At 63.3% G+C, this 57,671-nt stretch carries 46 protein-coding genes (2 of these 46 cut by a window edge); 24 read left to right on the forward strand and 22 right to left on the reverse strand.

The window, feature by feature from the left end:
- The 3 genes from groL to RQP55_RS09935 all read right to left on the reverse strand — a co-directional run.
- Nucleotides 1-90: the beginning of a chaperonin GroEL gene (groL, locus tag RQP55_RS09925; protein ID WP_315610034.1), read on the reverse strand. The gene continues 1,554 nt to the left of window position 1, outside the view; the window shows 90 of its 1,644 coding nt (coding positions 1-90); the start codon lies at nt 88-90; the stop codon falls past the left edge of the window.
- A gap of 49 nt (nt 91-139) precedes the next feature.
- The gene (gene groES / locus RQP55_RS09930) at nt 140-427 is read right to left on the reverse strand and encodes a co-chaperone GroES (protein WP_147089991.1); all 288 of its coding nucleotides are present in this window, start codon (nt 425-427) and stop codon (nt 140-142) included.
- Between the two features lie 137 nt (nt 428-564).
- Complete coding sequence (locus tag RQP55_RS09935) at nt 565-1,944, reverse strand: MATE family efflux transporter (protein WP_315610149.1); 1,380 nt, start codon at nt 1,942-1,944, stop codon at nt 565-567.
- A 158-nt stretch (nt 1,945-2,102) separates the two neighbouring features.
- Here RQP55_RS09935 and RQP55_RS09940 point away from each other — a divergent pair, with 158 nt between their 5' ends.
- The gene (locus tag RQP55_RS09940) at nt 2,103-2,540 is read left to right on the forward strand and encodes a c-type cytochrome (protein WP_315610035.1); all 438 of its coding nucleotides are present in this window, start codon (nt 2,103-2,105) and stop codon (nt 2,538-2,540) included.
- Nucleotides 2,541-2,627: 87 nt separating this feature from the next.
- Here the strand turns inward: RQP55_RS09940 and rplL are convergent, their stop codons facing one another.
- Nucleotides 2,628-3,005: a 50S ribosomal protein L7/L12 gene (gene rplL, locus RQP55_RS09945; protein WP_315610036.1), complete on the reverse strand. Its 378-nt coding sequence runs from the start codon at nt 3,003-3,005 to the stop codon at nt 2,628-2,630.
- A 63-nt stretch (nt 3,006-3,068) separates the two neighbouring features.
- Nucleotides 3,069-3,578, reverse strand: coding sequence for a 50S ribosomal protein L10 (gene rplJ, locus RQP55_RS09950; RefSeq protein ID WP_315610037.1), 510 nt, complete (start codon nt 3,576-3,578; stop codon nt 3,069-3,071).
- Between the two features lie 555 nt (nt 3,579-4,133).
- Here rplJ and rpoB point away from each other — a divergent pair.
- Nucleotides 4,134-8,303 (forward strand): DNA-directed RNA polymerase subunit beta, encoded by a 4,170-nt coding sequence (rpoB, locus tag RQP55_RS09955; RefSeq protein ID WP_315610038.1) that lies wholly within the window; start codon nt 4,134-4,136, stop codon nt 8,301-8,303.
- Nucleotides 8,304-8,376: 73 nt separating this feature from the next.
- Entirely contained in the window at nt 8,377-12,666 is a 4,290-nt protein-coding gene (rpoC, locus tag RQP55_RS09960) for a DNA-directed RNA polymerase subunit beta' (RefSeq protein WP_315610039.1), read from the forward strand.
- Between the two features lie 80 nt (nt 12,667-12,746).
- Here the strand turns inward: rpoC and RQP55_RS09965 are convergent, their stop codons facing one another.
- Nucleotides 12,747-13,883: a serine hydrolase gene (locus RQP55_RS09965; protein ID WP_315610040.1), complete on the reverse strand. Its 1,137-nt coding sequence runs from the start codon at nt 13,881-13,883 to the stop codon at nt 12,747-12,749.
- A gap of 92 nt (nt 13,884-13,975) precedes the next feature.
- Nucleotides 13,976-15,109: a serine hydrolase domain-containing protein gene (locus RQP55_RS09970; protein WP_315610041.1), complete on the reverse strand. Its 1,134-nt coding sequence runs from the start codon at nt 15,107-15,109 to the stop codon at nt 13,976-13,978.
- A gap of 78 nt (nt 15,110-15,187) precedes the next feature.
- Between RQP55_RS09970 and gltX the strand changes: the two genes are divergently transcribed.
- Nucleotides 15,188-16,513, forward strand: coding sequence for a glutamate--tRNA ligase (gene gltX / locus RQP55_RS09975; protein ID WP_315610042.1), 1,326 nt, complete (start codon nt 15,188-15,190; stop codon nt 16,511-16,513).
- A 118-nt stretch (nt 16,514-16,631) separates the two neighbouring features.
- Here gltX and RQP55_RS09980 read toward each other — a convergent pair whose 3' ends face one another.
- Nucleotides 16,632-19,376 carry a [protein-PII] uridylyltransferase gene (locus RQP55_RS09980; RefSeq protein WP_315610043.1) on the reverse strand — a complete coding sequence of 915 codons (2,745 nt, stop codon included), beginning with the start codon at nt 19,374-19,376 and terminating at the stop codon, nt 16,632-16,634.
- Nucleotides 19,373-21,085: a class I adenylate-forming enzyme family protein gene (locus RQP55_RS09985; RefSeq protein WP_315610044.1), complete on the reverse strand. Its 1,713-nt coding sequence runs from the start codon at nt 21,083-21,085 to the stop codon at nt 19,373-19,375. The genes RQP55_RS09980 and RQP55_RS09985 overlap by 4 nt, the downstream gene beginning before the upstream one ends.
- Before the next feature lie 146 nt (nt 21,086-21,231).
- Between RQP55_RS09985 and lgt the strand changes: the two genes are divergently transcribed.
- From lgt to RQP55_RS10005, 4 genes are all read left to right on the forward strand, one after another.
- Nucleotides 21,232-22,092, forward strand: coding sequence for a prolipoprotein diacylglyceryl transferase (gene lgt, locus RQP55_RS09990; protein ID WP_315610045.1), 861 nt, complete (start codon nt 21,232-21,234; stop codon nt 22,090-22,092).
- Between the two features lie 4 nt (nt 22,093-22,096).
- Nucleotides 22,097-23,158 carry a class I SAM-dependent methyltransferase gene (locus RQP55_RS09995; RefSeq protein WP_315610046.1) on the forward strand — a complete coding sequence of 354 codons (1,062 nt, stop codon included), beginning with the start codon at nt 22,097-22,099 and terminating at the stop codon, nt 23,156-23,158.
- A 99-nt stretch (nt 23,159-23,257) separates the two neighbouring features.
- Nucleotides 23,258-23,923, forward strand: coding sequence for a 1-acyl-sn-glycerol-3-phosphate acyltransferase (locus tag RQP55_RS10000; protein ID WP_315610047.1), 666 nt, complete (start codon nt 23,258-23,260; stop codon nt 23,921-23,923).
- Nucleotides 23,916-24,710 (forward strand): DUF1295 domain-containing protein, encoded by a 795-nt coding sequence (locus tag RQP55_RS10005; protein WP_315610048.1) that lies wholly within the window; start codon nt 23,916-23,918, stop codon nt 24,708-24,710. Before RQP55_RS10000 ends, RQP55_RS10005 begins: the two co-directional genes overlap by 8 nt.
- On the opposite strand, the gene RQP55_RS10010 is transcribed toward RQP55_RS10005, so the two are convergent.
- A complete protein-coding gene (locus tag RQP55_RS10010) occupies nt 24,707-26,458 on the reverse strand; it encodes a bifunctional metallophosphatase/5'-nucleotidase (protein WP_315610049.1) in 1,752 nt (583 codons plus the stop codon). The genes RQP55_RS10005 and RQP55_RS10010 overlap by 4 nt on opposite strands.
- Nucleotides 26,459-26,583: 125 nt before the next feature.
- Between RQP55_RS10010 and RQP55_RS10015 the strand changes: the two genes are divergently transcribed.
- Both RQP55_RS10015 and RQP55_RS10020 read left to right on the forward strand, forming a co-directional pair.
- Nucleotides 26,584-27,219 (forward strand): TetR/AcrR family transcriptional regulator, encoded by a 636-nt coding sequence (locus tag RQP55_RS10015; RefSeq protein WP_315610050.1) that lies wholly within the window; start codon nt 26,584-26,586, stop codon nt 27,217-27,219.
- A gap of 71 nt (nt 27,220-27,290) precedes the next feature.
- On the forward strand, nt 27,291-27,689 hold the full coding sequence (locus RQP55_RS10020; protein WP_315610051.1) for a thioesterase family protein: 399 nt from the start codon (nt 27,291-27,293) through the stop codon (nt 27,687-27,689).
- A gap of 46 nt (nt 27,690-27,735) precedes the next feature.
- Here the strand turns inward: RQP55_RS10020 and gyrB are convergent, their stop codons facing one another.
- Nucleotides 27,736-30,258, reverse strand: a complete 2,523-nt coding sequence (gene gyrB / locus RQP55_RS10025) for a DNA topoisomerase (ATP-hydrolyzing) subunit B (protein ID WP_315610052.1) — start codon at nt 30,256-30,258, stop codon at nt 27,736-27,738.
- A gap of 149 nt (nt 30,259-30,407) precedes the next feature.
- Between gyrB and RQP55_RS10030 the strand changes: the two genes are divergently transcribed.
- The 6 genes from RQP55_RS10030 (at nt 30,408) to RQP55_RS10055 (ending at nt 38,576) form a co-directional block, all read left to right on the forward strand.
- Nucleotides 30,408-31,832: a M20/M25/M40 family metallo-hydrolase gene (locus tag RQP55_RS10030; protein WP_315610053.1), complete on the forward strand. Its 1,425-nt coding sequence runs from the start codon at nt 30,408-30,410 to the stop codon at nt 31,830-31,832.
- 25 nt (nt 31,833-31,857) lie between these two features.
- The gene (locus RQP55_RS10035; protein ID WP_315610054.1) at nt 31,858-33,282 is read left to right on the forward strand and encodes a M20/M25/M40 family metallo-hydrolase; all 1,425 of its coding nucleotides are present in this window, start codon (nt 31,858-31,860) and stop codon (nt 33,280-33,282) included.
- A 392-nt stretch (nt 33,283-33,674) separates the two neighbouring features.
- On the forward strand, nt 33,675-35,222 hold the full coding sequence (locus tag RQP55_RS10040) for a class I adenylate-forming enzyme family protein (protein ID WP_315610055.1): 1,548 nt from the start codon (nt 33,675-33,677) through the stop codon (nt 35,220-35,222).
- Nucleotides 35,223-35,289: 67 nt separating this feature from the next.
- Nucleotides 35,290-36,849: a glutamine-hydrolyzing GMP synthase gene (gene guaA / locus RQP55_RS10045; protein WP_315610056.1), complete on the forward strand. Its 1,560-nt coding sequence runs from the start codon at nt 35,290-35,292 to the stop codon at nt 36,847-36,849.
- 86 nt (nt 36,850-36,935) lie between these two features.
- A complete protein-coding gene (locus RQP55_RS10050; protein WP_315610057.1) occupies nt 36,936-38,150 on the forward strand; it encodes an FAD-binding domain-containing protein in 1,215 nt (404 codons plus the stop codon).
- A gap of 150 nt (nt 38,151-38,300) precedes the next feature.
- Nucleotides 38,301-38,576, forward strand: coding sequence for a helix-turn-helix transcriptional regulator (locus RQP55_RS10055; protein WP_315610058.1), 276 nt, complete (start codon nt 38,301-38,303; stop codon nt 38,574-38,576).
- Here the strand turns inward: RQP55_RS10055 and RQP55_RS10060 are convergent, their stop codons facing one another.
- The 6 genes from RQP55_RS10060 to RQP55_RS10085 all read right to left on the reverse strand — a co-directional run bounded on the left by RQP55_RS10060 (nt 38,577) and on the right by RQP55_RS10085 (nt 42,899).
- Nucleotides 38,577-39,068: an asparaginase domain-containing protein gene (locus tag RQP55_RS10060; protein WP_315610059.1), complete on the reverse strand. Its 492-nt coding sequence runs from the start codon at nt 39,066-39,068 to the stop codon at nt 38,577-38,579. It abuts the gene before it with no gap.
- 18 nt (nt 39,069-39,086) lie between these two features.
- Entirely contained in the window at nt 39,087-40,052 is a 966-nt protein-coding gene (locus tag RQP55_RS10065) for an oxidoreductase (RefSeq protein ID WP_315610060.1), read from the reverse strand.
- Between the two features lie 69 nt (nt 40,053-40,121).
- Nucleotides 40,122-40,526 carry a hypothetical protein gene (locus RQP55_RS10070; RefSeq protein WP_315610061.1) on the reverse strand — a complete coding sequence of 135 codons (405 nt, stop codon included), beginning with the start codon at nt 40,524-40,526 and terminating at the stop codon, nt 40,122-40,124.
- Between the two features lie 63 nt (nt 40,527-40,589).
- On the reverse strand, nt 40,590-42,020 hold the full coding sequence (gene tldD / locus RQP55_RS10075; RefSeq protein ID WP_315610062.1) for a metalloprotease TldD: 1,431 nt from the start codon (nt 42,018-42,020) through the stop codon (nt 40,590-40,592).
- An 18-nt stretch (nt 42,021-42,038) separates the two neighbouring features.
- Nucleotides 42,039-42,272, reverse strand: a complete 234-nt coding sequence (locus RQP55_RS10080) for a zinc-finger domain-containing protein (protein WP_315610063.1) — start codon at nt 42,270-42,272, stop codon at nt 42,039-42,041.
- Between the two features lie 39 nt (nt 42,273-42,311).
- A complete protein-coding gene (locus RQP55_RS10085) occupies nt 42,312-42,899 on the reverse strand; it encodes a DUF4402 domain-containing protein (protein ID WP_315610064.1) in 588 nt (195 codons plus the stop codon).
- A 209-nt stretch (nt 42,900-43,108) separates the two neighbouring features.
- Between RQP55_RS10085 and RQP55_RS10090 the strand changes: the two genes are divergently transcribed.
- Together RQP55_RS10090 and nadB are read left to right on the forward strand one after the other, a co-directional pair.
- Nucleotides 43,109-44,056 (forward strand): ABC transporter ATP-binding protein, encoded by a 948-nt coding sequence (locus RQP55_RS10090; RefSeq protein WP_315610065.1) that lies wholly within the window; start codon nt 43,109-43,111, stop codon nt 44,054-44,056.
- 7 nt (nt 44,057-44,063) lie between these two features.
- On the forward strand, nt 44,064-45,638 hold the full coding sequence (gene nadB, locus RQP55_RS10095; protein ID WP_315610066.1) for an L-aspartate oxidase: 1,575 nt from the start codon (nt 44,064-44,066) through the stop codon (nt 45,636-45,638).
- Nucleotides 45,639-45,720: 82 nt separating this feature from the next.
- On the opposite strand, the gene RQP55_RS10100 is transcribed toward nadB, so the two are convergent.
- Nucleotides 45,721-45,885: a hypothetical protein gene (locus RQP55_RS10100; protein ID WP_315610067.1), complete on the reverse strand. Its 165-nt coding sequence runs from the start codon at nt 45,883-45,885 to the stop codon at nt 45,721-45,723.
- 186 nt (nt 45,886-46,071) lie between these two features.
- On the opposite strand from RQP55_RS10100, the gene RQP55_RS10105 reads away from it, so the two are divergent.
- Nucleotides 46,072-46,953: an alpha/beta hydrolase gene (locus RQP55_RS10105; protein WP_315610068.1), complete on the forward strand. Its 882-nt coding sequence runs from the start codon at nt 46,072-46,074 to the stop codon at nt 46,951-46,953.
- Here the strand turns inward: RQP55_RS10105 and RQP55_RS10110 are convergent.
- The 4 genes from RQP55_RS10110 to RQP55_RS10125 form a co-directional block, all read right to left on the reverse strand.
- Complete coding sequence (locus tag RQP55_RS10110) at nt 46,950-47,996, reverse strand: tetratricopeptide repeat protein (protein WP_315610069.1); 1,047 nt, start codon at nt 47,994-47,996, stop codon at nt 46,950-46,952. The genes RQP55_RS10105 and RQP55_RS10110 overlap by 4 nt on opposite strands.
- A 95-nt stretch (nt 47,997-48,091) precedes the next feature.
- On the reverse strand, nt 48,092-49,225 hold the full coding sequence (locus RQP55_RS10115) for a PEP-CTERM sorting domain-containing protein (RefSeq protein WP_315610070.1): 1,134 nt from the start codon (nt 49,223-49,225) through the stop codon (nt 48,092-48,094).
- Nucleotides 49,226-49,366: 141 nt separating this feature from the next.
- Entirely contained in the window at nt 49,367-51,721 is a 2,355-nt protein-coding gene (locus RQP55_RS10120; RefSeq protein WP_315610071.1) for a phytanoyl-CoA dioxygenase family protein, read from the reverse strand.
- A gap of 196 nt (nt 51,722-51,917) precedes the next feature.
- A complete protein-coding gene (locus RQP55_RS10125; protein ID WP_315610072.1) occupies nt 51,918-52,178 on the reverse strand; it encodes a GlsB/YeaQ/YmgE family stress response membrane protein in 261 nt (86 codons plus the stop codon).
- 591 nt (nt 52,179-52,769) lie between these two features.
- On the opposite strand from RQP55_RS10125, the gene RQP55_RS10130 reads away from it, so the two are divergent.
- From RQP55_RS10130 to RQP55_RS10150, 5 genes are all read left to right on the forward strand, one after another.
- Nucleotides 52,770-54,761, forward strand: a complete 1,992-nt coding sequence (locus tag RQP55_RS10130) for a ribonucleoside-diphosphate reductase subunit alpha (RefSeq protein ID WP_315610150.1) — start codon at nt 52,770-52,772, stop codon at nt 54,759-54,761.
- A 29-nt stretch (nt 54,762-54,790) separates the two neighbouring features.
- A complete protein-coding gene (locus RQP55_RS10135; protein ID WP_315610073.1) occupies nt 54,791-54,994 on the forward strand; it encodes a hypothetical protein in 204 nt (67 codons plus the stop codon).
- Nucleotides 54,995-55,059: 65 nt separating this feature from the next.
- Entirely contained in the window at nt 55,060-56,121 is a 1,062-nt protein-coding gene (locus RQP55_RS10140; protein WP_315610074.1) for a ribonucleotide-diphosphate reductase subunit beta, read from the forward strand.
- Between the two features lie 103 nt (nt 56,122-56,224).
- Nucleotides 56,225-57,223: a hypothetical protein gene (locus RQP55_RS10145; RefSeq protein ID WP_315610075.1), complete on the forward strand. Its 999-nt coding sequence runs from the start codon at nt 56,225-56,227 to the stop codon at nt 57,221-57,223.
- A protein-coding gene (locus RQP55_RS10150; protein ID WP_315610076.1) for a hypothetical protein crosses the window boundary here: on the forward strand, nt 57,220-57,671 show its 5' portion. 97 nt of this gene lie beyond the right edge of the window; only the first 452 of its 549 coding nucleotides appear in the window; the start codon lies at nt 57,220-57,222; the stop codon falls past the right edge of the window. The genes RQP55_RS10145 and RQP55_RS10150 overlap by 4 nt, the downstream gene beginning before the upstream one ends.

Below are 57,671 nucleotides of genomic sequence, written 5' to 3' on the forward strand. Positions count from 1 at the left end.
GGTGACCTTCACCGCATTGGCGAGGATGTCGACGCCGGCGAGAATGCGCTCACGCGCGTCGCGGCCGAATTTTACGTCCTTGGCAGCCATTGTTCAGTTCCTTCGAAATTCTTGAATATGGAAAGGTTCAGGAAATCGCTCAGCCGATGATGCCGAGGATGTCCGATTCCTTCATGATCAGCAGGTCTTCGCCATCGAGCTTGACCTCGGTTCCCGACCACTTGCCGAACAGCACGCGATCACCAGCCTTGACGTCGAGCGGGGTGACCTTGCCATCTTCGGCCTTGGACCCGGCACCAACGGCGACGACTTCGCCCTCGGCCGGCTTTTCCTTGGCGCTGTCAGGGATGATGATGCCGCCGGCGGTCTTTTCTTCAGCCTCTACGCGGCGCACGAGCACACGATCGTGCAGCGGACGGAATGCCATGGGGTTTACTCCCTTTTGCGTTGTTACAATGCGATTGGCACTCCCCGTCGGAGAGTGCCAGCGAGGCGCATATGGGTGGGGGGCGAAGAGTCGTCAACCCCGGCGGCAGCGGAAAAAATAGCGCGAATTGAATCGCATCAAGCGGGTAGCAGCTCCAGCTGTTCGCGCCGCATCCACCGCCAGCCAAGCAGGATCGATACCACCACCAGCCCGACAGCGAGGCCCAGCCATATCCCCGTTCCGGCCAGCGGCGTGAAGAAGCCGAGCACGACTGAAGTGGCAAAGCCGACCAGCCAGTAACCGAACAGGGCCAACTGCATGGGAATGCTGGTATCCTGCAGCCCGCGCAAGGCACCGGCCAGCACGGCCTGTAACCCGTCAAACAGCTGGAAGGCGGCGGCAATTGCCAGGAAGCCGATCGCATGGCCGACCATCGCCGCGTTGGCGGGATCGGTGGGGTCAACATAGAGCTGCAGCACCGAAAGGGGGGCCAGGATCATCACCGCGGCGGGCAAAGCCATATAGCCCATTGCCAGGATCAGCGCTGCCTTGCCGGCCCCGCCGATCGCCATCCGGTCGCCCGCGCCGAAGTGATAGCCGACGCGGATCGTCGCGGCCTGGCCGATGCCGAAGGGGATCTGGAAAGCCAGCGCGGCCACTTGCAGCGCCACGGTATGCCCGGCCAGTTCGGCCTGACCGATCCGGCCCATCAGGAAGGCCGCGCTGGAGAACAACCCGCCTTCGGCCAGGATAATCAGCGCGATCGGCGTGCCAATGCGGGCGACATCGCGGAACCGTTGCCATTCGGTTCGCCACCAGCGCCCGAACAGATGGTAGCGGCGCAGGCGGCGGTCGCTGCGGATCGCCAGCACATAGGCACCCAGCATGGCAAAGGCGGTGATTACGCTGGAAATCGCCGAACCATCCAGCCCCATGGCAGGCGCGCCGAAATGGCCGAAAACGAAGACGTAGTTGCCCAGCGCATTGACCACGATCGCCAGCCCCGTGATCGCGGTCGCAAAGAATGGCCGGCCCAGCGCCGAAACGAAGTTGCGCAGCACGGTTGCCATCACATTGGGGATCATCGCCCACAGCAGGATCGCCAGGAACGCACCCGCCAGGCGTGAAACTTCCGGGTCCTGGCCCGAGAGCAGCAGCAGTTCCTCACCCCACAGACAGACGGCCATCCCGGCGAGGCCGCAAAGCACCGCCAGCCACAGCGCCATGCGCACTGTGCGGCGCACTTCGCGCACGGCGTGGCGGCGGCGGCCGAGTTCGGCGGCGATCAGCGGCGCGCAGGCTCCGGTCAGACCGGAAAAGCACCACATCATCAGCCCGAATAGCGTCGTTGCGAGCGAGGCGGCAGCGAGCGATTCCTCGCCGAGCCGAGCCACGAAGATCACGTCGATTGCATAGACCAGCATCTGCAGCAGATTGGCCGCCGCCAGCGGCGCCGCCAGGCGCAGCGTTGCGCCCAGTTCGGTGCGCCAGGGGGAAAGAGAGCGATCAGCGGCCATCGGCCGGTCCGGATAGGCGGCACGGCGGATGCGGCCAAGCGCTTTCTGGAGCAGCGGCCAATCCGCGCGACGGATAAGGGCGCGCCACCCCCTACCGGCGCGGCCATGACGACGATATAGCATTGGCATGGGCCCACAGGGCGCTGGGCAAGGAGACGATGACGATGCGCACAGAATGGAAGCTCGCCGGGACTATGGCCCTGGCCCTTTCGCTTGCCGGATGCGGCGAAGCGAAGCAGGAAGAGGCTGCTGCAACCGCTGGCGTTACTGCCGCAGCGCCAGCCGCCGCAGTGGCCGCCGCCGATGCAAAGCCGGCCGCCTATGCGCAGTGCGCGGCCTGCCACTCGGTCGAGCCCGGCAAGCACGGCATCGGTCCCAGCCTGCATGGCGTTTATGGCACCAAGGCTGGCGAAATTGCGGGCTTTGCCTTTTCGGAAAAGCTCAAGGCTTCGGGGCTGACCTGGGATGATGCCACGCTCGACACGTGGCTGTCCGGTCCGATGAAGGTCGTGCCCGGGACCAAGATGTCCTACGCCGGGATGAGCGATCCGGCCAAGCGGGCCGAGATCATCGCCTATCTGAAGACGCTGAAGTAAGGCCGCCCACAGGCCTGGCTCCAAAGAAGAAGGGCGGCCCCCGTGAAGGAGCCGCCCTGTTCTTTTTCGGTCAGGACCGAGTCGAAATTACTTGATTTCGACGGTGCCGCCAGCAGCGGTGATCTTGGCCTTGATGTCTTCGGCTTCAGCCTTGTTGACACCTTCCTTGAGGGCCTTCGGAGCCGCTTCGACCAGGGCCTTGGCTTCGGTGAGGCCGAGGTTGGTGATGGCGCGGACTTCCTTGATGACGGCGATCTTGTTGCCGCCGTCGCCGGTCAGGATGACGTCGAATTCGGTCTTCTCTTCGGCAGCTTCAGCAGCAGCGCCACCGGCTGCCGGGGCAGCAACGGCAACAGCGGCAGCAGCGCTCACGCCCCAGGCTTCTTCGAGAGCCTTGGCGAGGTCAGCGGCTTCCAGAACGGTGAGCTTCGAAAGTTCTTCAACAAGCTTGGCGATATCGGCCATGGTGTTTCACTCCTAAAATGATGGTCCCGGCAAATGACCGGGAATAATCGTTGAATGTCGTTATCAAGCTGCCTTGGCGTAGGCGCCGAAGACGCGGGCCAGCTTGGCCGCCGGAGCGGTCGAGAGCTGGGCGATCTTCGTGGCCGGAGCCTGGACCAGACCGATGAGCTTCGCGCGCAGTTCGTCGAGCGAGGGCATCGAGGCGAGCGCCTTGACACCATCGGGGGTCAGAACCTGCGAACCCATCGAACCGCCGACGATTTCGAGCTTGTCGTTCGTCTTGGCGAATTCCACGACCACCTTGGCGGCGGCCACCGGATCGACCGAAGCGGCGATCGCGGTCGGGCCGGTGAGCAGGTCACCGATCCCGGCATAGTCCGTGTTTTGGATGGCAAGCTTGGCAAGACGATTCTTCGCAACCTTGTACGATGCGCCCGCTTCACGGATCTTCGTGCGCAGCTGGGTGGACTGGGCCACCGTCAGCCCGAGGTTGCGGGTGACAACCACCACGCCAACTTCGTTGAAGACCGCGTTAAGCGATGCGACCGATTCGGCTTTCTGCGAACGATCCATGCCTTACTCCTTCACAAATGACCGACCGGAATGCCCGGACGGCCGGCTACGTTTGCCCGCACCGCGAAAGCGATGCGGAAAAGTCCGTGCGATGGGGAAGGAGGGCGCCGTAAAACGCCTGGCCGGGCCCGTTTGAACGGGCCGGAATTTGCTCTGTCCCCGTCTAGGCTGCAAATTAAGGAGGAAGCCCCCAGCAACTGTCTCGGACGGATGACGCGCGGCCCAAGGGCTGCGGTCGAAGCGGGCCATTAGCGGGATTGGCCGGTGAGTCAAGCAAAACGGCGGTCTGGCGCATACAGACTCGTTTGACTCTCGCCGGCCGCAAGCCTAGATACGGCCCTCGCTCGGCGCTTCGAGCAAGGACGATCCATGCGCGGGGATCGCCCACAGGAAGGAAGCACCGGGTTTTCACGTTCGACGCAAAGGCTGCGGGCCGCTCCGGGAATCGGGGCGTTTGCCGTGCGGCCTTTTCGCGTTGCGCGGGATGCCAGCTCCGCCCGCTGACACAATTTTCCGTCGGATTTTCCGGCACATAGAAGAGGCAAGACCCCTCCCATGGCGAAAAAGGCCCTGACCCAGACCGGCCCTGCCGGTGCTTCGGCCAAGAAGCGGATCCGCAAGATCTTCGGTGACATCCACGAAGTGGTGCAGATGCCGAATCTGATCGAGGTCCAGCGCGAATCGTATGAACAGTTCCTGCGGTCGAATCCGGCTACGGGCTATGTTTCCGGCCTGGAAAAGACCCTGCGTTCGGTCTTCCCGATCCGCGATTTCGCCGGGACCAGCGAACTCGACTTCGTGCATTACGAGCTTGAGGACCCCAAGTACGACACCACCGAGTGCCGCCAGCGCGGGATCACCTATGCCGCCCCGATGAAGGTCACGCTGCGCCTGATCGTGTTCGAGGTCGATGCCGAAACCGAAACCCGTTCGGTCCTCGATATCAAGGAGCAGGACGTCTACATGGGCGACATGCCGCTCATGACCGAGAACGGCACCTTCATCATCAACGGCACCGAGCGCGTCATCGTTTCGCAGATGCACCGTTCGCCGGGCGTGCTGTTCGATCATGACCGTGGCAAGACCCACTCGTCGGGCAAGTTCCTCTTCGCTGCTCGTGTGATTCCTTATCGCGGTTCGTGGCTCGATTTCGAATTCGACGCGAAGGACATCGTCAACGTCCGGATCGACCGTAAGCGCAAGCTGCCGGTTACCGCGCTGCTGCACGCGCTGGGCCTGAATGACGAGGATATCCTCAACCACTTCTACCAGACCGTGACCTGGAAGCGCGGCGAAGGCGGCTGGCGCCTGCCTTATGTTGCTGAACAGTGGCGTGGTTCCAAGCCGGCCTTCGACATCGTCGATGCCAAGTCGGGCGAAGTGATCTTCCCTGCCGGGACCAAGATCAGCCCGCGCGCCGCCAACAAGGCGGAAAAGGACGGTCTGGCTGAATTGCTGATCCCGACCGAAGAAGTCTTTGGCCGCTATTCGGCGCGCGACCTGATCGACGAAAGCACTGGCCGCATCTACATCGAATCGGGTGACGAAGTGTCGCCGGAAAACCTCGATGCGCTCGACAAGGCCGGGATCGACCAGCTTGAGCTGCTCGATATCGATCACGTCAACACCGGGCCGTGGATCCGCAACACCCTGAAGGTCGACAAGGCCCCGGATCGCGATCATGCGCTGGCTGATATCTATCGCGTCATGCGCCCGGGCGAACCGCCGACGCGCGAGACCGCTGAAGCCCTGTTCGAAGGCCTGTTCTTCGATGCTGACCGTTATGATCTTTCGGCGGTCGGCCGCGTGAAGCTCAACATGCGTCTTGGCCTCGATGCCGAAGACACTGTCACCACCCTGCGCACCGACGATATTATGGCGGTGGTCAAGGAATTGGTGAACCTGAAGGATGGCAAGGGCGAAGTCGATGACATCGACAACCTTGGCAACCGCCGCGTCCGCTCGGTGGGTGAGCTGCTGGAGAACCAGTACCGCGTCGGCCTGCTGCGCATGGAGCGTGCGGTTAAGGAACGGATGAGCTCGGTCGACGTATCGACTGTCATGCCGAACGACCTGATCAACGCCAAGCCCGCGGTTGCCGCCGTGCGCGAGTTCTTCGGTTCGTCGCAGCTGTCGCAGTTCATGGACCAGACCAACCCGCTCTCGGAAGTCACCCACAAGCGTCGCGTCTCGGCGCTTGGGCCGGGTGGTCTGACCCGCGAGCGCGCCGGCTTCGAAGTCCGCGACGTTCACCCGACCCACTATGGCCGTATCTGCCCGATTGAAACGCCGGAAGGCCCGAACATCGGTCTGATCAACTCGCTGTCGACCTTCGCCCGCGTGAACAAGTACGGCTTCATCGAAACCCCGTACCGCAAGGTCATCGATGGCAAGGTCACCGGCGAGGTGGTCTACCTCTCGGCGATGGAAGAGCAGAAGCACACCGTTGCGCAGGCCTCGGCCGAAACCAACGCTGATGGCTCGTTTGTCGAAGAACTCGTCTCGGCTCGCCAGAACGGCGAATTCGTGATGGCCCCGCGTGATACGATTACCCTGATGGACGTCAGCCCCAAGCAGCTCGTCTCGGTTGCCGCCTCGCTCATTCCGTTCCTGGAAAACGACGACGCCAACCGCGCGCTGATGGGCTCGAACATGCAGCGTCAGGCCGTGCCTTTGGTGCGCGCCGAAGCGCCGTTTGTCGGCACCGGCATGGAAGAAACCGTGGCCCGCGATTCGGGTGCTGCAATTGCTGCGCTGCGCGGCGGGATCGTTGACCAGGTTGACGCCACCCGCATCGTGATCCGTGCTTCGGGTGATATCGAACCCGGCCAGTCGGGCGTCGATATCTATCGTCTGCAGAAGTTCGAACGCTCCAACCAGTCAACCTGCATCAACCAGCGTCCGCTGGTGAAGGTGGGCGATGTGGTCAAGGCGGGTGATATCCTGGCCGACGGTCCTTCGACCGAGCTCGGCGAACTGGCACTCGGCCGCAACAGCCTGGTCGCGTTCATGCCGTGGAATGGCTACAACTACGAAGACTCGATCCTGATCAGTGAGCGCATCGTCAAGGACGACGTGTTCACCTCGATCCACATCGACGAATTCGAAGTCATGGCTCGCGACACCAAGCTTGGGCCGGAAGACATCACCCGCGACATCCCGAACGTCGGCGAGGAAGCCCTGCGCAACCTCGACGAGGCGGGCATCGTCTATGTTGGTGCCGAAGTGCACCCGGGCGACATCCTGGTCGGTAAGATCACCCCGAAGGGTGAATCGCCGATGACCCCGGAAGAAAAGCTGCTGCGCGCCATCTTCGGCGAAAAGGCCAGCGATGTGCGCGACACTTCGCTGCGTCTCCCGCCGGGCGTTTCGGGCACGATTGTCGACGTCCGCGTCTTCAACCGTCACGGGATCGAGATCGACGACCGTACCCGCGCGATCCAGAACGAGGAAATCGAACGCCTCGCGAAGGACCGTGAAGACGAACGCGCGATCCTTAACCGCGCTACCTTCAACCGCCTGCGCGACATGCTGGTGGGCCAGGTGGCCGCGGCTGCGCCGAAGGGCTTCAAGAAGGGCGACGCCATCACCGAGGCGGGCCTCGCCGAAGTGGAGCGGCATGAATGGTGGAAGTTCGCCGTGGCCGACGACAAGGTTCAGGGCCAGCTCGAAGCCGTGAAGGCCCAGTACGACGAGACCGTCAAGGCGATCCAGGAGAAGTTCGAGGACCGCAAGGAAAAGCTCGAGCGTGGCGACGAACTCGCCCCGGGCGTGCTCAAGATGGTCAAGGTCTTCGTCGCGGTGAAGCGCAAGCTGCAGCCGGGTGACAAGATGGCCGGCCGTCACGGGAACAAGGGTGTCATCTCGCGGATCCTGCCGCAGGAAGACATGCCGTTCCTCGAAGACGGTACCCCGGTCGACATCGTGCTCAACCCGCTGGGCGTGCCGAGCCGCATGAACGTCGGGCAGATCTTCGAAACGCACCTTGGCTGGGCCGCGCGCGGTCTGGGCCAGCAGGTGACCGCGGCCCTCGAGCAATGGCGCCAGGACAACCCGAACCCCGAAGCAGCCGCTCCGCCGAGCGCCTTGGTCGACAAACTCAAGGACATCTACGGCGAGCAGTACCACGAACAGATCGACAGCCGCTCAACCGGCGAGATCGTCGAAATGGCCGAACTGCTGAAGAACGGCGTGCCGATGGGGACCCCGGTGTTCGACGGTGCCCGCGAAGCCGACGTGTCGGCTATGCTGGAAAAGGCCGGTCTCGACACCTCGGGCCAGGTTACGCTGTTTGACGGGCGTACGGGTGAAGCCTTCGACCGCAAGGTCACCGTGGGCTACATCTACATGCTGAAGCTGCACCACCTTGTCGACGACAAGATCCACGCGCGCTCGATCGGGCCGTACAGCCTTGTTACCCAGCAGCCGCTGGGCGGTAAGGCCCAGTTCGGTGGCCAGCGCTTCGGGGAAATGGAGGTCTGGGCACTCCAGGCCTACGGTGCCGCGTACACGCTGCAGGAAATGCTCACGGTGAAGTCGGACGACGTGGTCGGCCGCACCAAGGTCTACGAAGCGATCGTCAAGGGTGACGACACCTTCGAAGCCGGCATTCCGGAAAGCTTCAACGTGCTCGTCAAGGAAATGCGCAGCCTCGGCCTTAACGTCGAGCTGTCCAGCCTGACCGACGAGGACGATGGCGACGATTACGCGGAGGCCGCGGAGTAAGCTGGCCGGGCGGCCCCACCGGGTCGCCCGCCGCTACCCCGCCCAGGATATTCACCCTTCAAGGGATTGAACCATGAACGATCTTACCAAGTTCACCAACCAGATGGCGAAGCCGGAAACCTTCGACCAGATCCAGATCGGCCTCGCCTCGCCGGAACGCATCCGCTCGTGGTCGTTCGGCGAAATCAAGAAGCCGGAAACGATCAACTACCGCACGTTCAAGCCGGAGCGCGATGGCCTGTTCTGCGCCCGCATCTTCGGCCCGGTGAAGGACTACGAGTGCCTGTGCGGCAAGTACAAGCGCATGAAGTACAAGGGCGTCGTCTGCGAAAAGTGCGGCGTCGAAGTCACCGTCACCAAGGTGCGCCGCGAGCGCATGGGCCACATCGAACTGGCCGCGCCGGTTGCGCACATCTGGTTCCTGAAGTCGCTGCCTTCGCGCATCGGCCTGCTGCTCGACATGCAGCTCAAGCAGCTGGAACGCATCCTCTACTTCGAAAGCTACGTGGTGATCGAGCCGGGCCTGACCCCGCTTGAGAAGTACCAGTTGCTGAGCGAAGACGAGCTCTACGACTATCAGGACGAGTATGGCGAAGATGCCTTCTCGGCCGGAATCGGCGCCGAAGCCGTCAAGCACATGCTGATGAGCCTCGACCTGGTGCAGGAAAAGGAAGACCTGCTCAAGGAACTGGCCGAAACCAAGTCGGAACTGAAGCCGAAGAAGATCATCAAGCGCCTCAAGGTGGTCGAATCGTTCATCGATTCGGGCAACCGTCCGGAATGGATGATCCTTGATGTCGTGCCGGTCATTCCGCCAGAACTGCGCCCGCTGGTGCCGTTGGACGGTGGCCGCTTCGCGACCTCGGACCTCAACGACCTCTATCGCCGCGTCATCAACCGCAACAACCGCCTCAAGCGCCTGATCGAGCTGCGCGCGCCGGACATTATCGTCCGCAACGAAAAGCGCATGCTGCAGGAAGCCGTTGACGCGCTGTTCGACAACGGCCGCCGTGGCCGCGTGATCACCGGTGCCAACAAGCGCCCGCTGAAGTCGCTGTCCGACATGCTCAAGGGCAAGCAGGGCCGCTTCCGCCAGAACCTGCTCGGCAAGCGCGTCGACTATTCGGGCCGTTCGGTCATCGTGACCGGTCCGGAGCTCAAGCTGCACCAGTGCGGCCTGCCGAAGAAGATGGCGCTCGAGCTGTTCAAGCCGTTCATCTATGCCCGCCTTGATGCCAAGGGTCTGTCGATGACCCTGAAGCAGGCCAAGAAGTGGGTTGAAAAGGAACGCAAGGAAGTCTGGGACATCCTGGACGAAGTGATCCGCGAACACCCGGTGATGCTGAACCGCGCACCGACGCTGCACCGTCTTGGCATCCAAGCCTTCGAACCGGTCCTGATCGAAGGCAAGGCGATTCAGCTGCACCCGCTCGTCTGCTCGGCCTTCAATGCCGACTTCGACGGTGACCAGATGGCTGTCCACGTGCCGCTTTCGCTGGAAGCCCAGCTCGAAGCCCGCGTGCTGATGATGTCGACCAACAACATCCTCTCGCCCGCCAACGGCAAGCCGATCATCGTCCCTTCGCAGGACATGGTGCTCGGTCTGTACTACCTCTCGCTCGACCGTGAAAACGAGCCGGGCCAGGGCATGCTGTTCGCCGACATGGCTGAAGTGCACCAGGCGCTGGAAGTGGGCGCGGTCACGCTCCACTCGAAGATCACCGCCCGCGTGCCGCAGACCGATGAACAGGGTAACACCTTCCAGAAGCGGTTTGAGACCACTCCGGGCCGCATGCTGATCGGTGAATGCCTGCCCAAGAGCCACACCGTGCCCTTCGACGTCATCAACAAGGTGCTGACGAAGAAGGAAATCGGCGACGTTATCGACCAGGTCTATCGTCACACCGGCCAGAAGGACACCGTCCTGTTTGCCGACGCGATCATGGCCCTGGGCTTCCGTCACGCCTTCAAGGCGGGCATCAGCTTCGGCAAGGATGACATGATCATCCCCGACAGCAAGGATGCGCTGGTTGCCGAAACCAAGGAACTGGTTGCCGATTACGAGCAGCAGTACCAGGACGGCCTGATCACCCAGCAGGAAAAGTACAACAAGGTGATCGACGCCTGGAGCCGTTGTGGTGACCAGGTGGCCAACGCCATGATGGACGAGATCAAGGCCTCGCCGATTGACACGGAGACGGGTCGCCAGAAGCCGATCAACTCGATCTACATGATGTCGCACTCCGGTGCGCGTGGCTCCCCAACCCAGATGAAGCAGCTGGCGGGTATGCGCGGCCTGATGGCCAAGCCTTCGGGCGAGATCATCGAAACGCCGATCATCTCGAACTTCAAGGAAGGTCTGACCGTTCTTGAATACTTCAACTCGACCCACGGCGCCCGTAAGGGTCTGGCCGACACCGCGCTCAAGACGGCAAACTCGGGTTACCTGACCCGCCGTCTGGTCGATGTGTCGCAGGACTGCGTTGTTGTGGTCGAGGACTGCGGTACCGAGCGTGCGCTGGAAATGCGTTCGATCGTGCAGGGTGGTTCAACCATCGCCTCGTTGGCGGAACGTATCCTCGGCCGCACCCTGGCCGAAGACATCGTCAACAAGGATGGTGAAGTTGTTGCCGCCAAGGGCGACCTGCTTGACGAAGCCGCAGTGGCCGCGATCGAAGCAACCGGCATCCAGGCTGCTCGCATCCGCTCGCCGCTGATCTGCGAAGCCGAACAGGGCGTCTGCGCGACCTGCTATGGCCGTGACCTTGCCCGCGGTACCCCGGTCAACATCGGTGAAGCGGTTGGCGTCATTGCCGCCCAGTCGATCGGTGAGCCCGGCACCCAGCTGACCATGCGTACCTTCCACATCGGTGGTGCGGCGCAGGTTAACGAGCAATCGCATCTCGAAGCGATCTGCGACGGGACCGTGGTCTATCGCGACATCCCGACGATCACCGACAAGCGTGGCCGTCGCCTCAGCCTCGCCCGCAATGGCGAGATCGTGGTGCTGGATAGCGAAGGCCGCGAACGCGCCATGCACAAGGTGCCCTATGGTACCCACCTGCTCCATGAAGATGGCGCGATCATCAATGAAGGCGATCGCCTGGCTGAATGGGATCCGTTCACCACCCCGGTGATCACCGAAAAGCCCGGTATCGTGAAGTACCAGGACCTGATCGACGGCCGCACCCTGACCGAGCAGACCGACGAAGCGACCGGCATGACCAGCCGCGTCGTGACCGAGAACCGCTCGACCAGCCGGTCGAAGAAGGAAGACCTGCGTCCGCGCCTGACCTTGCTTGACGACTCTTCGGGTGAAGCCGCGCGCTATCTGATGGCGCCGGGCACGACCCTGTCGGTCGAGGATGGCCAGTCGGTTGAAGCCGGTGACGTGCTGGCCCGCGCCAGCCGCGAAGCCGCCAAGACCCGCGACATCACCGGCGGTCTGCCGCGCGTTGCGGAACTGTTCGAAGCCCGCATCCCGAAGGACAACGCGGTTATCGCGAAGACCTCGGGCCGGATCGAATTCGTCCGTGACTACAAGGCGAAGCGCAAGATCGCGATCGTTCCGGAAGAGGGCGAACCGGTTGAGTACCTGATCCCCAAGTCGAAGGTGATCGACGTCCAGGAAGGTGACTGGGTCAAGAAGGGCGACAACCTGATCTCGGGTTCACCGAACCCGCACGAGATCCTGGAAGTCCTTGGGGTTGAGGCTCTGGCCGAATACCTCGTCGCGGAAATCCAGGAAGTCTATCGCTTGCAGGGCGTGAAGATCAACGACAAGCACATCGAGGTGATCGTTCGCCAGATGCTGCAGAAGGTTGAAATCACCGACGGTGGCGACACCACCCTGCTGGCCGGCGAACAGGTCGACCGCGAGGAAATGGACGAAACCAACGCCAAGCTGGCGCCGGGAGAAAAGCCGGCGGAAGGCAAGCCGGTGCTGCTGGGCATCACCAAGGCTTCGCTCCAGACGCGTTCGTTCATCTCGGCAGCGTCGTTCCAGGAAACCACCCGCGTGCTGACGCAGGCGGCGGTTGAAGGGAAGCGCGACAGCCTGATCGGTCTGAAGGAAAACGTGATCGTTGGCCGTCTTATCCCCGCCGGTACCGGCGCGGGCATGAACCGCCTGCGTGTCGCCGCTTCCAGCCGCGATGCCGCGCTGCGTGCGTCCTATCGCAAGCTCCAGGAAAGCCTGATCGCGCCGGAAACGGCGGCTGAAGAGCACGCGGCCGAGCTGGCCCAGGGCCCGGAAGCAGCGATCGGTGACGATCCGCTGGCCGTGGTCGAAGGCGAAACCCATGGGCTTGATGCCGATGCCGGTGAGTACCTGAACCCGGAAAGCGCGGACGGCGAGGAGTAATCCTCGCCCCGTACTGACGGGTAAACGAAAACCCCGCCGGATCGCTCCGGCGGGGTTTTTCGTTGGTGCTCAGCGCAGGGTCAGGATGTCTTCGCCTCGTGCCACCGGGCCAGGGCAGCCGAGACCGATTGCATCATCTCCATCCGCGCGCGGATGGGCTGGCGGGTCTGACCGATCAGGACGGCAACGCCGTAATAAGACCCGTCAGGCGCCTCGACCACGGCAACATCGTTATAGCCGGTGGCAAGCGAGCCGAGTTCCTGCCCTGTACCGGTCTTGTGGTAGGCATGCCAGCCGGTCGGCAGGCCGGCCTTCAGGCGCATTGGCCCGCTGCGCGACTTGCCCATGGTTTCCAGCAGCAGCCGTGTGGACCCTTCAGACAGTAGCTCGCCCTTGGCGAGGCGGGCCAGGGCACTGGCCATTCCAGCCGGTGTGGCGCCATCCATCGGATCGGCAACGTACCTGGCCAGGGCTGCTTCGCGCACGTCCTTGGGCAGACGGGCGCGGGCCTGTTCGAAATTGCGGCCGGCGGCCAGCTCGGGCGACCAGGTCAGGCCAGCTGCCGCGCTCTGCAACAGGCGTTCGCCCGGACCAAAGCGGATGCCGTCAATATCGCGGCTCTTCAGGAAGGCGCGGACATGGTCAGGCCCGCCCACGGTCCACAGCAGCCGGTCGTTGGCAGTATTATCCGACAGCGACAGCGCGTTCTGCATCAGCATCTTGACCGGGCGCTCGATCCCGCCCTTGTCCAACACCTCCCACTGCAGCGGCTGGTTGAACAGGGTCAGGTCTTCCGGCCGGATCGCGATCTGCTGGTCGAGCTTCATCCGCCCGTTGTCGACCGCATCGAGCACCGCCATCGACACCCAAAGCTTGGATACGCTCTGTTGGGGGAAGTGCTGGTTCAACCGCACGCCCACGGTCCAATCGCAACCGGCCCTGGTAATGCCGATGCCGACCTGACCATCGAAGCTGGCGGCAATACGCGACAGTTCGGCCTGAAGGGCGGCTGGCTGGGCCGAACAATCGGCCTGGAATGGCGGTGGTGTGGGGCGTTCCCCAACCCTGTCCTGGTTCAGCACAAACGCCGGAGCGCCGCCGGTCGAGGTGCCGAAGGCGTAGGAACCAAGTCCGGCGATCGTGAGACCGGCTATTCCTGCGGCGAGCCAGCGGCGAGCACGGCCGTGCCCGTGCCGCAAACCAAGGCGCGCGTTCATCGAGACGGGATTGTTACGTTGAATAAGCATAGATCGCGGACGCGTTATTCACGTCAGACCTGATCGTCGCAAGGCTGTCCGCGGCCTTTTCGTCAGCCGTAAGCCATCGTTTCAAGCGCGCCGAAACAGGCCAGGGCGCCCGCATCGCCAAAGGGTTGAAGCTGGCTGATAAATACGCCGCCAAGTCCGGCGGTCGGATCGATCCAGTAATAGGAGTTAAAAATCCCCGCCCAGGCCAAGCTGCCCGGCGAGCGTCCATTTGGCCCCTTTTCCGGGTTGATCAGGAAGCCCAGACCCCAGCCGGTGTGCTGATCGGGGAAGGTATCGTAAGGCTGGGCCAGCTGCGGCATGGCCGTGCCCATGTGGCCTGCACGCAAGGGGTGAACCTGATCGCGGCTCATTTCGGCAATGCTTGCCCGGCTGAGCACGCGCTGGCCATCCAACTCGCCGCCGCCCAGCACCATGCGCACGAACTGTGCATAGTCCGGCGCGGTCGAAGTGATCCCGCCGCCGCCACCGTCAAATTCACCGCCTCCCAGATAGACGTCAACTTTTGACAGGGCGCCCTCGGCCGAGCGGACATGGACCCGCGCCGCATCGTCGGGCAGCTTGTCGCGAAAGGCGGTCTTGGTCATGCCCAGCGGTGCGAACAGATTGGCGGTCAGGTAATCGTTCAGCCGCTCACCCGTTGCAGCTTCGATCGCCAGGCCGACCCAATCGGTTGCAACCGAATACTCCCAGCGCTCGCCCGGATCGAACATCAGCGGCATGGTCACCGAAGCGCGGCTGCCCGGGGCCGGCATGCCCACGGCGCCGAAATATCGCAGCACTTCGGGATGGATGAAGAAATAACCCAGCCCTGCGGTGTGAGTCAGCAAGTGGCGCAGGGTCACCGCGCGCTTGGCGGGGCGCAGCTGTGGCTTGCCCGCCGCATCAAACCCGGTCAGGACCTGCGGCTTGGCCAGTTCGGGCAGCAAGGCGCCCACATCGGCATCCAGATCCAGCCGCCCCTGCTCGACCAGCTGCATCGCCCCGGCGGAAACCAGCGCCTTGGTCATCGAGGCGATCTGGCAGACCGTATCGAGCTGCATCGGTGCGCCGCTGGCGACATTGGCATGGCCCAGGGCTTCGGCATGGCGGATCCCGTCGCGATCGACGATCAGCCCTACGGCACCGGGCAACTGGGCCTGGGCAAAGGCGGCGGCAAAGGGTGTGGTCTGGCTCATGCCGATGAAGGTAGCGAGGCTGCGGTCAGAGGGGAAGCATCATTGCAGCACAGGGGGTGGACGGGTAGGGACGCGGGCATGACTGTGACTACCCGCTTCGCCCCTTCGCCAACCGGCACCCTGCACGTTGGCAACGTGCGCACGGCGCTGCACAACTGGCTGCTCGCGAAACAGGCAGGCGGGCGCTTCCTGCTGCGGATCGACGATACCGACAAAGAGCGCAGCCGCGAGGACTATGTCACCGCAATCCGCGCGGACCTGGCCTGGCTGGGCCTTGTCCCCGATGGTGAGGAGCGTCAGTCGGCGCGGTTCGATATCTACGAGCGCGAATTCGAGAAGCTGGTCGCCGCTGGCCGCGTCTACCGCTGCTATGAAACCGCGCAGGAGCTGGAACTGAAGCGCAAGGTCCTGCTCGGCCGGGGCCTGCCGCCGATCTATGACCGCGCCGCGCTCAAGCTGACCGAGGCCGATCATGCGGCGAAGGAGGCAGCCGGGGAACGCCCGCATTGGCGCTTCCTGCTTGATCATGATGCACCGATCGAATGGGTGGATGGCATTCGCGGACCGCAGCATTTCGATCCGCGCCAGATGTCGGACCCGGTGGTGCGCCGCGCCGACGGATCGTGGCTCTATATGCTCCCCTCGGCGATCGACGATGTCGATATGGGCATCACCAATGTCCTGCGCGGTGAGGATCACGTTTCGAACACCGCGGCGCAGGTCCAGATGTTCACCGCGCTTGGCGCCCAGCCACCAGGCTTCGCGCATGAGGCGCTGCTGGTCGGGGCCGAGGGCAAGCTGTCCAAGCGGCTCGGCTCGCTCGGCATGGCCGAACTGCGTGAGGCCGGCATCGAGCCGCAGGCGGTTATTGCGCTGCTCGCCCGGCTTGGCACGTCCGATCCGGTCGATCCGGCGCTCGATGCCGATGCCCTGTCCGCCAGCTTCAACCTGGCGCACTTTGGCCGCGCCCCGGCCCGGTTTGACGAAGCCGAACTGGCCCGCGTCAACGCCGCGATCATCCACCGCCTGCCCTTTGCCGAAGTGGCGGCGCGCCTGCCTGCCGGGATGGATGAGGCCGCCTGGCACACCATCCGTCCCAACCTGTCGCGCCTGTCCGAAGCGGCAGACTGGTGGCAGGTGGTGACCGGGCCGATCCAGGCCCCGGCACAGTCCGACGAAGACTGCGCCTATCTCGCCAGTGCTGCCCAGGTGCTGGAACAGGTCGGCGCCGATTGGGCCGCGCTCACCGCCGCGCTGAAAGAGCAGACCGGCCGCAAGGGCAAGCCGCTGTTCCTGCCGCTGCGCCAGGCGTTGACGGGGCAGGACCACGGCCCCGAAATGGCCGCGCTGCTGCCACTGATCGGGAAAGATGCCGCGCTCGAACGGCTCCGCGCCGCCGCCTGACCAAACCCCGCTCACCCTGAGCCTGTCGAAGGGTCGTGCCGGTTCGCCAAGCCAGACGAAAGCAACCCTTCGACAAGCTCAGGTTGAGCGGGGTTGGAGACGGTATGCCTCCATCCGCCTAGGCCGCGATTTCGGCGGCCTCTTCATCTGCCGCTTCCAGCAGGCGCTTCTCAACCGTTTTCAGCCGTTGCGGGCCATCGACTTTCTCGCTCAGCAGGTCGGTGACATAGAATGTATCGACCGCGCGTTCGCCATAGGTGGCGATGTGGGCCGAATGGACGATCAGCTTGCTTTCGAACAGGGCGCGGGCCAGCCGGTTGAGCAGGGCGGGGCGATCGCGCGCGCTGACCTCGATCACGGTGAAGCGGTTGCTCGCCTGATTGTCGAACTCCACCCGCGGGGCGACCTCAAAGGCATCGGCGCGCGGGCGGGCCAGCGGACGCGCGGCCAGCTGCGGTACCAGCTTGATCTTTCCGCCCAGGGCATCGCCAATCATGGTGCGGATGCGGGCCAGCTGGCCTTCTTCGGAGAAGGGCCGGCCAAGCGGGTCCTGCACCAGGAAATTGTCAACCGCCGTGCCGTTGCGCGCGGTATGGATCCGCGCGTCGATGATATTGCCGCCCGCCAGGTGGATCCCTCCGGCAATGCGATAGAACAGCCCCGGATGGTCAGCCGCGATCACGGTTACCAGCGTGGCCCCGCGCGCGGCATAGTATTCGGTGTGGACATCAAGCGACTTGGTCCCGGCCGCGTCGAGCTGGGTCAGGTTCATCGCGATAATATCGTCCGGCTCGGCGATCCAGTAGGCATCGCTCAGCTGCTTGCCGACCGTCTTGACCAGGTCCGCCTGCTTGCCCAGCCGTTCGGCCACGGCTGCCTGCTTGGCGGCGATCCGCTGGGGGCGGCCATGCTGTACGTGGCCCAGCCGCAACCGTTCTTCGGCCGCTTCGTACAGCTCATGAATCAGCTGGCGCTTCCAGCTGTTCCACACGCCGGGGCCAACCGCGCGGATATCGACGATGGTCAGCAAGGCCAGCAGCCGCAACCGCTCGATCGACTGCACCTGGGCCACGAAATCGGTGATCGTCTTCCAGTCGGCCAGGTCGCGTTTGAAGGCCGTGGCGCTCATGATCAGGTGGTTGCGGACCAGCCAGGAAACCAGCTCGGTCTCCTTCTCGTCCAGCCCGAAGCGCGGGCATAGCTTCAGCGCCACTTCCGCGCCCAGCACCGAATGGTCACCGCGCCGGCCCTTGGCGATATCGTGCAGCAGCACCGCGGCATAGAGCGCACGGCGGTTGGCGATCTTGTGGACCAGGGCCGTCGCCAGCGGGTGGTCCTGCTTCATCTCGCCGCGTTCGATCCGCGCCATCAGTCCGATCGCGCGGATCGTGTGCTCGTCCACCGTATAGTGGTGGTACATGTCGAACTGCATCTGCGCGTTGACCCGGCCGAAGTCGGGCACGAAGCGGCCGAAGACCCCGGCCTCGTTCAGCCAGCGCAGCGCGTTCTCCGGATCGCGGTGGCTGGTCAGCAGGTCCAGAAACAGCGCATTGGCGCGGGGGTCCTTGCGCAGCGGATCGATCAGCCGGGCGTCGCGCACCGCCAGGCGCATCGCTTCAGGGTGCAGTTCCAGCTGCTGGTTGTCAGCCAGCTTGAAGATTTCCAGCAGGCGCACCGGGTCTTCAGCGAACCAGTTGTCGACGGGCACGTTGATCCGCCCGCCGAACACCGGATAGCCGCTGACCATCCGCCGCCGCGCGCGGAAGCCCGCCAGCAGTCCGCGGGGCTGTTTCTTGCCCGATTGCTCCTCCAGCTGGGCCAGGAACAGCCCGGTCAGGTGGCCGACGGTCTTCGCCTGGAGGAAGAAGTACTGCATGAACCGCTCGACCGCGCTCTTGCCCGGGCGGTCGGCAAACTGCATCCGCGCGGCGACCTCGCGCTGAAGATCGAAGGTCAGCCGGTCTTCGGCGCGGCGGGTAATGGTGTGCAGGTGGCAGCGCACCGCCCAAAAGAAATCCTCGGCGCGGCGGAACTTGCGGTACTCGGCCGGGGTCAGCAGGCCAACTGTGACCAGCTCGGAACTGTCACGCACCTTATGCAGGTACTTGCCGATCCAGTAGAGCGTATGGAGATCGCGCAGGCCGCCCTTGCCCTCTTTCACATTGGGTTCGACAACATAGCGGCTGTCGCCCAGTCGTTTGTGGCGCTCGTTACGCTCAGCCAGCTTCTCGCTGATGAAATCGCGCTCGGTCCCGGCGACAACTTCGGTGCGGAAACGGGCCTGGGCCTCGTCGAACAGCGGCTGGTCGCCCCAGACATAGCGGCCTTCCAGCAAGGCGGTGCGGATCGTCAGATCGCCGCGCGCCATCCGCACCATTTCGTCCAGCGAGCGGCTGGAATGGCCAACCTTCAGTGCCAGGTCCCACAGGAAATAGAGCATCGCCTCGATCACCTGTTCGCACCACGGTGTCTGCTTGATCGGGGTGAGGAAGGCGATGTCGACGTCCGAATGCGGCGCCATCTCGCCGCGGCCATAACCACCGACCGCCATAACAGAGAGCCGCTCTCCCACCGAGCGATTGCCCGAGGGGTAGACGTCGGTGATCACGTGATCGTGGATCACCCGGACCAGCTGGTCGACCAGGAAAGCCTGGGCCGCGGCGCAGTCCCGCCCGGCGCTGGGCTTTTCCGACAGGCGGCGCGCAATCTCCGCCCGGCCGTCAGCCAGGGCGCTGCGCAGCAGCTCGACCACGGCAGGCCGCGCCTTGGCCGCGCCCTGCTCGGCCACCAGATCGGTGATGGTTCCGGCCAGTGCGCGCCGGTCAACGATCGCGCGCTGGTCAGCGATACCCTTCTGGCTCAAGCCGTGCTCTTCTGCTCGCTTTCCCACACCGTCAGGTAACGGGCCCTCAGCGTCCGCTTGTCAACCTTTTCGGTGCCAAGACGGGGCAGGGTCTCGGTCTCTTGCCACAGGCGAACCGGCACCTTGAACGCGGCGATCTGGCCTTTGAGGAACGCGCGCAGCTCGTCTTCGGTCAGCTGTTCGCCGTCCTTGACCAGGAATACCCCGGTTGGCAGTTCGCCAAAGCGCTCGTCAGGCATGCCGAATACGCTGGCTTCGGCGATCTTGGGATGGGCGTAGATTGCCTGCTCCACCTCGATGCAGCTGATGTTCTCACCGCCGCGGATGATGATGTCCTTCTTGCGGTCGACGATGAACAGATAGCCATCCTCATCAAGGTAGCCCAGGTCGCCAGTGCGGAAGAAGCCGTCGGGCATGATTGCCGCCTGGGTCGCCTCGGTGTTGTTCCAATAGCCCAGGAAGTTGCAGATCGTACGGATCGCCACTTCGCCAATCGCCCCGGCCGGAAGGCAGGTGCCGGCATCGTCGAGGATGCCGATCTCGACCAGAGGCTTTGAGGCCGTGCCGGTCGAGCCGGGCTTGGCCAAGTAGTTCTCGTTGAAGTTGCCGCAGCCAACGCCGTTGGTTTCCGTCAGGCCATAGCCAAGCAGCGGGAAGGCGTTGGGCAGTTCCTCGCGGATCTTCTTGACGTGGTCGACCGGTCGCGGCGCGCCGCCGGCGGCAAAGGCGGTGCAGCTGGACAGGTCATACTTGTGGCGGTTGGGGTGGCTGGCGATCTCAAAGCTCATCAGCGGAACGCCCACGAAGTAGGAGACCTTTTCCTCCTCGATCAGTCGCATAGCCTCTTCGGCGTCCCACTTGGGCATCAGCACCAGCTTGCGGCCAATCGCGAAGGACTGAAGGAACAGCGGCACTTCGCCGGTAACGTGGAACAGCGGCACATTGACCAGGCTGCACGGCTGGCTGCTGGGTGCTTCGCCCTTTGAACCGAGGTAGGTGAAGACCATCAGCGTCTGCGCGGCATAGTTCATCGTCGCCTGGACGACGCCGCGATGGTCTGAATAGGCGCCCTTGGACTGGCCGGTCGATCCCGAGGTGTAGAGGATCGTCGCCAGGTCATCACCGCTCAGTTCGGGCAGCGGGGTATCCGCGCCGCCACCGTGGGCCAGCAGTTCCGTCAGGCCTTCCTGCCACGGACAATCGTGTTGGAAGGTAACCAGCTTGCCCGGATAGGACTGGCCGTTAAGCCGCTCACCGCGCTGGGCATCGACCAGGGTAATGGTGCAGCCAGCCAGCTCTATCCCGCCGGCCAGTTCCTCACCCGTCCACCAGCCGTTGAGCAGGGTGGCGCAGCCGCCGGCCATTACCACGGCCAGATAGGCCACGATCCAGTTGGCCGAATTGCGCGCAGCGATCCCGATCCGGTCACCCTTCTGCACGCCGTGCCCGGCCACCAGCCCGCCAGCTACAGTGCGCGCGGCGGTATAGATCTGGTTGAAGGTCATGCGGATCTGGCCATCGACGATGAATTCGGCATCGCCATGCTGCGCGCAGTACATTTCGAAATAATGCGCCAGCGAAGGCGGCGCGTTCTTGAGCATCGGCAGCTGCCGGCCAAACCGTTCAATCTCCACCGTCTCAAGCGGAGCGCCAGGCGCGGTCAGGGCGGCAATGACACTGTTCAGGGCATTGTCGAGTTCACTCGGCATGCGGCATCCTTATCCTCAATGTTGGGCGACGCCCCCCGTCCTGGCGTCTGCACCGGGTTTGTTTCCCGGCTTCGTATGTGCCAGAAGGCCCCGCATCGGGTGCGCCGGAATCTCTCCTGACCGCACCCATTTAGGGAGTTCATCGCGTGCTGTCACTAGCGCTCGCCGCCGCATCCGGGGTTGATCCGATCCAGTGGGTGGACCTGGGTTTGAAGCCTTACCTGTTCCAGATCGGTTCGTTCCAGCTGCGGTGGTACAGCCTGGCTTATCTGGCCGGGATCCTGCTCGGCTATTGGCACCTGGCGAAGATGATCAACCGGCCCGGCGCGCCGATGGCGCAGCGCCATCTGGATGACCTGTTCTTCTATTGCACGCTGGGGATCATCATCGGTGGCCGGCTGGGCTATGCCACGTTCTATGCCTCTGAACTCTGGGCCAACCCGCTTGATCTGCTGAAGCTGTGGAACGGCGGGATGAGCTTCCATGGCGGGCTGATGGGCACCGCGCTGGCCATGGCCTGGGTTGCCTGGCGCGGCGGACTGAACTTCCTGCGGGTGGCGGATTATGTCTGCGTGGTCGTGCCGTTTGGCATGTTCTTTGGCCGCCTGGCCAACTTTGTGAATGGCGAGCTGTGGGGCCGCGTGGCCGAAAGCCCGATCGCCTGGGCCATGGTCTTCCCCGAGGCGGGTCCCTATGCCCGCCATCCCAGCCAGCTCTATCAGGCGGGGCTGGAAGGTTTGCTGATGATGATCATCATGCTGCTGCTGTTCTGGAAGACCTCAGCGCGGTTCCGGCCCGGTCTGTTAGGCGGGACCTTCGCAGCGGGGTTGGGCCTTTGCCGTTTCGTGGCGGAATACTTCCGCGAACCCGACGCCCAGCTGAGCGAATTTGCCGCGCGCACCGGTCTGTCGATGGGCCAGTGGCTAACGATCCCGCTGGTGCTGGTGGGCCTGATCTTCCTGGTCCGCGCACTGGTCCGTCCCCCGCTGGGTGCGGCCAAGGCCTGAGCCGGTGCAACAACCGGGGGACGATGGCCTGGCGGCAGTTTTCCGCCGTCTGATTGCCAGTACAGGGCCAATCAGCCTGATGCACTACATGGGCGAGGCGAACGCCCGCTACTATACCAGCCGCGATCCGCTGGGCAGCGCTGGGGACTTCGTCACCGCGCCCGAAATCAGCCAGATGTTTGGCGAACTGATCGGGCTGTGGCTGGCCGATATGTGGATCAACGCCGGTCGCGAAGAGCCGGTGCATTACGTGGAGCTTGGCCCCGGCCGCGGCACGCTGGCCCGTGATGCGCTACGCGCCGCAAAGCGCTATGGGCTGGTGCCCTCGATCCATTTTGTCGAAGCCTCGATCGCGCTCAAGGATGTCCAGCTCGCCGCGGTCCCGGGAGCGCAGTGGCATCACGATCTGTCGACTATCCCGGCCTATGGCCCGGTCCTGATCGTGGCCAACGAATTCCTCGATGCCCTGCCGGTGCGGCAGCTGGTCAAAACCCCGGATGGCTGGCGCGAACGGATGATCGTGCCCGAGGGGGACCGTTTTGTTTGCGTGGCCGGACCCCAGCCGATGGATCCGGCTGTGCCCGAAGCCCGCCGCGATGCTCCCGATGGCACGATCTATGAACTCTGCCCGGGCGCTGCGGCCACGGTCTATGAAGTGGCGGGACGGTTGGTGGAGCAAGGCGGTGCAGCACTGTTCATCGACTATGGCCACGATAGCCCGCGCGAAGGGTCGACCCTCCAGGCGGTCCGTGCGCATCTGAAGGTCGATCCCTTTCTCAACCCGGGCGAGGCGGACCTGACCGCCCATGTCGATTTCGCCGCACTCGCGCCGATTGCCGAGTCGCGCGGGGTGCGCTGGATCGGCACGGTGCCGCAGGGGCGCTGGCTGCGCGAACTGGGGATCGAGGCGCGGGCCCAGGCCCTGGCCGCGGCGGCGCCGGAACATGCCGTGGCGATCCAGATCGCCAAGGATCGGCTGATCTCGGAAGGCCAGATGGGCCTGTTGTTCAAGGTGATGGGGCTGGCGGCGCCGGGCTGGCCAGGCGGAGCAGGCTTTTCAGGCTAGCAGCCAACCACGTAGAACCGCGATTGCGGCGGTCCGTTCCTGTGGACTGAACCATTGGCCGTGTAGACCGCCGCGGCAATTTGCGCAGAACGTGCGCTGATGTCTGAACTCCGTCCCACCCTGCTTTCGCGGATCACCAAGGCCGTGGTGCTGTGGCTCTATCGCTGGAAGGGCTGGCGGCTGAGCGGCGAACGCAAATTTCCCCGCAAGTTCGTGATCACGGGCGCGCCGCACACCAGCAACTGGGACTTCATCTTCTTTGTTGGCGCGGTCCACGAACTGGGGATCAAGCCCAGCTTCATGGGCAAGGTCAGCCTGTTTCGCGGGCCGCTCAAGCGCTTCATGTATGACATGGGCGGGCTGCCGGTCGACCGGTCAAAGCGAAACAACAATTATGTTGAGGAAACCGTTGCCCACTTTGATCGCGCCGATGACCTGGCGCTGGTCGTCGCGCCAGAAGGTAGCCGCAGCAGCGACGGTAACTGGCGCACCGGGTTCTATCACATTGCCCTGCGCGCCGGAGTGCCGATCGTGCCGGCCTGGGTCAACAATGCGAACATGACCGGCGGTCTCGGCCCGGCAATCATGCCGACTGGTGACTATGCCGCCGATCTTGCCAAGCTGGCCGCCTTCTATCGGGCGGCTATGCCCGATTGCCTGCGGTTTGAGCGGCTGGCGGCCGCGGCTGCGGCATTGAAGGAAACGGCGGCCGAAAGTTTGCCGACGCCGCGGCCCAAACGGCAGAAGGAGAAGATCCATGGGTGAGGCTATGCTGCTGAATGCGGTGATCGCCGCGGTGACACTGCTCATCGCCTGGCTGGTTGCGGTGCGGATCAGGGACGTGTCCTTCATAGATGCGATCTGGGGCGGCGGCATGGCGGTGCTGGCGGTGGCGAGCTGGCTGCAACTGGCCCAGCCCGGCGCGCGCGCCAGCCTGATCGCGGCCATGGCGGTGCTGTGGGGCCTGCGCCTGTTCTGGCATCTCTATACCCGCTGGCGCGGCCACGGCGAAGACGTGCGCTATGCGCGGATGCTGGGCAAGGCCAAGGAACAGGGCCGGTTTGCGCAGGCCGCACTGACCAAGGTCTTCGCTCCGCAAGCTGTCCTGCTTTACCTGACCTGCCTGCCGGCGCAGCTGGGGGTCCTGGTCAGTCCGGAACCCGCCGCGATCGGTCCGCTGGCTCTGGCGGGCGCGACCTTGTGGCTGGTCGGCATGGTTTTCGAAGCCGTCGGCGATGCCCAGCTCAAGGCTTTCCGCGCCGATCCGGCCAGCAAGGGCAAGGTGCTCGACACCGGGCTGTGGCGCTATACCCGTCATCCCAACTATTTCGGCGATTGCTGCGTGTGGTGGGGCATCTGGCTGGCGGCCGCCAGCGCCGGACCATGGATCGCACTGGCCAGCCTGCCCGGCCCGCTGTTCCTGACCTTCACGCTCACCAAGTGGTCGGGCAAGCCGCTGTTGGAAAAGGGCCTGGCCAAGACCCGCCCCGGCTATGCCGACTATGTGGCGCGGACTTCGGGCTTCATCCCCTGGCCGCCGCGCAAGGGTTAGCGCGGGGTCACGTCTTTAGATCGGTCTTCCTGCGGCACGGCGCGTGGGGGAATGGCCTGAAGCCAGGCCTCCAGCGCAGCCAGGTCGGTCACGCCGACCACGCGGTCGGTGCCTTTGGACAGCTCGCTGTAAGTATCGCCGCCATAGGCCAGAAAGTCGCTGGTGGTGATGCGATAGGTTGCCCCGTCCTCGATCGGCTTGCCGTCAAGCATCATCGAAACAATCCGGCTGCCGACCGGCCGGGACAGGTCATAGCTGTAGACGAAACCACGCGATGGGCTGAGCACCTGGTTCGGCCCATATCCGTCAAAGTTCTGCTCCAGCACGCGGCGCAGCTGCGCACCGGTCAGCGTCTGGGTCAGCAGTACGTTGTTGAACGGCTGGACCTTGTAGAGATCGCCAAAGGTCAGCTGGCCGTTCTCGCCGGGGGCAAGCCGCCACGGCGCACGGATCCCGAACGGGTTCATGAAGGCGATCTGGGCCCCGGCACCGGCCGTTGCCGCCAGCTGGGCATCGGCGATCAGCGAACCAAGCGTGCTGCCCGTGCTGGAACCATCGCCGCCGCGGGTCGCCTCGCCGCCAATCCGCCCGGCCGGGCGTAGCGCAAACTGCTGTGCCGCTTCAGAGTACTTCGCCACATATTCGGCAATGTCGGCGCGCGGGGCGAAGCGCGGGAAACGATCGGTATTGGGTGAAACGCGGTCAACCGCGGGGCGGTAAGCCTCGCTCTGGACAATGACATTGCGGGCCGAGCGGCTGACCAGCCCGCTACCGCGCGGGTCGAACTCCAGGCTGATCTCGGTCACCAGGGTGCCGAACACCCCGGCACTGGTCATCAGGATCGGCCGGGCCGGGTTCTTGCCGGGCCATTCGCAAACATAGGCCCAGTGCGTATGGCCCGAGACGATCACGTCAACGCCATCCAGCTGATTGGCGATTTCGCCCAGTGGGCCGCTCGCCCCCTCGCAACCCTGGGGATTGGGCACGCCCTTGGTCCGCACGCCTTCGTGGATCACCACCACGATGGCATCGGCCCCGGCAGCGCGCAGGCGCGGCACGGCGGCGTTGATGGTGGCGGCTTCGTCGGCAAAGGTCAGGCCCTTGATCCCTTCGGGCGAAACCAGCCCGTCAGTCCCCTCCAGCGTCAGGCCGATCAGGCCGATGTCCACCTTGTTGCGGCCTGCGCCGAAGCTGCGGATGGCCGTGCCGGGAAACAGGGTGGAGCCATCGGGTTTGATCGTGTTCGCCGCCAGGAACTTGAACTTCGCGCCCTTGAACGGCTCAACCTGGCAGGGCTTGCGCGCGGTGTGCTGCGCGCAGCCGCCGTTTTGCATCCGCAGCAGCTCATCCTGCCCGCGATCAAATTCATGATTGCCGGTGGCGTTGAAATCCAGCCCGATGCGGTTCATCACCTCGATCGTCGGCTCATCCAGGAACAGCGCTGAGGAAAGCTGCGAAGCCCCGATCAGATCGCCGGCGCTGACCACCAGGTGATCGGGGTGCCGGGCCTTCAGGCTATCGATCGCGCTGGCGAGATAGGCGGCGCCGCCGGCCGGAACCGGCATAGCCTCGCCCTGCTCGTCGGGCACGAACACCGACTGGCGCGGCATCTCCAGCGCGCCGTGGAAGTCATTGATCGCCAGCAGGGCAACCTTGACCGTCGGAGCGGGCTGCCCCCCTGCTTGCGGGGTGGCACAGGCAGCAAGAAGCGGCAGAAGGGCGAGCGGCGCTTTGCGGAGAATCGACATCGGGCGTTCCTAGCCGATGGTGCCATAACGACAAGGTATGCGTATTATCCGGCTATGACAGTTTCTTGAAAGGCTGCCGGCTTCTTTCTATATTGCGATTCATAATCCTTGGGGAGAATGGCGCTATGCCGCGGCCGCAAACGGACATCCAAGCCGGACGGGAACAACTGCTCGACATTGCCACCGCGATGATCGAGGAACGCGGCAACACGGCGCTGACAATGACTGAACTGGCGGCCCTGGCCGGCATGTCGCCGGCAAACCTTTACCGCTACTTCGAAAACAAGGAAGCGGTGATCGAGGCCATTGCCGGCCGCTGGTTCGCCCCCAAGGTTGCGATCATGGAAGAAGTGATCGCCAGCGATCTGCCGCCGCGGCGCAAGCTGTTTGAATTCTACGCGCGGCGCTTCGCCCTGATCCGCGCAATGTGGGAACGCGATCAGGTCCTGTTCCAGACCTATTGCGATGTTGGCGAAGAGCATTTTGATGTCGTGCGCAGCTATGTTGACCTGGGTGACCATTATCTGGGCCAAATCGTTGCCGAAGCCATGGCAGAAGGTTACTTCGCCGGGCTGGAAATCGATGAGACAATCAGCCTGATCAATCAGATGGTTGCGGCCTATGTGAACATCTCGCTGATGGCCCTCGTCATGCCCCGGCTGAGCGAGGACAAGCTGGCCCGGATCATCGATGCGATTTTTGATGGTCTTTCGGCAACTGATCGCGGCGCGCGCGCCGTAACCGGGCTGCGCGCGGCATAACGGGGCTGGCGGGCGACAGTCGCCCTTTGCCCACCTAGCGAATTTACGCGTTCCGGTTTACTTACAAGGGTGTGAGCAGCGCCCTTACCCACGACTTCGCCATCGCGGTCGAGCCCCATGACATCGATTTCATGGGGCACGTCAACAATGCGCGCTACCTCAATTGGGTGCAGGAGGCCGTGCTGGATCATTGGCGCTCCTTCGCCCCGCCACAGGCCGTCGCCGCGCACCTGTGGGTCGCGCTGAAGCATGAGATTACCTATCGCAAGCCCGGCTTCCTGGGCGATGCAGTGGTTGCGACAGTCCTGCTCGAAAAGGTGCAGGGCGCGCGCGCGGTTTACGAAACGGTGATCCGCCGCGGTGAGGATATCCTCGCCGAAGTCCGCTCCACCTGGTGCTCGCTCGATGCCGAAACACTGCGCCCCGCGCGGCTGGCACGGGATGTGATTGCGCGGTTCTTCCCGGCTTAAGGCGTTGACCGGGCCAGCCAATCGCGGAGGCGACTGGCGCAACCGATCAAACGTCCAGATTGGCCACGTTCAGTGCGTTTTCCTGGATGAAGTCGCGGCGCGGTTCGACCACGTCGCCCATCAGGCGGGTGAAGATCTCGTCAGTCACGTCGGCGTCCTCAACCTTGACCTGCAACAGGCTGCGGTTGTCGGGATCGAGCGTGGTCTCCCACAGCTGTTCGGCGTTCATTTCACCCAGACCCTTGTAGCGGGCGATCGACAGGCCCTTGCGCCCAGCGGCCAGGACCGCGTCGAGCAGCTGGCTCGGGCGGGTGATCGTGCCGTCGCCGGCAATAAGGCGAACCGGTGCGGCGGCTTCGGCCTCTTCGCCATCACCTTCCGCGTCTGCCTCAACATCGGCGGCACCGGCACGGACCAGGCGGGCAACGCCGGCATAGGCTTCGGCATGTTCGGCGGCAACGCGGGCCAGTTTGCGCGCTTCGGCGCTGGTCAGGAAGCTGGCTTCGATCGGGTAGGCATCGGTCACCCCGCGCCACACGCGCTGGACCAGCACCGAGCCATCATCGCGCAGGCTTGCGCTCCAGCGCGCTTCCTGGTCGGCGCGGCCCAGCCGTTCGGCCACGCGGGCAAGGGCCGTGGTGCGATCAGCCGTCGAAATATCGGGCAGCAGCGCGCCGTCCAGTGCCAGCGCCTCGATCACCGCCGGGTCATAGCGGCGCGGCACGAAGCCCATCAGGCTGCGCAGCCGCAGGGCATGCTCAACCAGCGCTTCCAGCTCGCTGCCCGCGCGGGCGCCGCCCGAGGTTTCGAGCACGCGGCCCGCAAGACCTGCTTCGACCAGGTAGCGATCCAGCGCAGCGGCGTCCTTCAGGTAGACTTCCGAGCGGCCCTTGCTGACCTTGTAGAGCGGCGGCTGGGCGATGAAGAGGTGCCCATTGCGGATGATTTCCGGCATCTGCCGGTGGAAGAAGGTGAGCAGCAGCGTGCGGATATGCGCGCCGTCGACGTCGGCGTCGGTCATGATCACGATCTTGTGATAGCGCAGCTTCGCCAGATTGAATTCATCGCGGATGCCGGTGCCCATCGCCTGGATCAGCGTGCCGACTTCCTTTGACGAAATGATCCGGTCAAACCGCGCGCGCTCAACGTTCAGGATCTTGCCCTTCAGCGGCAGGATCGCCTGGATGTGGCGATCGCGGCCCTGCTTGGCCGAGCCGCCGGCCGAATCCCCTTCGACCAGGAACAGTTCGCACTTGCTGGGATCGCGTTCCTGGCAATCGGCCAGCTTGCCGGGCAGCGAGGCAATGTCCATCGCCCCCTTCCGCCGGGTCAGTTCGCGGGCGCGGCGCGCGGCTTCGCGGGCAGCGGCGGCATCGATGATCTTGCCGACCACGGCCTTGGCCTCTGCCGGATTTTCTTCCAGCCATTCGGTCATCCGGTCGGCCATCAGGCTTTCCAGTGGCTGGCGCACTTCGGAGGAGACCAGCTTGTCCTTGGTCTGCGAAGAGAACTTGGGGTCAGGCAGCTTGACCGAGACGATCGCGGTCAGGCCTTCGCGCATGTCCTCGCCGGTCAGGGTGACCTTTTCCTTCTTCATCAGCCCGGTCTTTTCGGCGTAGCCGTTGAGCGTCCGGGTCAGCGCGGCGCGGAAGGCGGCCAGGTGGGTGCCGCCATCGCGCTGCGGGATGTTGTTGGTGAAGCACAGCACGTTTTCGTAGTAGGAATCGTTCCATTCCAGCGCGACATCGATGCCGATACCGTCGCGTTCAGAACTGATCGCGATCGGATCCGGCAGCAGCGCGGTCTTGTTGCGATCAAGGTACTTCACGAAGGCCGCGATGCCGCCTTCATAGAACAGGTCGTGTTCCTTCACTTCCTCGCCGCGCAGGTCGCGCAGCAGGATCCGCACGCCAGAGTTCAGGAAGGCCAGCTCGCGGTAGCGATGCTCCAGCTTGTCGAAATCATAGACGGTGACGTTCTTGAAAGTCTCGTCACTGGCCAGGAAGGTCACGCGGGTGCCCTTCTTGGGGCTGCCCTTGCCATTGTCGGGCGCCGGGCCGCGCACCACCAGCGGGGCGACGGCATCGCCGTGGGCAAACTTCATCCAGTGTTCCTGGCCATCGCGCCAGATTGTCAGCTCCAGCCATTCCGACAGCGCGTTGACCACCGACACACCCACGCCGTGGAGGCCGCCCGAGACCTTGTAGGCATTGTCATCGCTGGTGTTCTCGAACTTACCGCCGGCGTGCAGCTGGGTCATGATGACCTCTGCCGCGGAAACGCCTTCCTCGGCGTGGATCCCGGTCGGGATGCCGCGGCCATTGTCCTCGACCGAAACCGAGCCATCGGGGTTCAGTTCGATCAGCACCAGATCGCAGTGACCGGCCAAGGCCTCGTCAATGGCGTTGTCCGAAACCTCGAACACCATGTGATGCAGGCCCGAGCCATCATCCGTATCGCCGATGTACATGCCGGGCCGCTTGCGCACGGCGTCGAGCCCCTTGAGGACCTTGATGGAGTCGGCGCCATAGGCGTTGGCGTTCGGGGTGTTCTGGGTGTCTTCGGACATAGGCAGCATATAGGGATTCCAGCCCTGTAAAGAAAGCGCCGAGGCCCCCTTCCATCCACAGTCTAATGGTGCTTCAACCGCGCTTAACGGCAAGAATCCGCTGGCGATGCGCGCCGGGCGGCTGGTGCCGGCTCGGAAGGGGAAATTCGATGAAGTCAGGCCTGTTGGGATTCGCTTCGGCACTGGTGCTGGGCATGGTGGGGGTTTCGGCCCAGGCGCAGGAAGGCCTTTCGCCCGACAAGGCGAAATTCCGCGCGCTCTACAAGGAGATGGTAGAGACCGACACCTCAATCACCACCGGCAGCTGCACCGCGCTGGCCGGCAAGATCGAAGCCCACATGCTGGCCAATGGCTTTACCAAGGCCGAGCTCACGCAGTTTTCCGTGCCGGACCATCCCAAGGAGGGCGGCATCGTGGCCGTCTTCCCGGGTACGTCCAAGACGCTTAAGCCGATGCTGCTGCTGGGCCATATCGACGTTGTCGTTGCCAAGCGCGAGGACTGGACCCGCGATCCCTATACCCTGTTCGAGGAAGACGGTTACTTCTATGGCCGCGGCACATCGGACATGAAGGCGCTGGCGGCAATCTGGGTGGACATGCTCGAGCGCTTCCGGGCCGAAGGCTACAAGCCCAAGCGGACGATCAAGCTGGCGCTGACCTGCGGAGAGGAAACCAGCTGGGCCTTTAACGGCGCGCGCTGGTTGACGGAAAACCGGCGCGACCTGATCGATGCCGAATTCGTCCTCAACGAAGGCGGCGGCGGGCGCACCGATGGCAAGGGCACGGTCGTGGCCCAGAACTTCCATGTCGGCGAAAAGACCGTCGGCAATTACCGGATCGAGGCAACCAACCCGGGCGGCCACTCGTCGATCCCGGTCCGCGACAATGCGATCTATGAACTGTCAGACGCGCTGGTGAAGCTGCGCGAGTTCGAATTCCCGGTCATGCTTACCGACACCACCAAGGCCTATTTCTCGCGGCTCGGCGCAGCGCGCCAGGACGAGGTGGGCAAGGCCATGCTGGCCGTTGTCGCCAACCCGCAAGACAAGGCTGCGGTGGCCGTTCTTGATCGCGACCGGATGTTCCATTCGATGCTGCGCACCACCTGCGTGGCAACCCTGCTGGATGGCGGCCATGCCAACAATGCCCTGCCGCAGCGCGCCGGGGCTCTGGTCAATTGCCGGATCTTCCCGGGCGTATCCTATGAAGCGGTCCGCAAGACGCTGGAACAGGTGATCGGTGATCCGCGAATGACTGTAACCAAGGTGGATGATCGCGGCCCGATCGCTACCCCGCCGCCGCTGACCAAGGCGATGCTGGAGCCGGTCGAGAAGCTGGTTGCCAAGTATTACCCGGGCGTTCCGCTGGTGCCGATGATGTCGACCGGGGCAACCGACGGGATCTATTTCGGTGCGATCGGCATCCCCTCCTACGGCCCGCCGGGCCTCTACGGTGATCCCGATGGCAATGGCGCGCATGGCCTGAATGAACGGGCGATCGTCAAGTCGGTCTATACCGGCCGCGACATGCTGACCGAACTGGTCAAGACCTATGCCAGCCCCAAGGGCCGTTGAACGAAAAGACGGGGGAGCGATCATGATGAAGCGCACTTTGGGCCTGGTCCTGGGCCTGGCATTGACCTCAACCACCGCCCTGGCCCAGCCCGCGCCGCTCTCGCCCCAGAAGGCAGAGCTGCGAGCACTGTTCAAGGAACTGGTCGAAACCGACACTTCAATCACCACCGGCAGTTGTACCCTGGCGGCAGAGCGCGTTGCGGCGCGGATGAAGGCCGCGGGGTTCAAGGATGACCAGCTGACCCTGTTCGCCGATCCCGCCCATCCCAAGGAGGGTGGGCTGGTCGCCGTCCTGCCGGGCAGTTCCAAGACGCTCAAGCCGCTGCTGCTGATCGCTCATATCGACGTGGTTGCCGCGAAGCGCGCCGATTGGGAGCGTGATCCCTATCAGCTGATCGAGGAACAGGGCTATTTCTATGGTCGGGGCACGTCAGACACCAAGGGGCTGGCGGCGATCTGGACCGATATCCTGATTGGCCACGCCAAGGCCGGGACACGGGCCAAGCGCACACTGAAGATGGCGCTGACTTGCGGTGAGGAAACCAATGGCGCCTTCAATGGCGCCGAGTGGCTGGCCGCCAACAAGCGCGATCTGATCGACGCCGAGTTCGCACTGAACGAAGGTGGCGGGGGCGGTACCGATGGCAAGGCGGTTGCGGCTGGTGGTAAGGTGGTGGAGCAGGCGATCCAGGTCGGCGAAAAGACCTTTGCCAATTACCAGCTCGAAACCCGCAATCCGGGCGGCCACAGCTCGGTCCCACGGCCGGACAATGCAATCTACCAGCTCGCCGCAGCACTCAAGAAGATCGAGGCGCATAGCTTTCCGGTGGAATTCACTGATACGACCCGGACCTATTTCAAGGTTGCCGGGGCGGGCCGGAACGATGCCGTGGGCAAGGCGATGGTGGCGCTTGCCAACAATCCGGCAGACAAGGCCGCGGAAGCGTTGGTGAACACTGAACCGTTCCTCCATTCGAACCTGCGCACCACCTGTGTGGCAACCATGCTGGATGCCGGCCATGCCCGCAATGCCTTGCCGCAGCGGGCCCAGGCCAATGTGAACTGCCGGATCTTCCCGGGGCATTCGGTTGAGGCGATCCGGCAGGAACTGTCAGCGATCATTGGGGATCCCGGCGTGTCAGTCACCGCCCTGGCACCGCTGCGTCCCAGCCCGCCCAATCCGCCGCTCGATCCCAAGGTGGTCGAACCGGCGCGCAAGCTGGTGGCGAAGTACTTCCCCGGCGTGCCGCTCGTGCCGGTCATGGCCAATGGCTACACCGACGCGACCTTCCTCGGCGCGGTTGGCATCCCGACCTATGGCGTGCCCGGCATGTGGGGGGATTCAGATGGCAACGGGGTTCACGGCCTCAATGAGCGGCTCGAAGTGGCCGCGCTATACACCGGGCGCGATTTCCTGGGTGAACTGGTCGCGGCCTACGCGAACAAGTAAGCCGTCCTGATCAACGAAAGGCCGCCGCGCCGGATGGGCGCGGCGGCCTTTTGCTTGGGATTGTGCTGATCCGCGCGAGAACGCTCAGGCGAGCGTGGCGGAGAACATCAGCCCGCTCGTACCGAGCGCGGCGATGATCGGCAGCACAACGGCGACGATGCTACGCATTGTGTGCTCCTCTTGAATTTGTGCGGCTGCTTATTCAGTTCGCAGTCGCAACATAACTATTCTGGTAGACATTACCAGTGCAAAGGCGGCACAACTTGTTGCGTATTTTGCAACTCGATCATTTACCACCGGGTAATCCGGCAGAGAAGCACTCCGCTCTTGCATGGAGCGGCCCTGCTTGCTTGTGATGGGCCAAGAACAAATCACAGAGAGGAAGCCCGCAGATGATCGCTGATCCCGCCCTGCTGCTTGACCAACCCTTCGGATCGTTCCCCGGCCTGATTGCCGCCTGGGGCGAATACCGCGGCGATGCTGCAGCGCTTTACGATGGCACGGTCACCCTCTCGTGGCGCGAAGTGGCAGACCGGGTTGAGCGGATCGCTGCCCGGCTCCAGGCCGATGGCTTGCAGCGTGGGCAGGCGGTTTCGATCCTGGGCACCACGACGGTCAATTACGCGCTGATCTACCTCGCCGCGATCCGCGCCGGCGGCTGCGCCGCGCCGCTGACCACCAGCGCCAGCCCCGAACAGCTGGCCGGGATGGCGCAGGATTCGGGGGCGCTGCACCTCTTCATCGATCGCGCCAAGCTGACCGAGCTGGGGGATTTCATGCTTCCGGTTGGGCGGCAGATTGTCCTCGATGAAGAACTGGATGCCTTCATGGCCCCCGCCGGGACCAGGGCCGCGCCATTCGAGCCAGAGGATACCGATCCGCTCAACATCATTTACTCGTCGGGCACCACGGGCATTCCCAAGGGCATCGTTCACAGCCATGGCATGCGCTGGCGGCAGATGACGTTCCGCGCTTCGCTCAACTATGGCAAGGACAGCCGCACGCTCACTTCGACCCCGCTCTATTCCAACACCACCATGGCCGTGTTCCTGCCGACGATGTACTCGGGCGGCTATGTCTCGCTGATGGGCAAGTTCGATACCGAAAAGTGGCTGGAGCGCGCCCAGGCAGAGCGGATCACCCACACCATGCTGGTCCCGGTTCAGTACCGCCGCCTGATGCAGTTCGAACGGTTCGACGATTACGACCTCTCGTCGATAAAGATGAAATACTGCACCAGCGCGCCATTCCCGGCGGACCTGAAGGGCGAAGTGCTGCGCCGGATGCCCGGCGGCCTGATCGAGATCTATGGCATGACCGAGGGCGGGGTGGCCTGCATCTTCCCGGTCCACGAACACCCCGACAAGCTCCACACCGTCGGCAAGCCGGCGCCGGGGCATTTCCTCAAGGTGCTGGACGAAGATGGCAACGAGGTGCCCCCTGGCACCCCGGGCGAACTGGTCGGCAAGTCGCCCACCATGATGCTGGGTTACAAGAACCAGCCTGAAAAGACCCGCGAAGGCTATTGGATCGATCCCGAGGACGGCTCGGTCTGGCAGCGCATGGGCGATGTCGGCAGGGTCGATGCCGATGGCTTTGTCGAACTGGTCGGACGGACCAAGGACGTGATCATCTCGGGCGGGTTCAACATCTTCCCGATCGATCTGGAGGGCGAACTGGCCAAGGACGAGCGCGTGGTCGAAGCCGCCGTGGTCGGCGTCCAATCCGAGAAGTGGGGCGAAACCCCGGTTGGCTTCGTGGTGCTGAAGCCCGGCGTGGGCGAGGACGCGCTGGAGGATATCCGCACGGTTGCCAACAGCCGCCTCGGCAAGACCCAGCGCGTGGCAGAGCTTTACGCCATCGCTGAAATGCCGCGCAGCCACATCGGCAAACTGCTCAAGACGGATTTGCGCGAACTGGTGCCCACCAAGCCGCGCTAGCGCTCTGAAAGGGGATTGCCGCGCCGCCGCCCTTGCCTCGGCGGCGCGCCCCCCTTATCGGCCAGCCATGAGCATCCAGCCTTCAGATTCGATCCTGATCGTCGATTTCGGCAGCCAGGTTACCCAGCTGATCGCCCGCCGCGTGCGCGAGGCCGGGGTCTATTCCGAAATCGCCCCGTTCAGCCACGCCGCCGCCGCCTTTGCGCGGATCAAGCCCAAGGGGATCATCCTTTCGGGCGGTCCGGCCTCGGTGCTCGATGCGAACGGCCCGCGCATTCCGGACGAGATCCTGACCAGCGGCCTGCCGATGCTGGGCATCTGTTATGGCCAGCAGGCGCTGATGCACCAGCTGGGCGGCGAAGTGCTGCAGGGTGACAGTGGCGAGTTTGGCCGCGCCTTTATCGAGATTTCGGACCGCTGCGTGCTGTTCGATGGGCTCTGGGCGGAGGGTGAAAGCCATCAGGTCTGGATGAGCCACGGTGACAAGGTGACCGCGCTGGCCCCTGGCTTCCGACCGGTCGCCAGCTCCCCCGGCGCGCCCTATGCGGTGATCGCGAATGATGAGAAGCGCATCTATGCGATGCAGTTCCATCCCGAGGTGGTCCACACCCCCGATGGCGGCAAGCTGCTCAAGAATTTCGTCCGTCATGTCTGCGGCCTGGCCGGGGATTGGACCATGGCCGAATTCCGCAAGACCAAGATCGAGGAAATCCGCGCCCAGGTCGGCAAGGGCAAGGTGATCTGCGGCCTGTCGGGCGGCGTCGACTCCGCCGTTGCCGCCGTGCTCATCCACGAGGCGATTGGCGATCAGCTGACCTGCGTCTTCGTCGATCACGGCCTGATGCGGATGGGCGAAGCCGATCAGGTCGTCAGCCTGTTCCGCGGCCATTACAACATTCCGCTGGTGCACAAGGATGTCTCGGCGCTGTTCCTGAACGGCCTGGCCGGCGTGACCGACCCTGAGGCCAAGCGCAAGTTCATCGGCAAGACCTTCATCGATGTGTTCGAGGAAGAAGCCAAACAGGTGGGCGGGGCCGATTTCCTGGCCCAGGGCACGCTCTACCCCGATGTGATCGAGTCAGTCTCCTTCACCGGCGGGCCTTCGGTCACGATCAAGAGTCACCACAACGTGGGCGGGCTGCCCGAGCGCATGAACATGCAGCTGGTCGAACCCTTGCGCGAACTGTTCAAGGATGAAGTGCGCGAGCTGGGCCGCGAGCTGGGCCTGCCCGATGTCTTCGTGGGCCGCCATCCCTTCCCGGGGCCGGGTCTGGCGATCCGCATCCCCGGCGAAGTCACACGCGAGCGTTGCGATGTGCTGCGCAAGGCCGATGCGATCTACCTGGAAGAAATCCGCAATGCCGGGCTTTACGATGCGATCTGGCAGGCCTTTGCCGTGCTCTTGCCGGTCAAGACCGTGGGCGTGATGGGCGATGGCCGCACTTACGACAACGTCTGCGCTTTGCGCGCCGTGACCAGCACCGATGGCATGACCGCCGATATCTATCCCTTCGATGCCGCCTTCCTCAGCCGCGTCGCGACCCGGATCATCAACGAGGTCAAGGGTATCAACCGCGTGGTCTATGACTATACCTCAAAGCCGCCCGGCACGATCGAGTGGGAATAAGCCGCTAAGAGCCGCAGTGTCGGGCCGCTAGCCACCGGTCCAAAGGCCGGGCTGACGGCAGGCCCTGTCGCGCCTAGCGGCAGGGGATGGAATGGACCCCGACCCGCGCCGCCGGCCTGGCCCGGCTGGCTGAATTCCTCCCCTATGCGGGACGCGCCTATGCCGATCGCCGCAATCTTGACCTCGGCCCGGCTGACCGCAGCAATGTGTCGGCGCTTTCGCCCTGGCTGCGCCGCCGGCTGATCACCGAGGAAGAGGTAATCGCGGCGGTTCTGGGCCGTCACAGCGCCGCAGCTGCTGAAAAGTTCATCCAGGAAGTGGCCTGGCGGACCTATTGGAAGGGCTGGCTTGAATTGCGGCCCGGCACGCTGGAGCGGTTCAATGCCGAGCGGATCGCGCTCAAGGCCGCGCTCGAACGCGATCGCGGCCTGGCAGCGCGGTTCGCCCGCGCAACCGATGGCGCAACCGGAATCGCCTGCTTCGATGCCTGGGTGGAAGAGCTGCGCAGCCTTGGCTGGATCCACAACCATGCGCGGATGTGGTTTGCCAGCGTGTGGATTTTCACCCTGGGCCTGCCGTGGCAGCTGGGCGCCGATTTCTTTTACAAGCACCTGCTCGATGCCGATCCGGCTTCCAACACGCTGTCGTGGCGCTGGGTCGCCGGGCTGCATACCCAGGGCAAGCATTACCTGGCCAGGGCCGAGAATATCGCCCGCAATACGGCCGGGCGGTTTGCGCCATATGGGCAACTCAACGAAGCCGCACTGCCGCTGGCCGAAGCAGAGCCGCCCTTGCCCGCCGCGCCGCTGGCCGCTGCGCAGCGCCACGATGGCGGCCCCTGCGCGCTCTTGCTGACCGAGGAAGACCTTCATCCGGAAAGCTGGGACCTGGCGGGAGAGGTGCGGGCGATTGCCATGCTTCCCAGTGCTTCTGTTGCAGTACCAGACAGCCCTGCTGCGCGGTTCTCGGTGGGGGCGCTAGACGATGCCGCGGCGCGGGTAGTGGCCCACTTCGGGGTGCCTTGCATGAAGGTTGCGGCCGCAGACCTGCCGACCTGGTTGGCCGGGCGGGGACTGTCGACGCTGATTACGGCGCAGGCGCCAGCGGGCCTGATCCGGTGGCAGCTTGATGACCTGGCGGTGCGGCTGGCCGCTGGCGGCGCGCAGCTGATTGAGCAGCGGCGGGCCTGGGATGATCTGCTTTGGCCCCGCGCCACTGCGGGGTTCTTCAAGCTCAAGACCAGCCTGCCCGCAGTGATTGCCCGGCTGGTGCTGGATCCCGCGCAGCCGCGGCTGCTCTAGGCAATTCAGCCCGGCCAGGGTCGCGCCGGCAGCCGTTATCGCGGCAAAGCGATTCGACCCTGTGGATAACTTGAGGTAAGCGGAGGGCTCAGGCGATTCGCACAAGCGGCGGTCGCAGATGCGTCATTCTCTCTGGGGAGGAGAGGGCAATTGAGCTTTGAAGATTACAAGAGCCTTGTCGCCCAAAGCGAAAGTGTTGGCGCGGCGCTGATGTGCGCACGCGTTGCCAACAACCTCTCGCTTGAGGAAATGGCTGCGCGGACCAAGGTCAGCACGCGGTTCCTGCGCGCGCTTGAGGATGACGATTTTTCGATCTTTGCCAGCCGGATCTACATCATGGGTTTCGCCAAGGCCTATGCCAAGGTCGTTGGCCTGGACATCGAAGGCGTGGCCGCGTCGCTGCGCCGCCAGCTCTCGGCCCAGTAACTAGAGCGCGACGAACTTTCCGGCCGCGCGGTCCTTCCGCACTTTCAATCCATCAAACACCTGGCCGCTCATCGCGATCCAGACCCCCGGCGTGGCGGTTTGGACGCAGGCAAAGGCCATGCCCAGGTTGAATGGCGCGTCTGTCTCGGCAAAGCGCGCCGGACTGAGCGCGCCGGTCAGGCAGATGGTCTTGCCGGGCACTTCGGCTGCCAGCACCCTGGCCGTCTCGGTCATCGTATCGGTCCCGTGGGTGACGACGATCCGGGTTTCCGGCGCTTCGCGTGCGGCAGAGGCGATCGCTGCGCGATCAGTATCGGTCAGTTCCAGACTGTCCTTGCGCATCAGCTCCACCACCCGGCATGGCAGGGCGACCCGCGCCTCGGCCAGCAGCGCCGGGATGCCGCTGTCAACGATCTGGTATTCCGACAGCGCGTCGAAATAGTTCTTGTCGATCGTGCCGCCGGTGGTGAGGACGAGGATGCCTGTGGTCATGCCTCGCCATACCCCTGCTCAGGGGCGGAACGCCACCCCGGTCATCGCTTCGGACTTGTCCCACAGCGCTGCCGCCAGCGCCGTGTCGCAGATATGCGGCCAGACCCCGCTTGCGAGTGGCGGCGGATCGCTGACAAGCATGCCAATGTTGCAATCCTCGCAATAGACCCCGCCCATGCCATCGAGCAGCGCCGAGGTGGCGCACCAGACCGAGGTTGATGCCCCTTCCGCCGGGGTCTTGAACATCGGGTGGACCTTACCTTCGACATCGAACCAGCCCATCGCCTTTTGCTCGTCGATCGTCAGGTGGCGTTGCAGTGGTGTCACGATCCCTCCGGGGTGGACGGAAAAAGCGCGCAGGCCATGGGGCGCGCCCAGCTTGTCAAGCTGCAGCGCAAACAGGGCATTGGCAGATTTGGCCTGCCCATAGGCCAGCCACTTGTCATAGTCGCGATGTTCGAAGCTCGGATCATCAAGCGACAAGCCATTGAGGCGGTGGCCGATCGACGAAACCGATACCAGCCGCGCACCTTGTGCAGCCTTGATGAGCGGCCAGAGCCGCGCCGTCAGCTGGAAATGGCCGAGGTGGTTGGTGGCGAACTGGCTTTCATAACCGCGCGCATCGCGGGCCAGCGGGCAGGCCATGATCGCGGCGTTATTGATGATGATGTGCAGCTGGCCGGTTCGGCGGGCGACTTCCTCGGCGCAGGCGTCGATCGAGGCGGGGTCCGAAAGGTCAAGCTCAAGGATTTCAAACGCGCCGCTAACACCGGCCAGATCGGCCGCCGCCTTGTCGGGTCGCCGTGCACCGATAAGGACGCGGGCGCCGGCAGATGCGAGGGCGCGCACCACCTCGGTGCCAAGTCCCGAATATCCGCCCGTCACGAAGGCGATCTTGCCGGTCAGGTCGATCCCCGCAACCACGTCCATCGCGGTTGAGCGGTAGCCGAAAGGTGAACCTATTGGTGCCTGGGCCGTGGCCATCATGCTCTCCCTGCACGTTATTCCACGCAAGGTGCGGCGCAACGGCGCCTTTGGCAAGGTGGAATAGGCTTAGCGTTCGGTCTGCTTGGCGCGCCGATAGGGGACGAAGTCACCCAGATTGATGAACCCGGTGGTGAAGTGGCCAACCCGATCAACCGTATGGATCATATCGAGCCGGCAGAGCTGACTGCCGCTGGGGCGGATCACCAGGATATCATCGGAATCGAGGTCTTCGGGGTTCTTGGGCCGGTTCACGTAAAGCGTGCTGCCCGAACGATAGACCAGGGCCACGCCATCGATAATTTCCATATCGCGGGTGTCGCTGGTCGAGATGCAGGTGGTCGGCTTACCGGCCACCCGGCCTTCGAGCAGCTTTTCAAGCCGCTGCTGCGGGGTCAGCTTCGGCTTGGCGGAGAGGGCGCTTCCGCCGGCGACCAGCGCCGAGGCGGCAAGGACAATGGCAAGGGCACGCATGGGGCTTCTCCGAATGATCAGGCTTGCAAGATTAGCACAGGATGCTGAACTGCGCCTGACAAATCACGCTGTCCCGCCGACCGTGAGGCCATCGACCAGCAGGCTGGGTTGGCCAACTCCGGCGGGGACCGACTGGCCACCCTTGCCGCAGATGCCAACGCCTTCGTCGATCGCCAGGTCATTGCCGATGCCCGAAACCTTGGTCAGCACGGTCGGCCCATCGCCAATCAGCGTCGCGCCCTTGATTGGTGCGCCCAGCTTGCCGTTTTCGACCAGGTAAGCCTCGGTGCAGGAAAACACGAACTTGCCCGAAACGATATCGACCTGCCCGCCGCCAAAGCTCTTGGCGAAGATGCCCTTCTTCACGCGGCTCAGCAGCTCGGCCGGATCGTCATTCCCGGCGCGCATGAAGGTGTTGGTCATGCGCGGCATCGGGGCATGGGCATAAGATTCGCGGCGACCATTGCCGGTGGGCTCTACCCCCATCAGCCTGGCATTGAGCCGGTCCTGCATATAGCCTTTCAGGATCCCGTCCTCGATCAGCACGGTCTCGGCTGTAGGCGTGCCCTCATCGTCGATGGAGAGCGAGCCGCGGCGGCCCTGGCCGTTCACGCCCAGCAGGGTGCCATCGTCAACCACGGTCACCCCCGGCGCAGCGACGCGCTGGCCGATCTTGCCCGAAAAGGCGCTGGTGCCCTTGCGGTTGAAATCGCCTTCAAGCCCGTGGCCAACCGCCTCGTGCAGCAGCACGCCGGGCCAGCCTGGGCCGAGCAGGACAGTCATCTCGCCGGCAGGAGCGGCAACGCTTTCCAGGTTGACCAGCGCCTGGGCCAGCGCAGAGTCGATCGCGCGGTTCCAGGTTTCAGGCGCGAACAGGTCGTCATATAGCCGGCGTCCGCCGATGCCGAAGCTGCCGGTCTCGCGCCGCCCGTTCTGTTCGGCAACGATTCCGACATTAAGCCGCACCAGCGGGCGCACGTCGGTGGCAACAAAGCCATCGGGGCGGACGATCTCCACTACCGACCACGAGGCGGCAAGGCTGGCCGAAACCTGCACCACCCGCGGATCGCGGGCACGGGCGGCGGCGTCGATCATCTCCAGCAGCTTCACCTTTTCGGCAAAGGGGATCAGGTCAAGCGGCGAGGCATCGGTATAGAGCTTGCGGTTGCTGGCGCGCGGCGGAGCGGCCAGCTTGTTGGCGGCCGGATCGAGCAAGGTCAGGGTCTGTCCGGCGCGGCGGATCGCATCGGCGCTGATCTCGTTGGCATGGGCAAAGCCGGTCATCTCGCCCGAAACGCCGCGCAGGCCGAACCCGGCCTCGCGAGCATAGTCGGCGGTCTTCAGCCGGCCGTCGTCGAACCCGAAGGTCTCGCTCGCAGTATATTGCAGGAACAGTTCGCCATCGTCGCAGCGGGCCAGTGCCTCGCGGGTGATGGCCTGGGCTTGGGCGGGATCAAGCTGGCGATAGAGCAGGGCGCGCGGATCGATGGTCATGCCACCGATATAGGTGGCTTAGCGGCTGGCGCCAGAGGCTACGTCATCCAGTTGCGCCGGATCGACGCCATCGGCCGGGCCGCCCTGCAGCACGAAGCGCTTGTCGCAATAGCCGCAATCGACATAGCCGCGCTCGTCGATTTCCAGCCAAACGCGCGGGTGGCCCAAGGCTGCGCCGCCACGGATATCTTTGGCGCCATCGCAGGAAACGCGGGTGGTGGTGACGGTTGCGGTTTCGGGCTGGTTGCTCATGGCGCCGCCCTCTAGCAGGCGCGCGCGGCGATTTCCAGACTACTGGTAATTCAGCGTCAGGGTGAAATTGCCCTGATAAATGCCGGGCGTCTGGTTTGCCCCCACCCGCAACCTGGCCCCGACCGGAAACTGGAACATGCCAGTGGCCGAGCCAATCCGGAAAGCCAGCGGGGCCACGGTCAAATTGGTGGTCGGCGTGCTGCCGATCACGAAGCTGTCCATCGTCATGGTTTGCGTGCCGCCGACCCGGGTCAGGGTCCGGCTGGTTGCATTGATAGAAATGGTCAGGGCCTGGTTGAAGCTGCCTTTGCCGGCGAACGACGCTGGCTGGTGGGCCGGCCCGGATACCAGCCGGACCCCGCCGGTTGCCGTGCGTGCGCCAGACGGCGCAATGGTTACGGTCCCGGCCGTTGTGCCCGGTGCGATCCGGCCGAAAACCAGATCGTCGACTTTGAAGAAACTGAGCTGGGTCACGATCACGGCTTCTGCCGGAAGCTGCAAGGTGGCCCGCTCGCCCGCCCACAGGGGGGCTGGTGCCGTCAGTCCGGCGAGGGTGAGTAAAGCCGCAAGCCAACGGCCAACGCTGCGCATCCCCGGCGCAAACAGATGGCGATGGCGACGATCCACTCCCGATTTCTCCTTCACTTCAGGCGATTGCCTATCAAGATATGCTTACTTTACGGTAAAGTCCTGCGCCTCGGTCGATGTCCGAAGCGCGCTTTCCGATAGCCGGACACCGGTGAAGGGCTGCTCTGCGATTATGGTTAACGTGCGGGTAGCAGATGCCGGCTTGCTGGGGCTTTACGGCGCGCCAATCCTGCCGCAAGAGCAGGGCTATGGAACAGCCTGCCGCCATTCGCATCCGTGACCTCGTCAAACGCTACGCCCCCGCCGGTCAGGGTGAGGGCAAGCTTGCCTTGAAAGGCGTGTCTTTTGATGTGCCGCAGGGCGAAATCTTCGGTCTGCTTGGCCCGAATGGCGCGGGCAAATCGACCCTGATCAATATCCTTGCCGGGATGGTGATGAAGACCAGCGGAACTGCTGAAATCTGGGGTTTTGATATCGATAAGGATCCCCGAAACGCCAAGCGTTCGATCGGGATTGTCCCGCAGGAAATCGTCTTTGATCCGTTCTTTACGCCGATCGAGGTGCTGGATATCCAGGCCGGGCTTTACGGCGTGCCCAAGGCGGCGCGGCGCAGCCTGGAATTGCTGGGGCAGGTGCATCTTTCAGACAAGGCCAACGCCTATTCGCGCACCCTTTCGGGCGGCATGAAGCGCCGCCTGCTGATCGCCAAGGCGCTGGTCCATCAGCCGCCGGTGATCGTGCTGGATGAGCCAACCGCCGGGGTCGATGTCGAACTGCGCCGCCAGCTGTGGGAACTGGTCAGCGATCTCAACGCCCATGGGGTGACCGTGGTGCTGACCACCCATTACCTCGAAGAGGCCGAAGAGCTGTGCAACCGCATTGCGATTATCAATCATGGTGAACTGATCGCCAACAAGCCGACCCGCGAACTGGTCGAAATGGCGCGTGAAAAGGTCGTGGTGGTCACGGTTGATACCCCCGCGGCGGAATGCCCGGTCCATCCGGCATTCCTGAAGTGCGAAAAGACTGGCGATCACACGCTGGAGATCACTTACGACAAGGATCGCAGCAACGCGGGTGAAGTCCTGTCGCTGATCCAGGGCATGGGTTTTGGCATTGTTGACGTCAGCACCCGCGAGGCTGACCTTGAGGACGTCTTCGTCAGCCTGACCAGCAGCGCGGCCCAGGCGGCGTGAGCCGGGTGTGAGCCACGATGTCATCATCGTCGGATCGGGCGCGGCGGGGCTGACCGCGGCGCTGGAACTGGCCGAACGGGTCAAGGTGCTGGTCCTGGCCAAGGGCGAGCTGACCGGCGGATCGACGGCCTGGGCCCAGGGCGGAATCGCCGCCGTGCTCGATGCCGGCGATACCTTTGAAAACCACATCCGCGATACCATGGTCGCCGGGGCGGGCCTCAACCGCCGCGAAACCGTGGAGTTCGTGATCGAACGCGCCCCCCATGCAATTGACCGCCTGGTCGAACTGGGCGTTCCCTTCAATACCGAGGGGAAGGATCTCCACCTCACGCGGGAGGGCGGGCACAGCCATCGTCGGATCGTCCATGTCGATGACGCGACCGGCCGGGCGGTGCTGGATGCCTTGCTGCGCGCGGCAGAGGCCCATCCCAACATCACCCTGCTGCCGCACCGCGCCTGCATTGATCTGATCACCGGGCGGCACGAGGAGCGCTATTCCGGTTCGGGCCGGGTCTGGGGCGTCTATGCGCTGAACGAGCAGACCGGCAAGGTTGAGGTGCATACCGCGCGGGCCACGATCCTGGCGACGGGTGGAGCGGGGCGGGTCTATCAATTCAGCACGGCGCCGCGCGGCGCGACGGGTGATGGCATCGCCATGGCCTGGCGCGCGGGTTGCCGGGTTGCCAATATGGAAATGATGCAGTTCCATCCGACCTGCCTCTACAACCTTGGCGTGAAGAACTTCCTGATCACCGAGGCGGTGCGCGGCGAAGGCGGGCGCTTGCTCAACCCCAGGACCGGGCACCGCTATATGCCCGACTACGACGAGCGGGCCGAACTGGCCCCGCGCGATATCGTCGCCCGCGCCAATGACAGCGAGATCAAGCGAGACGGGCTTGACTATGTTCACCTCGATATCAGTCACCAGCCGGTGGATTTTGTGAAGGGGCACTTCCCCACGATTTACGAAAAGCTGCTGGGCCTTGGTATCGATATGACCAAACAGCCGATCCCGGTCGTGCCGGCGCAGCATTACACCTGCGGCGGGATCGTTATCGACCTGGCCGGGAGGACCGACCTGCCGGGCCTCTACGCTGCAGGCGAATGCACCGAGAGCGGTTTGCACGGTGCCAACCGTCTTGCCTCGAACAGCTTGCTCGAATGTTTCGTTTTCGGAGAGGCGGCGGCGGCGGATATTCTTGCGCGTTGGGAAAGCTTCGCGACCCCGCCACCGGTCCGCGCCTGGGATGAAAGCCGGGTTACAGACAGCGACGAAGAAGTGATCATTCAGCAAAACTGGACCGAGATCCGCCGCTTCATGTGGAACTATGTCGGCATTGTCCGCACTACCAAACGGCTGGAACGCGCGGCGCACCGGATCAAGTTGCTGATGGAGGAAGTGGACGATTATTACGGCCACTTCCGCGTTTCGACTGACCTGATCGAACTGCGCAACCTGCTGCAATGCGCTGAACTGATCGTGCGGTCCGCGTTGGAGCGCAAGGAAAGCCGTGGGCTGCACTTCACGCTTGATTATCCCAAGCTGCTTCCTGAAGCGCGCGATACCGTGCTTGTTCCGTAATAGCCAACGGGCCGCTCCCTCGCAAAAGCGGCCCGCTCTGCCAGACGCTAGCTGGAACCTGTCGTTCGGTCAGTAGCGCGTGTTAGCGGCCGTTCTGGCTGCCGCTCTTTTCGTCAGGCTGGCCGGCTTTGCGGGTATCGCCCTGACCGCTCTTGTCCGGACGTGGGGTGCCGCCCTGGTTGTCGGCCTGCTGACCGCCACCCTGGCGCTGACCGCCCTGGTTTTGGTTTGGGTTCTGGTTTGCCATTCGATTATCCTTTCGGCCTGTCCCGCCGGTATTGGGGGACATCCTAACAACCGGACGGCCTGGCTATCGTTCCGGGTGTAACGCCGGATCGGGGCTGGCGTGGGACCAAAAAATCGGGACTATGACGCAACGAAGCCTTGGAATTTGGCGATTTCGCAAAAGAACTGAACGTTGAAGGGAAGCAGGATGCCACAAGTCACCGCAAATGGAGTCGCGCTTGAGGTTGAACGGTATGGCGATCCGGCCAATCCGCCACTGCTTCTCATCATGGGGCTGGGAGCGCAGTTGACGCTCTGGCCGATTGAGCTGGTCGAGGCGCTGGTGGCCCGCGGCTATCACGTGATCCGTTATGACAACCGCGACATCGGGCTTTCGACCAAGTTTACCGAGCACGGCGTGCCCAATGTGCGCAAGGTGGTTCTGATGCGGCTGTTCGGGCTGCGTCCCAAGCTGCCCTACCGCCTTACCGACATGGCGGCCGATGCCGTTGGCCTGCTTGATGCCCTGGGGATCGACAAGGCCCATATCGTCGGCGCATCGATGGGCGGAATGATCGCCCAGCTGGTGGCGGCAACCTATCCGGAGCGGACGCTGTCACTCACCTCGATCATGTCGACCACGGGCAACCGCCGGGTCCCACCCGCAAAGCCAGAGGCCTTCAAGGCGCTGACCACTCCGCCTCCGGCCAATGCCACGCTGGAGCAGATCGTGCCCCATGTGACGCGGATTGCCCGCGCCATCGGCAGCCCGGCCTATCCGACGGCGCAGGACCGTCTGGTTGATCGCATCACCCGCGATTTCCAGCGCAGCTTCCACCCGACCGGGGCAGGGCGCCAGCTGGCCGCGATCATCGACGATGGCTGCCGCCGGTCGCGCCTGAAAAACGTAACCGCGCCCAGTCTGGTGATCCACGGCGTTGATGATCCGCTGGTGCGGGTTGAAGGCGGTCGGGATACGGCGGCGCATATTGCCGGAGCCAGGCTGCACGAGATCCCCGGCATGGGCCACGATCTGCCGCTGGAATTGGTCGACGAAGTCGCCGATGCGATCGCCGGGGTGGCGCGCTAGTCGGTCAGTCCAGCGGCACCGGGCGGCGGAGCGTTGAGCCGTTCGGCGACCTGCCGGGCCACCCGGGGCTGATTGGCGATGCTGGCATAAAGCGACTGCGCATTCGCCTGGTTGCCCAGCGCCGCTTCGACATCGCCTTCCAGCAGGACCACCGCGGGAACCGCCCGCTTGAATGGCGCCGGCACGGCCTGAAGCGTCGCTCGTGCCTGGGCCCAGCGCTTGTTCGCAGCGTCCAGCCGGGCCGACATGAACCGCAGCAAGGGGAGGCGCGGGTGACGCGCCAGGGCCGGGCGCAGGACCTTCTGCGCTTCTTCCAACTGGCCGAGATCGATCAGGATGTTGACAACATTGGCCTGGGGGATGGCCAGTTCGGGATAGGTCTTGGCCGCAAGCCGATAGGGCTCCAGCGCGCCCTCAGGATTGTCTTCTGCCAGCCTGCTCTCGCCCAGCAACATCAGCGATTCGTAATGCTGCGGATCAACGGCAAGTGCTTCTGCCACATGCTGATTGACGGCCTCCCACTCGCCCAGCATCGCCATCAGGCGGCCAGCCCGGGCGTGCAGGTTCGGCGATTGGGGGTAACGGGCCAGAGCCGTCATGACCTCTTGCTCGGCCTTTTCAAATTTCCGCTCTTCCATCAGCGCCCAGACCAGCAGCCAGGCGCGCTGTTCGGCTTCCGCTTCGGCTGGCTTTGCCTGCTCTAGAAAATCACGAGCGAAGCGTGCCCGGCGTTGCAGGATCAGCGCCCGCGCCCGGTGCGTGACCCATTCTGGAGTCTCGCCGGTGATCGCCCGCCATTCATCGAGATAGCGTTCGGCCGAGTATCCATCCTCCAGCTCCAGCTCGACCTTTGCCAGGCGACGAACCGTCTCAATCGAGTTTGCGTCCTGCTTGCGTAAGACCAACAGCGCGTCGCGCGCTTCGGTATAGCGCCGCTGGGAAAGCGCCCGATCAATATCCGTCAGTTGGGTGGCGGGCGCCGGGCCACAGCTGCCAAGCACGGCAAGGGCCAGCAGCGCGGGCAAGGAATGCTTCCAGATCATGGTCTGCGGGCATACTGAAAATTGGTTAGCAGGCGGTTTCGAAATGAGAAAAGGGAGGCCGAGGCCCCCCTTTTCCGTTTTCCATTCCAGGCTGGTCAGGCCCCCTGGTTGTCCGCCTTGCGCTTGCGCTTGCGACGCCCCCAGGCGGCAGCAACCGCACCCAGGCCGAACAATCCCAGCATGCCCGGTTCGGGAACCTCGGTGCCGCCGCCGCCACCGGGGTAGCCACCGCCACCTGTGGTGTCGTCGTCACCCGTCGGGTAGCCGCCACCGCCACCTGTGGTGTCGTCGTCACCCGGCGGGTAGCCACCGTTTCCTGGGCCGTCGACGAATGACTTGGAGCTTTTCTTGGAGCCTGAGCCATAGCCACCGTCGCCGCCGCCCGAGCCGTACTTCGAGCCCTTCTTCGAGCCCGAACCATAACCGTCGTCGCCACCGGAGCCGTACTTCGAACCCTTCTTGGAGCCCGAACCGTAGCCATCGTCGCCGCCGCCCGAGCCGTACTTCGAGCCCTTCTTCGAGCCCGAACCGTAGCCATCGTCGCCGCCGCCCGAGCCGTACTTCGAACCCTTCTTGGAGCCCGAACCGTAGCCATCGTCGCCGCCGCCCGAGCCGTACTTCGAACCTTTCTTGGAGCCCGAACCGTAGCCATCGTCGCCGCCGCCCGAGCCGTACTTCGAACCTTTCTTGGAGCCCGAGCCATAGCCGTCGTCAACGCCGCCGTAGACGTACGTTGAGCCCTTCTTCGAGCCAGAGCCATAACCGTCGTCGTTGCCGCCGGAGCCGTACTTCGAGCCCTTTGAGCTGCCGCCGTAGACTACATCATCGCCGCCAGAGCCATACTTGGATCCCTTCTTGGAACCACTGCCGTAGCCATCGTCACCGCTGCCGGACCCGTACTTGGAACCATACTTCGAACCGGATTTCGAACCGGACTTTGACCCGGACTTCGAGCCCGATTTCGAACCGGACTTTGCCCCGGACGCCGAACTCTTCTTGGAATCGCTGCCGGCCGATCCGCCATAGGTGCCATAGGTCCCGTAGCTGCCGTAAGCGATCCGGTCAGCCGCAGCCGTGCCAAGGTCCGTGGCCTGGCCGGGGTTGTTCATCGTGATGGTCCCGCCCGTCTTGGGTAGGGCGGCCGCCTGCGCGGTGGCACTAAGGCCGCCGACGCTCATGGCCAGGGCAACGCCAAGGAATGACGTTTCCTTCAGCTTGATCTTCTTCATATGACGCGACCTCCAAATTGCCCTAACTGCAGGATTAATTCAATGACTTATCGGGCCTGACCCAGTTTGCGGATTTCGCCAACCACGGAAAATCGCCTGTCTCGAAGCGGGTCGGATTCGCCCGCCAAAGGTTAACGGGCGTCAGGCAGCAATCCGCTTGGCAAAGCGGAACAGGTCGCGGTGCCGTTCGGGCACGTTCAGCCATTCGCGATCGGAAATTCCTAGCGCTGCGTGGGATTCGAATGCCAGGGTGTCGTGGAACCAGGGCATGGCGAAAGAGAAGTAAAGCAGCGGCCGCCCGTGGGCCGCGCGGCAAGGCATCCCGCCGTGATAGGTGCGATAGTCCATCACCAGGGCGCTGCCCGCCTTGGTATAGACGATGTGCGGATCGCCCGACCAGGTCTGGCTGCGGGCCGTGGTATGGGTGCCTTCCCACAGCTGCGTGCCGCCCGCTTCCTCATCCAGATCGATCAGCGGGACCAAGATGGTCGTGGCATAGCAGGGCACATTGGCATTGCCCGCATCGGTGTGAAACAGCAGCGGATGTTCGCGGTGGACATGCTGCATCCGCGCCCCTTCATGCGTGGTAACCGCGCCGAAAGCGTGGAGCACAGGCTTCTCACCCATCACCCGCGTCAGCACGTCAAGCAGGGTTGCATTGGCATAGACCGATGCATTGTCGAACGGTGCTTGCAGGCGGATCGGCACGGTATAGCGCTTGTCACCCACATTATTTGGCTTGCCCAGTTCGGAGGCGTGCCAATCGCGCACGCGTTCGGGCAGGGCATCGCGCAGCTGGGCCACCACATCGGGATGGATCAGGTCCTCAATCAGCACTGCGCCACGCTCGGCAAGCAGCTCGGCTGCCTTGGCCGACACCTCGGGGTCCTTGTTGGTCACCGTCAGGTGAGCATAGCTGGTGGTTGTCCCCGCTTCGGCCGCAACCGGCGCGGGGTCAAACAGGTCTGCGATCATACGCAGCGCCGGCGCGAATTGCGGATCAAGGGCCAATGCCCGCCGCGCGGCCTGCTCCGCCCGATCATCATCGCCAAGATTGAGCAGCGCCATGGCGCTGGCAAACCGCCGCGGCGCGTTTTCTCCGAATTCGCGGATCGTATGGTCGATCAGGTTCAGTGCCTGGGTATTGTAGTCCAGCAGCATAAACAGTTCGGCCATGCCGCAATCGAAGTATACGTCAGAACCATCCGGCAAATAGGCCCGGAAGGCCTCCATATAGGTTTCATAGATCTGCTGCCGGTCGATCCGTTCCTCACCCTGTTCCACATTGCGCAGCAGTTGTGGCAGACAGATCGCAGCGACATCCGGATCGAACCGGGCAAACCGGATCAGGGCCATGGCCTGCCGGATCGACATGTGCCGGGCCGAACCTTCGACCAGGTCGATCAGTTCGTGCGCGTCATAGGGGTTGAAGTCCTTCAGCAGGGCCTGCGCGGTTTCGCGCGTGCGGGCCAGGCCAAGATCCTGCCAGCGGTTCTTGCCGGGCAGAGAGAACAGGCTGCAGCTGAAATTGATGTCCTTGTGGCGTTGCGATTGCATCGCGCCGCCGTGCGTGCCGAACAGTTCGCCAAAGATGTGCAGGTTGGTATTGTGCGCGAAATAGCTGTCGAAGATCAGCGGATTGGCCAGGGCAAACTCTGACGGATCGGAATAGGCCAGGTCACCCGCCAGCAGCAGCAGCGGCGTATCCCGGTTCAGGAATTTTTCGATGAATTCGATGCAGGTCCGCGGGATCACCACGTGGAAATCGCCCGGCCGCTCGGCATAGCGGCGCAGCGCTGCGTCGATGAAGGGATGGCCGGTCGGATCGCCCTTGACCGGCCTGCTCTCGAACCGCGATGTCAGGCTTGCGAATGAGGTAATCGGCTTTTTCAGGAAGCCCTGGGTTGTCGATTGGAGCTCAACATAGACCTGCTCAATCCCATGGTTGCGGATGCGCACCATGTTGGACGTGATTGAATCGAAAAGGTAATTGGCGATGATGATCACCGGTCGGTCGGCAAAATCGGCCGGCTTCAAATCGCCATTGTCGGTGCGGATCACCGGATCGGATTCGATCAGCAGTTGCGCCACTTCCAGCACCCCGCTTTCGAACAGCGGGGCAAAGCGGTCCTTTTGCTTCCAGCCTTCGACGTTCTTGGCGGCGCCGTCGGTCAGCAGGTAAGTGAATTCCGGGCATTCTACGCCATCGCCGAAGTGATAGTTGATCAGGCGGTTAAGGAACTGCCAGGCAAACCGGCCGCTGCCGCCGCCCAGCTCGATGATCACGGGCGGCTTGCTGTTGCCCTCGGCCGCCAGCTCCTTGAAGAAGGCGGCAACGATCGCGGCATAGGTGTCGGCGCAAAAGGCGTTCGATGTGCTGCGCTGGGGCACGATGTGGCTGGACCAGGCTTCGGGCCCGGCTTCAGCATAGAACCGGTGCAGTAGCGACCAGATCATCGACTGGTCGAAGCGTGTCATTTTCTGGATTACTGGCATGCGGCAACGTCCTTGGGCCCGACCGGATTTTTGGTCCGATCACGGTGCGGATGGGTTGCCAGGGTGGTTAACGCGGAAAAGTAAACGTTTGCCAAACCACAGTTCTTGCAGTGGCTGAAGTGCTGCGGGGTCTGATCCGGGGCGGCTGGGCCGCGGCACAATGCGCGGTGGCTGCTGGCGGGAGTGCGCTAGCGCGTCAGAATCCCCAGCCGAGCTGGCGGCCGATGAAGATCAGCAGCATGGCCCCCAGCAGCGACGACAGGCAGCCGGTGCGGTTGATCCCGGTGGCCGCGTTCTGGCCCTTGGCCATCGATCCAAGCGACCCGGCCACCAATGCGCCGCCGATGCCAAGCAGCACCGTCATCCAGAACCCCATCTCCACCGCGCCGGGATAAAAGTAGCGTGCCAGCACCCCGACGCAGAAGCCCGTGACGATAATCCCGATGAGATTCAGCATGGTGGCCGCGTTCCTTTGAATAGGGGTTTCAGACTAGTCTCAAAACCGGCCCGCGCAAGTTCATTGCGGCCGTCGATTCTATCGTTAGTCAAGGGACCGGAGCCCCTCTCCCCGGACAAAAATTTTTTCACAGATTCACTTTGACTCTTGCGTCCCGCGTCAGTGGCGGATTTCCCGCGCGTCGCTGTGATGCCGAGCGGTCCTGCGCTCTGGAATGCGCCTAAGGGGAAGATGAACAGGTGATTTACCCTCTTGCGCGGGATTCGGGATTGGGCACTATAGGTTGTGGTCCAGCACTTGGGGGGACCTCTAGACCTAGATTTCGGCTCGGGGCGCGCGAAAGGCGTGAACAGGGTCGGATTCGGTCAGAAGAGGTTGCTAACCGGGTGCCGGAATGGACAGCGCTGGGGACAGAACGGGGATAAGTTTTTCCCCCTTTGTTCACCTGCTCTGGTAGGATCGCAGCCTGGCTGTCGATTCGAACGAATGTGGAACATGGCGTGGTTCCGGAATGGTCCGGGAACCGCGTGGGGCAGGCAATAGGTTTACAAGGGGCAGCACGTGGAATTCAGGTCCGGGGACGAGCCGACGATGGGCGAGCTTGATGCATTTGCGGCGGCTGACGCGCCGGTGAAGACGAAGCAGAAGGAGGCGGGCAAGGGCCCGGCTGTAAGCATGGCGGACAAGGCTGATTCCGGTTCCGAGGCATTGGTGGCTCAGGCTGCTGCCGATGCGCTTGCCAAGGCTGTTGCTGCGCCGAAGCTTGATGATTCCAAGTCGGTCCAGCCGCGCCGCTTCCAGATCGAAGTCGATCATGCCCGCGATGCCCTGCTGACCGATTTCGGCAAGGACACCCTGGATGACCGCTACCTGCTGCCGGGTGAGCGGTACCAGGACCTGTTCGCCCGTGTTGCCGATGCCTATGCCGATGATGAGGCGCACGCCCAGCGTCTGTATGATTACATCTCCAAGCTGTGGTTCATGCCGGCCACCCCGGTTCTGTCGAACGGCGGCACCGGCCGCGGCCTGCCGATCTCGTGCTACCTCAATTCGGTGTCGGACAGCCTTGAAGGGATCGTCGGCACCTGGAACGAGAATGTCTGGCTCGCTTCGCGCGGCGGCGGCATCGGCACCTATTGGGGCCAGGTCCGCGGCATTGGTGAACCGGTTGGCCTGAACGGCAAGACCAGCGGGATCATTCCCTTCGTCCGCGTGATGGACAGCCTGACCCTCGCGATCTCGCAGGGTTCGCTGCGCCGCGGCTCGGCCGCCTGCTATCTCGACGTGTCGCACCCGGAGATTGAGGAGTTCCTCGAAATCCGCAAGCCCTCGGGGGACTTCAACCGCAAGGCGCTCAACCTCCACCACGGCGTGCTGCTGACCGACGAGTTCATGGAAGCCGTCCGCGATGGCGCCGAATTCAACCTGCGCAGCCCCAAGGACGGGTCGGTGCGCGGCACGGTCGATGCCCGCAGCCTGTTCCAGAAGCTGGTCGAAACCCGCCTCGCCACGGGTGAGCCGTATATCGTCTTCTCCGATACCGTGAACCGGATGATGCCCAAGCATCACCGCGATCTGGGGCTCAAGGTTTCAACCTCGAACCTCTGCTCGGAAATCACCCTGCCGACCGGTGTTGACCACCTTGGCAACGATCGCACCGCGGTGTGCTGCCTGTCCTCGCTCAACCTCGAAACCTGGGATGAGTGGAACAAGGATGAGCGCTTCGTCGAAGACGTGCTGCGCTTCCTCGATAACGTGCTGCAGGACTATATCGATCGCGCGCCCGACGAGATGGCCCGCGCCAAGTATTCCGCCGCGCGCGAACGTTCGGTCGGCATGGGCGTGATGGGCTTCCACTCGTTCCTGCAGCAGAAGGGCATCGGCTTTGAAAGCGCGATGGCCAAGGCGCTCAACCTCAAGATGTTCAAGCACATCGCCGCCAAGGCGGATGAGGCTTCGCTGCTGCTGGCCCAGGAACGGGGCGCCTGCCCGGATGCCGCCGACATGGGCGTGATGCAGCGCTTCAGCTGCAAGATGGCGATCGCGCCGACTGCGTCGATCAGCATCATCTGCGGCGGCACTTCCGCCTGCATCGAGCCGATCCCGGCCAACATCTACACCCACAAGACCCTGTCGGGCTCGTTCGTGGTCAAGAACCCCTATCTGGAAAAGCTGCTTCAGGCGAAGTCGAAGGATTCGACCAACGTCTGGAATTCGATCCTGGAACGCGGCGGTTCGGTCCAGCACCTCGATTTCCTCAGCCCAGAGGAAAAGGCGGTTTACAAGACCAGCTTCGAAATCGACCAGCGCTGGCTGCTTGAATTCGCGGCAGACCGCACTCCCTATATCGACCAGGCGCAGAGCCTGAACCTCTACATCCCGGCCGATGTCGATAAGTGGGACCTGATGATGCTGCACTTCCAGGCCTGGGAGAAGGGCATCAAGTCGCTCTACTACCTGCGCTCGAAGTCGGTGCAGCGCGCTGGTTTCGCCGGCGGGGTAGAGGCAGACAACACCGCCGATGCGCCGGTGATGGAACTGGCCCCGGCCACTGACTACGAGGAATGCCTCGCGTGTCAGTGATCGCCCAGCTGGCCATCCGGGCCTGACGCATGGATAGCGGCCGCCTTGCTCTGGCTGGGGTTGGCAGTCTGGCGACCATCGCCGGGCTGGTCATCCTGACCCGGCGCCAGGCGGGCGCACCGGCCCGTTATGCCCGGCGGATCGCTGGAACGATGCTTTTGGCCTTTGGCGGCGCCAGCCTGCTGTTGGTCACCCTGTTGACCCGCGCTCAGGCGCTGGAATTGCTGCCGTGATGCCGGCCCCGCGCTGCATCGCATTTTGTGCTATACCCCTGTTCGCTCATTCGGAGTCGTAATCGATGTCCCTTCTTGAAGCCCGCAAGACCTACAAGCCCTTCGAATATCCCTGGGCTTATGAGTTCTGGAAGCGGCAGCAGCAGATCCACTGGATGCCGGAAGAGGTGCCGCTGGGCGAAGACTGCCGCGATTGGGCGCAGAAGATCTCTGAGTCAGAGCGTAACCTGCTCACCCAGATCTTCCGCTTCTTCACCCAGGCCGATGTCGAGGTGCAGGATTGCTACCACGAAAAGTACGCCCGCGTCTTCAAGCCGACCGAGGTGAAGATGATGCTGGCCGCCTTCTCCAACATGGAGACGGTCCACATCGCCGCCTATTCGCACCTGCTTGACACGATCGGCATGCCCGAGGCCGAATACGGCATGTTCCTTGAATACGAGGAAATGAAGGCCAAGCACGATTACCTGCACACCTTCGGGGTCGATACGGACGAGGATATCGCCCGCACCCTGGCGATGTTCGGCGGCTTCACCGAAGGGCTTCAGCTCTTCGCCTCCTTCGCCATGCTGATGAACTTCCCGCGCTTCAACAAGATGAAGGGCATGGGCCAGATCGTCAGCTGGTCGGTGCGCGATGAAAGCCTCCACTGCGAAGGCATCGTCAAGCTGTTCCACGCCTTCACCAAGGAACGCGGCTGCCTGACCAAGGCGGTCAAGGAAGACATCATCGATTGCTGCCAGAAGACCGTGCGGCTGGAAGATGCCTTTATCGACCTCGCGTTTGAACAGGGCCCGGTTCCGGGGATGAGCCCCAAGGAAATCAAGCGCTACATCCGCTACATCGCCGATTGGCGTCTGGGCCAGCTGGGCCTGCCGGCGATCTACATGGTCGAAGACCACCCGCTGCCCTGGCTCGCCCCGCTGCTCAACGGGGTGGAACACGCCAACTTCTTCGAAACCCGCGCCACCGAATATTCCAAGGGCGCGACCCGCGGCAACTGGCAGGACGTCTGGTCCAACTTCGACAGCCGCCGTAATGCCAAGAGCGTGGGCGAAGCCGCCAACGAAGCCGACGCCAGCCTGCCCGACATGTTCGGCGCCGAGGGGGTTGTTGCGGCGGAATAACCGCTTGTTATCATTGCTGTAATGCCATAGCCTCCGTGAAACCAACAGGTTTCGCGGGGGCTTTTTGTCTATGCCGCAACCTCTTGCCAGTGGAGGCCCTCGGATGGGAGTTCGGCAGCTTACCGTAAATTACCGCAGGGCAGATCACGACTTTAAACAGACTCTAGAAGAGTTACTTCGGCAATGCCTGGAGGCTGAAGTCGCACCGGGCGTGCGATTTTCCGAGTCTCCGGCCGAGCGAGTGATGGTTCACCACCACGGGGGGAGAGAGTTTCTTCTCAATGAATTTGCTGACGTGGTTGATGGTATTGCTGGAATTATTTGTGAAGTCGTGCCTGGACTATTGCAGCCGATACTGAAGAGAACCGAACAAACTCGGCGGCTGACCTCAAAAACAGTGTCAACTCTGTTCGAAATTGCAGATCAGTCTGCAGGTGAAAATGAAGATTTTGTCCAAGGGCTCTGTTATTTTTATGCAAGGCATAATCACTTTCTTTTTGTGACGGTAAAGGGTTTTAGAAAAGTCGATATCCAGCCCTATTTGAATTGGTTGCTGAACAAACTTGTGGGGTCACGGACTACTTTGGTTGCTGAGGTTGATCGCAGCATGATTGGCAATGACATTGGGCGGGTTTCGAAATTTCGAATCCGAGGCCGATCTGGTTCGGGGGCCGGAGTTGCTCTCGGAATCGACAAGGAGATCAGGACCAGGCTTGGTGCACAAACCGTGGCGTGGAGTAAGGCCGAGGAGGTTGTTCAGGCGATCTTACCGCAAAAATCGTTCGAGAAGCTGATTGACTCGCTAGGAGAAAAGAATCGCCTCGTAGCGGACGTCCAATGGTCAGTTGCAGGACCTCGAGATGAGAAAGTTAAGGCGGCAATCCGGGACGTTGTGACTGAATTAGCAAACTTAGATGACGGTCTCGTTGGTATCACGGGCAGTGAGGGGGCGATCAACCAAGGAAGCGTGATCTTGGAAATGAACCGGCCTTTCGAAGTTGCTTTGGACACGACGATTTTGATCGACTTTGATCATGCAACGGATAGACTCGTTACAACACTCCAGCGTTGGGTAGAGGATCAGAAGATTGTCCTGAAATGAAGTGGGCACTCTCCCTCTTGTTAGTAATTGCCGCCGCCTCCTCGGCAGCCATGACGCCTTTTGGGGCAATCTTAGTTCGTTTATCCGAAAAATTACCAATTTTGCTGTCTGTTCTGCTCGCTGCGGTCTTCGTGCGATTGGCGCGAGGTATGCCGACAATACCCTATGAAAAAGTAGCGCCATCGCAATCCTTAGTTGCGACCCGCGCATTCCGGGCACTTGTCCGATCATACGTTCAAACATTTTTTGTATTCGTAATTGCTATTGTCATTAATCTATTCGTTTCGAGTCTGGGGCCTGAAGATAATGGACAGATAGTACCGTGGCTAATTCCTGCGATTTTAGGTCTGCTAGATTCGATGGTTATTTTGTCAATTTTATTCCTCATAATGTCCGACGTTACGCTGGCTAACATCCAAGCGGACATGATGGATGACGTCACCAATTC

Origin of the sequence: Novosphingobium sp. APW14 (assembly GCF_032337075.1) — a bacterium.
GTDB lineage: Bacteria > Pseudomonadota > Alphaproteobacteria > Sphingomonadales > Sphingomonadaceae > Novosphingobium.

Excerpts from the sequence above, each read along its gene's own strand:
- groES (WP_147089991.1), bottom strand. The coding sequence starts at position 427 with ATGGCATTCCGTCCGCTGCACGATCGTGTGCTCGTGCGCCGCGTAGAG.
- RQP55_RS09935 (WP_315610149.1), bottom strand. The coding sequence starts at position 1,944 with ATGGCCGCTGATCGCTCTCTTTCCCCCTGGCGCACCGAACTGGGCGCA.
- RQP55_RS09940 (WP_315610035.1), top strand. The coding sequence starts at position 2,103 with ATGACGATGCGCACAGAATGGAAGCTCGCCGGGACTATGGCCCTGGCC.
- rplL (WP_315610036.1), bottom strand. The coding sequence starts at position 3,005 with ATGGCCGATATCGCCAAGCTTGTTGAAGAACTTTCGAAGCTCACCGTT.
- rplJ (WP_315610037.1), bottom strand. The coding sequence starts at position 3,578 with ATGGATCGTTCGCAGAAAGCCGAATCGGTCGCATCGCTTAACGCGGTC.
- rpoB (WP_315610038.1), top strand. The coding sequence starts at position 4,134 with ATGGCGAAAAAGGCCCTGACCCAGACCGGCCCTGCCGGTGCTTCGGCC.
- rpoC (WP_315610039.1), top strand. The coding sequence starts at position 8,377 with ATGAACGATCTTACCAAGTTCACCAACCAGATGGCGAAGCCGGAAACC.
- RQP55_RS09965 (WP_315610040.1), bottom strand. The coding sequence starts at position 13,883 with ATGAACGCGCGCCTTGGTTTGCGGCACGGGCACGGCCGTGCTCGCCGC.
- RQP55_RS09970 (WP_315610041.1), bottom strand. The coding sequence starts at position 15,109 with ATGAGCCAGACCACACCCTTTGCCGCCGCCTTTGCCCAGGCCCAGTTG.
- gltX (WP_315610042.1), top strand. The coding sequence starts at position 15,188 with ATGACTGTGACTACCCGCTTCGCCCCTTCGCCAACCGGCACCCTGCAC.
- RQP55_RS09985 (WP_315610044.1), bottom strand. The coding sequence starts at position 21,085 with ATGCCGAGTGAACTCGACAATGCCCTGAACAGTGTCATTGCCGCCCTG.
- RQP55_RS10000 (WP_315610047.1), top strand. The coding sequence starts at position 23,258 with ATGTCTGAACTCCGTCCCACCCTGCTTTCGCGGATCACCAAGGCCGTG.
- RQP55_RS10005 (WP_315610048.1), top strand. The coding sequence starts at position 23,916 with ATGGGTGAGGCTATGCTGCTGAATGCGGTGATCGCCGCGGTGACACTG.
- RQP55_RS10010 (WP_315610049.1), bottom strand. The coding sequence starts at position 26,458 with ATGTCGATTCTCCGCAAAGCGCCGCTCGCCCTTCTGCCGCTTCTTGCT.
- RQP55_RS10015 (WP_315610050.1), top strand. The coding sequence starts at position 26,584 with ATGCCGCGGCCGCAAACGGACATCCAAGCCGGACGGGAACAACTGCTC.
- gyrB (WP_315610052.1), bottom strand. The coding sequence starts at position 30,258 with ATGTCCGAAGACACCCAGAACACCCCGAACGCCAACGCCTATGGCGCC.
- RQP55_RS10030 (WP_315610053.1), top strand. The coding sequence starts at position 30,408 with ATGAAGTCAGGCCTGTTGGGATTCGCTTCGGCACTGGTGCTGGGCATG.
- RQP55_RS10035 (WP_315610054.1), top strand. The coding sequence starts at position 31,858 with ATGAAGCGCACTTTGGGCCTGGTCCTGGGCCTGGCATTGACCTCAACC.
- RQP55_RS10040 (WP_315610055.1), top strand. The coding sequence starts at position 33,675 with ATGATCGCTGATCCCGCCCTGCTGCTTGACCAACCCTTCGGATCGTTC.
- guaA (WP_315610056.1), top strand. The coding sequence starts at position 35,290 with ATGAGCATCCAGCCTTCAGATTCGATCCTGATCGTCGATTTCGGCAGC.
- RQP55_RS10050 (WP_315610057.1), top strand. The coding sequence starts at position 36,936 with ATGGAATGGACCCCGACCCGCGCCGCCGGCCTGGCCCGGCTGGCTGAA.
- RQP55_RS10060 (WP_315610059.1), bottom strand. The coding sequence starts at position 39,068 with ATGACCACAGGCATCCTCGTCCTCACCACCGGCGGCACGATCGACAAG.
- RQP55_RS10065 (WP_315610060.1), bottom strand. The coding sequence starts at position 40,052 with ATGGCCACGGCCCAGGCACCAATAGGTTCACCTTTCGGCTACCGCTCA.
- RQP55_RS10070 (WP_315610061.1), bottom strand. The coding sequence starts at position 40,526 with ATGCGTGCCCTTGCCATTGTCCTTGCCGCCTCGGCGCTGGTCGCCGGC.
- tldD (WP_315610062.1), bottom strand. The coding sequence starts at position 42,020 with ATGACCATCGATCCGCGCGCCCTGCTCTATCGCCAGCTTGATCCCGCC.
- RQP55_RS10080 (WP_315610063.1), bottom strand. The coding sequence starts at position 42,272 with ATGAGCAACCAGCCCGAAACCGCAACCGTCACCACCACCCGCGTTTCC.
- RQP55_RS10090 (WP_315610065.1), top strand. The coding sequence starts at position 43,109 with ATGGAACAGCCTGCCGCCATTCGCATCCGTGACCTCGTCAAACGCTAC.
- RQP55_RS10100 (WP_315610067.1), bottom strand. The coding sequence starts at position 45,885 with ATGGCAAACCAGAACCCAAACCAAAACCAGGGCGGTCAGCGCCAGGGT.
- RQP55_RS10105 (WP_315610068.1), top strand. The coding sequence starts at position 46,072 with ATGCCACAAGTCACCGCAAATGGAGTCGCGCTTGAGGTTGAACGGTAT.
- RQP55_RS10110 (WP_315610069.1), bottom strand. The coding sequence starts at position 47,996 with ATGATCTGGAAGCATTCCTTGCCCGCGCTGCTGGCCCTTGCCGTGCTT.
- RQP55_RS10115 (WP_315610070.1), bottom strand. The coding sequence starts at position 49,225 with ATGAAGAAGATCAAGCTGAAGGAAACGTCATTCCTTGGCGTTGCCCTG.
- RQP55_RS10120 (WP_315610071.1), bottom strand. The coding sequence starts at position 51,721 with ATGCCAGTAATCCAGAAAATGACACGCTTCGACCAGTCGATGATCTGG.
- RQP55_RS10125 (WP_315610072.1), bottom strand. The coding sequence starts at position 52,178 with ATGCTGAATCTCATCGGGATTATCGTCACGGGCTTCTGCGTCGGGGTG.
- RQP55_RS10130 (WP_315610150.1), top strand. The coding sequence starts at position 52,770 with ATGGGCGAGCTTGATGCATTTGCGGCGGCTGACGCGCCGGTGAAGACG.
- RQP55_RS10135 (WP_315610073.1), top strand. The coding sequence starts at position 54,791 with ATGGATAGCGGCCGCCTTGCTCTGGCTGGGGTTGGCAGTCTGGCGACC.
- RQP55_RS10140 (WP_315610074.1), top strand. The coding sequence starts at position 55,060 with ATGTCCCTTCTTGAAGCCCGCAAGACCTACAAGCCCTTCGAATATCCC.
- RQP55_RS10145 (WP_315610075.1), top strand. The coding sequence starts at position 56,225 with ATGGGAGTTCGGCAGCTTACCGTAAATTACCGCAGGGCAGATCACGAC.